The organism is Prevotella sp. E9-3, from assembly GCF_022024015.1.
Taxonomy (GTDB): domain Bacteria; phylum Bacteroidota; class Bacteroidia; order Bacteroidales; family Bacteroidaceae; genus Prevotella.
Map to the genome: position 1 here is coordinate 1,326,444 of NZ_CP091786.1, position 57,671 is coordinate 1,384,114.

At 46.4% G+C, this 57,671-nt stretch carries 45 protein-coding genes, 5 tRNA genes and 1 other RNA gene (2 of these 51 cut by a window edge); 9 read left to right on the forward strand and 42 right to left on the reverse strand.

The features are described from left to right. The 13 genes from L6475_RS04635 to L6475_RS04695 form a co-directional block, all read right to left on the reverse strand. Nucleotides 1-972: the 5' portion of a nucleoside-diphosphate sugar epimerase/dehydratase gene (locus tag L6475_RS04635; RefSeq protein ID WP_237822964.1), read on the reverse strand. The gene continues 981 nt to the left of window position 1, outside the view; 972 of the gene's 1,953 nt are visible here — the first part of the coding sequence; it begins with the start codon at nucleotides 970-972; its stop codon lies beyond the left edge, outside the window. A 188-nt stretch (nucleotides 973-1,160) separates the two neighbouring features. After that, nucleotides 1,161-1,745 (reverse strand): sugar transferase, encoded by a 585-nt coding sequence (locus L6475_RS04640; RefSeq protein WP_237822966.1) that lies wholly within the window; start codon nucleotides 1,743-1,745, stop codon nucleotides 1,161-1,163. 1 nt (nucleotide 1,746) lies between these two features. Then, a complete protein-coding gene (locus L6475_RS04645) occupies nucleotides 1,747-2,856 on the reverse strand; it encodes a glycosyltransferase family 4 protein (protein ID WP_370641656.1) in 1,110 nt (369 codons plus the stop codon). An 87-nt stretch (nucleotides 2,857-2,943) separates the two neighbouring features. Next, a complete protein-coding gene (locus L6475_RS04650; RefSeq protein WP_237822970.1) occupies nucleotides 2,944-4,059 on the reverse strand; it encodes a glycosyltransferase family 4 protein in 1,116 nt (371 codons plus the stop codon). A gap of 146 nt (nucleotides 4,060-4,205) precedes the next feature. After that, nucleotides 4,206-5,753: a hypothetical protein gene (locus L6475_RS04655; protein ID WP_237822971.1), complete on the reverse strand. Its 1,548-nt coding sequence runs from the start codon at nucleotides 5,751-5,753 to the stop codon at nucleotides 4,206-4,208. A 15-nt stretch (nucleotides 5,754-5,768) separates the two neighbouring features. Then, nucleotides 5,769-7,352 (reverse strand): ATP-binding protein, encoded by a 1,584-nt coding sequence (locus L6475_RS04660; protein ID WP_237822973.1) that lies wholly within the window; start codon nucleotides 7,350-7,352, stop codon nucleotides 5,769-5,771. 124 nt (nucleotides 7,353-7,476) lie between these two features. After that, on the reverse strand, nucleotides 7,477-8,610 hold the full coding sequence (locus L6475_RS04665; protein WP_237822975.1) for a glycosyltransferase family 1 protein: 1,134 nt from the start codon (nucleotides 8,608-8,610) through the stop codon (nucleotides 7,477-7,479). 12 nt (nucleotides 8,611-8,622) lie between these two features. Next, nucleotides 8,623-9,717 carry a glycosyltransferase family 1 protein gene (locus tag L6475_RS04670; protein WP_237822977.1) on the reverse strand — a complete coding sequence of 365 codons (1,095 nt, stop codon included), beginning with the start codon at nucleotides 9,715-9,717 and terminating at the stop codon, nucleotides 8,623-8,625. Nucleotides 9,718-9,807: 90 nt separating this feature from the next. Next, nucleotides 9,808-10,659 (reverse strand): glycosyltransferase family 2 protein, encoded by an 852-nt coding sequence (locus tag L6475_RS04675; RefSeq protein ID WP_255777631.1) that lies wholly within the window; start codon nucleotides 10,657-10,659, stop codon nucleotides 9,808-9,810. Nucleotides 10,660-10,677: 18 nt separating this feature from the next. After that, nucleotides 10,678-11,991, reverse strand: coding sequence for a lipopolysaccharide biosynthesis protein (locus L6475_RS04680; protein ID WP_237822978.1), 1,314 nt, complete (start codon nucleotides 11,989-11,991; stop codon nucleotides 10,678-10,680). 20 nt (nucleotides 11,992-12,011) lie between these two features. Then, complete coding sequence (locus L6475_RS04685) at nucleotides 12,012-13,232, reverse strand: EpsG family protein (RefSeq protein ID WP_370641657.1); 1,221 nt, start codon at nucleotides 13,230-13,232, stop codon at nucleotides 12,012-12,014. A 6-nt stretch (nucleotides 13,233-13,238) separates the two neighbouring features. Then, nucleotides 13,239-14,306 (reverse strand): chain-length determining protein, encoded by a 1,068-nt coding sequence (locus L6475_RS04690; RefSeq protein ID WP_237822983.1) that lies wholly within the window; start codon nucleotides 14,304-14,306, stop codon nucleotides 13,239-13,241. A 15-nt stretch (nucleotides 14,307-14,321) separates the two neighbouring features. Then, nucleotides 14,322-16,931: an SLBB domain-containing protein gene (locus L6475_RS04695; RefSeq protein ID WP_237822985.1), complete on the reverse strand. Its 2,610-nt coding sequence runs from the start codon at nucleotides 16,929-16,931 to the stop codon at nucleotides 14,322-14,324. A gap of 212 nt (nucleotides 16,932-17,143) precedes the next feature. Here L6475_RS04695 and ssrA point away from each other — a divergent pair. Then, nucleotides 17,144-17,545: a transfer-messenger RNA gene (gene ssrA, locus L6475_RS04700) on the forward strand. Nucleotides 17,546-17,684: 139 nt separating this feature from the next. Here the strand turns inward: ssrA and L6475_RS04705 are convergent. From L6475_RS04705 to L6475_RS04720, 4 genes are all read right to left on the reverse strand, one after another. Then, a complete protein-coding gene (locus L6475_RS04705; RefSeq protein WP_237822987.1) occupies nucleotides 17,685-20,129 on the reverse strand; it encodes an SLBB domain-containing protein in 2,445 nt (814 codons plus the stop codon). A 224-nt stretch (nucleotides 20,130-20,353) separates the two neighbouring features. Then, nucleotides 20,354-22,060, reverse strand: a complete 1,707-nt coding sequence (locus L6475_RS04710; protein WP_237824013.1) for an AMP-binding protein — start codon at nucleotides 22,058-22,060, stop codon at nucleotides 20,354-20,356. Between the two features lie 65 nt (nucleotides 22,061-22,125). Continuing rightward, on the reverse strand, nucleotides 22,126-22,710 hold the full coding sequence (locus L6475_RS04715) for a helix-turn-helix domain-containing protein (protein WP_237822989.1): 585 nt from the start codon (nucleotides 22,708-22,710) through the stop codon (nucleotides 22,126-22,128). 426 nt (nucleotides 22,711-23,136) lie between these two features. After that, complete coding sequence (locus tag L6475_RS04720) at nucleotides 23,137-25,770, reverse strand: endonuclease MutS2 (RefSeq protein WP_237822991.1); 2,634 nt, start codon at nucleotides 25,768-25,770, stop codon at nucleotides 23,137-23,139. 175 nt (nucleotides 25,771-25,945) lie between these two features. On the opposite strand from L6475_RS04720, the gene L6475_RS04725 reads away from it, so the two are divergent. Then, nucleotides 25,946-26,030 (forward strand) — tRNA-Ser (locus L6475_RS04725). Between the two features lie 645 nt (nucleotides 26,031-26,675). Here the strand turns inward: L6475_RS04725 and L6475_RS04730 are convergent. Both L6475_RS04730 and L6475_RS04735 read right to left on the reverse strand, forming a co-directional pair. Continuing rightward, nucleotides 26,676-27,068 carry a C-GCAxxG-C-C family protein gene (locus L6475_RS04730; RefSeq protein ID WP_237822993.1) on the reverse strand — a complete coding sequence of 131 codons (393 nt, stop codon included), beginning with the start codon at nucleotides 27,066-27,068 and terminating at the stop codon, nucleotides 26,676-26,678. 85 nt (nucleotides 27,069-27,153) lie between these two features. Continuing rightward, on the reverse strand, nucleotides 27,154-27,729 hold the full coding sequence (locus L6475_RS04735; RefSeq protein ID WP_370641658.1) for a hypothetical protein: 576 nt from the start codon (nucleotides 27,727-27,729) through the stop codon (nucleotides 27,154-27,156). Between the two features lie 90 nt (nucleotides 27,730-27,819). Here L6475_RS04735 and nspC point away from each other — a divergent pair, with 90 nt between their 5' ends. Next, the gene (gene nspC / locus L6475_RS04740; RefSeq protein ID WP_237822994.1) at nucleotides 27,820-28,995 is read left to right on the forward strand and encodes a carboxynorspermidine decarboxylase; all 1,176 of its coding nucleotides are present in this window, start codon (nucleotides 27,820-27,822) and stop codon (nucleotides 28,993-28,995) included. Between the two features lie 212 nt (nucleotides 28,996-29,207). Continuing rightward, the gene (locus L6475_RS04745) at nucleotides 29,208-30,518 is read left to right on the forward strand and encodes a clostripain-related cysteine peptidase (RefSeq protein ID WP_237822996.1); all 1,311 of its coding nucleotides are present in this window, start codon (nucleotides 29,208-29,210) and stop codon (nucleotides 30,516-30,518) included. Nucleotides 30,519-30,798: 280 nt separating this feature from the next. Here the strand turns inward: L6475_RS04745 and gldE are convergent, their stop codons facing one another. The 7 genes from gldE to L6475_RS04780 all read right to left on the reverse strand — a co-directional run bounded on the left by gldE (nucleotide 30,799) and on the right by L6475_RS04780 (nucleotide 33,715). Further along, nucleotides 30,799-32,115 (reverse strand): gliding motility-associated protein GldE, encoded by a 1,317-nt coding sequence (gldE, locus tag L6475_RS04750; protein WP_237822998.1) that lies wholly within the window; start codon nucleotides 32,113-32,115, stop codon nucleotides 30,799-30,801. Between the two features lie 27 nt (nucleotides 32,116-32,142). Next, nucleotides 32,143-32,628 carry a single-stranded DNA-binding protein gene (locus L6475_RS04755; RefSeq protein WP_237823000.1) on the reverse strand — a complete coding sequence of 162 codons (486 nt, stop codon included), beginning with the start codon at nucleotides 32,626-32,628 and terminating at the stop codon, nucleotides 32,143-32,145. Between the two features lie 72 nt (nucleotides 32,629-32,700). Next, nucleotides 32,701-33,255 (reverse strand): hypothetical protein, encoded by a 555-nt coding sequence (locus tag L6475_RS04760; protein WP_237823002.1) that lies wholly within the window; start codon nucleotides 33,253-33,255, stop codon nucleotides 32,701-32,703. Between the two features lie 44 nt (nucleotides 33,256-33,299). Continuing rightward, a tRNA-Gly gene (locus tag L6475_RS04765) sits at nucleotides 33,300-33,372 on the reverse strand. Between the two features lie 25 nt (nucleotides 33,373-33,397). Then, a tRNA-Leu gene (locus L6475_RS04770) sits at nucleotides 33,398-33,481 on the reverse strand. 31 nt (nucleotides 33,482-33,512) lie between these two features. Beyond that, a tRNA-Leu gene (locus L6475_RS04775) sits at nucleotides 33,513-33,594 on the reverse strand. Between the two features lie 45 nt (nucleotides 33,595-33,639). After that, nucleotides 33,640-33,715: transfer RNA gene (locus tag L6475_RS04780), tRNA-Gly, on the reverse strand. Nucleotides 33,716-33,971: 256 nt separating this feature from the next. Here L6475_RS04780 and L6475_RS04785 point away from each other — a divergent pair. Then, nucleotides 33,972-34,769, forward strand: a complete 798-nt coding sequence (locus L6475_RS04785) for a glycoside hydrolase family 25 protein (RefSeq protein ID WP_370641659.1) — start codon at nucleotides 33,972-33,974, stop codon at nucleotides 34,767-34,769. A gap of 29 nt (nucleotides 34,770-34,798) precedes the next feature. On the opposite strand, the gene mnmA is transcribed toward L6475_RS04785, so the two are convergent. The 11 genes from mnmA to L6475_RS04840 all read right to left on the reverse strand — a co-directional run bounded on the left by mnmA (nucleotide 34,799) and on the right by L6475_RS04840 (nucleotide 48,238). Beyond that, nucleotides 34,799-35,884, reverse strand: coding sequence for a tRNA 2-thiouridine(34) synthase MnmA (gene mnmA, locus L6475_RS04790; protein WP_237823004.1), 1,086 nt, complete (start codon nucleotides 35,882-35,884; stop codon nucleotides 34,799-34,801). A 46-nt stretch (nucleotides 35,885-35,930) separates the two neighbouring features. Next, on the reverse strand, nucleotides 35,931-37,103 hold the full coding sequence (locus tag L6475_RS04795; protein WP_237823006.1) for a GDP-L-fucose synthase: 1,173 nt from the start codon (nucleotides 37,101-37,103) through the stop codon (nucleotides 35,931-35,933). 48 nt (nucleotides 37,104-37,151) lie between these two features. After that, on the reverse strand, nucleotides 37,152-38,219 hold the full coding sequence (locus L6475_RS04800) for a mannose-1-phosphate guanylyltransferase (protein WP_237823008.1): 1,068 nt from the start codon (nucleotides 38,217-38,219) through the stop codon (nucleotides 37,152-37,154). Between the two features lie 77 nt (nucleotides 38,220-38,296). Beyond that, nucleotides 38,297-38,515 carry a hypothetical protein gene (locus L6475_RS04805; protein ID WP_237823010.1) on the reverse strand — a complete coding sequence of 73 codons (219 nt, stop codon included), beginning with the start codon at nucleotides 38,513-38,515 and terminating at the stop codon, nucleotides 38,297-38,299. 644 nt (nucleotides 38,516-39,159) lie between these two features. Then, nucleotides 39,160-40,071, reverse strand: coding sequence for an IS3 family transposase (locus L6475_RS04810; RefSeq protein ID WP_237820994.1), 912 nt, complete (start codon nucleotides 40,069-40,071; stop codon nucleotides 39,160-39,162). Between the two features lie 23 nt (nucleotides 40,072-40,094). Beyond that, nucleotides 40,095-40,457: a hypothetical protein gene (locus tag L6475_RS04815; RefSeq protein ID WP_237820996.1), complete on the reverse strand. Its 363-nt coding sequence runs from the start codon at nucleotides 40,455-40,457 to the stop codon at nucleotides 40,095-40,097. A gap of 387 nt (nucleotides 40,458-40,844) precedes the next feature. Next, nucleotides 40,845-41,471 (reverse strand): DedA family protein, encoded by a 627-nt coding sequence (locus L6475_RS04820; protein ID WP_237824019.1) that lies wholly within the window; start codon nucleotides 41,469-41,471, stop codon nucleotides 40,845-40,847. A gap of 65 nt (nucleotides 41,472-41,536) precedes the next feature. After that, nucleotides 41,537-42,958, reverse strand: coding sequence for a tetratricopeptide repeat protein (locus L6475_RS04825; protein ID WP_237823012.1), 1,422 nt, complete (start codon nucleotides 42,956-42,958; stop codon nucleotides 41,537-41,539). A gap of 3 nt (nucleotides 42,959-42,961) precedes the next feature. Beyond that, nucleotides 42,962-44,716, reverse strand: a complete 1,755-nt coding sequence (locus L6475_RS04830; RefSeq protein WP_237823014.1) for a glutamine--tRNA ligase/YqeY domain fusion protein — start codon at nucleotides 44,714-44,716, stop codon at nucleotides 42,962-42,964. A 305-nt stretch (nucleotides 44,717-45,021) separates the two neighbouring features. Further along, a complete protein-coding gene (gene mltG, locus L6475_RS04835) occupies nucleotides 45,022-46,059 on the reverse strand; it encodes an endolytic transglycosylase MltG (protein ID WP_237823016.1) in 1,038 nt (345 codons plus the stop codon). A gap of 46 nt (nucleotides 46,060-46,105) precedes the next feature. Further along, nucleotides 46,106-48,238 (reverse strand): HAMP domain-containing sensor histidine kinase, encoded by a 2,133-nt coding sequence (locus L6475_RS04840; RefSeq protein ID WP_237823018.1) that lies wholly within the window; start codon nucleotides 48,236-48,238, stop codon nucleotides 46,106-46,108. Nucleotides 48,239-48,317: 79 nt separating this feature from the next. Between L6475_RS04840 and L6475_RS04845 the strand changes: the two genes are divergently transcribed. Then, complete coding sequence (locus L6475_RS04845) at nucleotides 48,318-50,909, forward strand: 4-alpha-glucanotransferase (RefSeq protein ID WP_237823020.1); 2,592 nt, start codon at nucleotides 48,318-48,320, stop codon at nucleotides 50,907-50,909. Nucleotides 50,910-51,020: 111 nt separating this feature from the next. Beyond that, nucleotides 51,021-51,671, forward strand: a complete 651-nt coding sequence (locus L6475_RS04850; protein WP_237824021.1) for an HAD family hydrolase — start codon at nucleotides 51,021-51,023, stop codon at nucleotides 51,669-51,671. A gap of 6 nt (nucleotides 51,672-51,677) precedes the next feature. On the opposite strand, the gene L6475_RS04855 is transcribed toward L6475_RS04850, so the two are convergent. The 3 genes from L6475_RS04855 to L6475_RS04865 form a co-directional block, all read right to left on the reverse strand. Continuing rightward, nucleotides 51,678-51,806: a dehydrogenase gene (locus L6475_RS04855; protein ID WP_237823022.1), complete on the reverse strand. Its 129-nt coding sequence runs from the start codon at nucleotides 51,804-51,806 to the stop codon at nucleotides 51,678-51,680. A gap of 72 nt (nucleotides 51,807-51,878) precedes the next feature. Then, complete coding sequence (locus L6475_RS04860; protein ID WP_237823024.1) at nucleotides 51,879-53,336, reverse strand: DUF4270 domain-containing protein; 1,458 nt, start codon at nucleotides 53,334-53,336, stop codon at nucleotides 51,879-51,881. An 80-nt stretch (nucleotides 53,337-53,416) separates the two neighbouring features. Then, nucleotides 53,417-54,229: a glycogen/starch synthase gene (locus L6475_RS04865; protein ID WP_237823026.1), complete on the reverse strand. Its 813-nt coding sequence runs from the start codon at nucleotides 54,227-54,229 to the stop codon at nucleotides 53,417-53,419. Nucleotides 54,230-54,394: 165 nt separating this feature from the next. Here L6475_RS04865 and panC point away from each other — a divergent pair, with 165 nt between their 5' ends. Then, complete coding sequence (gene panC / locus L6475_RS04870; RefSeq protein WP_237823028.1) at nucleotides 54,395-55,255, forward strand: pantoate--beta-alanine ligase; 861 nt, start codon at nucleotides 54,395-54,397, stop codon at nucleotides 55,253-55,255. Between the two features lie 94 nt (nucleotides 55,256-55,349). Further along, a complete protein-coding gene (gene panD / locus L6475_RS04875; protein ID WP_237823029.1) occupies nucleotides 55,350-55,694 on the forward strand; it encodes an aspartate 1-decarboxylase in 345 nt (114 codons plus the stop codon). A 191-nt stretch (nucleotides 55,695-55,885) separates the two neighbouring features. Here the strand turns inward: panD and L6475_RS04880 are convergent, their stop codons facing one another. Together L6475_RS04880 and L6475_RS04885 are read right to left on the reverse strand one after the other, a co-directional pair. Then, nucleotides 55,886-56,986 carry a TlpA disulfide reductase family protein gene (locus L6475_RS04880; RefSeq protein ID WP_237823031.1) on the reverse strand — a complete coding sequence of 367 codons (1,101 nt, stop codon included), beginning with the start codon at nucleotides 56,984-56,986 and terminating at the stop codon, nucleotides 55,886-55,888. A 3-nt stretch (nucleotides 56,987-56,989) separates the two neighbouring features. Continuing rightward, nucleotides 56,990-57,671: the 3' portion of a ribose-phosphate pyrophosphokinase gene (locus L6475_RS04885; protein ID WP_237823033.1), read on the reverse strand. It continues 257 nt past the right edge of the window; 682 of the gene's 939 nt are visible here — the last part of the coding sequence; its start codon lies off the right edge, out of view; its stop codon occupies nucleotides 56,990-56,992.

Below are 57,671 nucleotides of genomic sequence, written 5' to 3' on the forward strand. Positions count from 1 at the left end.
AATGAGTACCAGCTTGGATGGTTCATAGCTTGCAACCTGATTTACAATCTCACTACCAATACTGCCAGCAGAACCTGTGACCATGATGCAATTGCCTTTCAGCTGCTTGCCAACCGACTCCAGGTCAACTTGAATTTCATCACGCGGCAGAAGGTCCTCAATACTAATCTCCTTTACCTGTGGAGATTGCATAAATTCACTCCATTCTTTCTCTTCCTGCGTCATGTAAATTTTGATGCCGGCAGCGATAAGTTGGTTCTGGAAAGTTTTATTGCTTCGGAATGCGCGCATGCGGAATGGAGAAATAATGATAGCCTGGATGTCGTTATCTTTCATCGTTTGCACAAGCGAATCATCAAGGTAGTAAACCTTAAATCCCATTAGCACACAGTCCTTATTGTCATATTCGTCTGAAATAAAGCCTTTAAGCTTAAAGCGTGTGGGCTTTTCGCTTCTGATATGTTTGGCAATACCGATACCTCCGTCTCTTACACCATAGATATAAGTGTTGACAGACAGTGAGTTGGCAAAATAGAGTTCGTAAACAGTTTTTACAAACATACGAATGCCCCACATCAAGATGGTGGCAATAGAAACGCCCGATATGATTTCACGTCCGCGAAGATGTGATAATATATTATAGCCTGCAAAGGTATAGTGGATGGCGTAGGCTATTACGGTTCCGAACAGCATAGCATAGCCTACACGTTGTAAATCGACAAATGAAGAATAACGGAAAATTCCTGAGTAAGTGCGTAATAGACGGAATCCGATGATAAAGAATACTATATATATTGCAGCATTCAGATTCAATCCTGTAAAATCATGGACAAGAGCCTCACCTCCTCTGAAAAGTAAGAATGAAAATATTAGCGAAAAATAAAGTGTAAATACATCTAATAACAGAATACACCAATAAGGTAAAGCTTTTTTGGTGAAATACCAATTTGCAAGTCTAGCTGATATCTTCATACGACTATGATTAATTTTCTTTTATTTTGTGATATTTCTCTGATGTTGTAAATTATAGTAATATACTATTAACACCATTCTCCGTTCTAGAATCGTGGCAAAGATACAAAAAAAAACAATTGGTTAAAAATTTTTACTGAATAATCTGTGAAAAACTATGAAAAATATTGATTTGAATAGAACAATCATTAGATTTTTTTCCCAAAAATTAGACTTGTGAAAGTCTTCCACAGTATAGTAAGGTCAAATTTCCATGAACTGTTTTCCATATAGTAAAGATCGAGTTCCAGGCGTCTTAACATTTTTTCCATGGTGTCGGTATAGCCATTATAGAGTGTAGCATAAGAGGTTACACCCGGGCGGATAGCATATAGAAGCTCGTAGCGCGGATCAATCTCCATGATTTTATCGATGAAGTATTTCCTTTCAGGACGTGGGCCTACAAACGACATGTCACCTTTCAGTACATTCCATAGCTGGGGCAGTTCGTCTAGGTGGTGCGAACGGAGAAATTTACCGAATTTTGTAAGTCGCTGGTCGTCCACTTCTGCCAACTGCGGAATGCCGTTGCTTTCGTTGTTTACTATCATGGTGCGGAACTTGTAAATAACAAAAGGCTTTCCTCCCTTACCAATACGTTCTTGGGCGAAAATGGCTGGTCCTTTATAGCTGAGCTTTTGTACTATATATATAAAAAGGTATAATGGTGAGAAAATGACGATTCCCACAAGTGCTCCCAGAATGTCGAATATGCGTTTAATGAGATTGTTCATTTTATTCACGTTCCAAATAGACTTTCTGTCCGTTTTTCTCAATGGCTTTGTTGATGAAATAGTTTATGCATAGCCATAGTACAATATCAATACCTACAATAACTGTAGAAGGTACTATAAATTTTAACGCAATGTTTATTAAAATAAAGAATAGGGCCATTGACAGAATGCACGCTAATGCTTGATGTTGTGTTAGGCCTATTCTCATCAACTTATGGTGGACATGATTTTTGTCGGCATTGAAGATGGGTTTCTTGTGCATAAGGCGGACTAAGATGACTCGAACCACATCAAATACTGGTACAATCAGGAATGTATAGGATAGTAAAAGACTGTCGGGAGTCCAGTTCATCACTTTTGGATTGTACATGGCGTATTTCACGGCAAGGAATCCGAGAATGAATCCTAAGGTGAGGCTGCCTGAATCGCCCATGAATATTTTTCGGTTTTTCTTCGGATCGCCGAATAGGTTGAAATAGAGGAATGATATGATTACGCCTAATAATCCTGCTATAAGAACTGAATATTTCATCATTTCCTCGTTGAGGAAACAGATCATGAATCCAAACAGGGCTATAAAGGAAAGACCGGCAGCCAGTCCGTCGATGCCGTCAATAAGGTTGATGGCATTGTTGATGAATACGATGATGAATACCGTCAATGGTATTCCGATGTAGCTTGGTATTTCGTGAAGGCCAAGGAAACCGTAGAAGTTGTTCAGGTAGAGACCGGATAGCGGCAGTAAACAGGCGGCTAAAATCTGAACAACAAACTTTGTCTTTGCGTCTAGTCCTAATATGTCGTCAACTAAGCCTACAGAATAGATGAGCAGTAAACTGATGAAGAAATAGAGCGACCAAAGACTGAGCGTAATCTCATTGATACCATTAAAACTGTTGTGCGTAAACGTAGTAGCCAGAAAGGCCAGTAACATACTTGGCAGAAAACTGATTCCTCCGAGTCGTGGAATGCCTGTTTTGTGGATTTTTCGCTCGTCAGGAATATCGTAGAGGCCTTTCTCTTTACAGAAATTCAGTATAAGCGGAATAGATATTAAACCGCATATCGCACTGAATAAGAAAGCTATAAATAATATGCTATATTGTATCATGCAATGACTTCTTTGTCTTTCTAATAATTATAACAGATATATTACATTATTATTGCATGCATACTATAAATAATTTAGCAAGGGCGATTAAAACTCATTATAAATTGCCATGTGCATTTTTACTACTTGTTCGAGCGAGAATTCTTTTTCGGCTTTGAGTCTTCCTTCCTTTCCCATCTTCTCACGCAGTTGGGCGTCTTCTATGAGAATTCTTAGCGTTTGGGCTAAACGCTCGGAGTTTTTAGGCGGAACGAGGAAACCGTTCTTGCCGTTCTCTACTGTATCCTTACAGCCAATGGAGTTGGTGGTGATGATGGGACGGCCCACGGCGCAGGCTTCAATCAGCGACTTGGGGACACCTTCACGATAATAGCTTGGGAAGGCTACGATATGGCATTGCTGAAGCAGTTGGTTGACATCCTTTCGGAAACCTAGCCATTGGATATATTTACCATCGCAGAGCTGATGAATTTCGGATTCCTTCATGGCTTGGGGATTGTTGTGCAGACCTCCGCATAGCAGGAATTCAACCTTTCCTTCATAGTCGTTGCGAAGAGCGTTGGCGGCTTCAATCAGTACAAGAACGCCTTTCTCTTTCACCATACGGCCAGTGAACAGCACTTTTATAACGTCGCTCTCAGGCTCGGGGGTGTAGCAGAACTGACTTAAGTCTACACCAGATCCTTTGATGAATAGTGACTGCTCTTTCTCAATGACGTGATTGGAGAGAAACAGGTGCTCGTCTTCGTGGTTCTGGAATATGATCCTTACGGTGTCCTTGTTGTTGGCAAAGCGTAGTAGACACAGGATTTTCTTTGCTATGAACGACAATTTCTTTTCGGAAAACAGCACGCCCAGTCCGCTTACGGCGTTGACAACGCCCCTGACATGGGCGAATTTTGCGGCCAGACTACCCCAAAGCATGGGTTTCAGTCCTACGTGGTGGACGATGGCGTCGCGGTTCTTTCTATAGAGTGATAAGAGAAATCGGAAGGTCTTCAACTCTTGCCATAGGTTGGTGCCAGTAGGGTTGATGGGCAGTTCCACCATTTTCAGCCCCAACTGTTCGACGTCAGTCCGCTGGCCCGTGTCTTTACAGACAATGGTAACGTCCCATCCCTCGCGTTGAGCAGATAGGGCAATGTCCTTACGGTGAGACAGGAAGAATCTGTCTTCGTTGACGACCATAATGAGTTTTGGCATATTATCTGTTTGTCTTTTTTACTATATATAACGCACTTTCAGCGATTCTATTGTCTTAAACTTTTTTTTTTATCATCGTCGACTAAAATCGTTAAAGTACAGGTCGTACAGAAGTCTTGTAATGCCAATACAAAACTTCCGTATTGCTATTTGAAGCGGAAAAGGATGATATCGCCAGCTTCGATGGTATAATGGCCGGTAGTAACTTTTTCATACTTTAAATCGAGTTTTGATACGTGGCGCAAATGCTTGTTGCCCCTGATGTGAAGCGTTACGGGGTTGCGGAAGTCCTTGTTGACAAGGGCCAAATAGGACGCTTTGTCTTTCTCGATGACAGAGGCGATGGCTCTTTTGCCATCTTCAATAGTCAGCGACTCGATATTGTCGGGCAGGTTGTCGGGCGTGAGTTGTTTTATCAGTACGTTTGAGGGCGCACCATTAATATGGTACACCTTTTTGACAGTGCCCTCGGCAAATAGCGGACTGATGCGTGCCATCTCTTCGTTCACGCGGTTAATAGCATCGTACAGTCCTGCCCGTCGCTGCCCAAAGGAATCGACAGGGGCCACGTACGACCCCTCGCCGGGCAGCCACCGGTGCCAGTAGGTGTAGTAGGCTATCGACTTTGCTCCGTAGACCAAGTTGGCATATACCTGCAAGCGGAGGGTGCCCAAGGTGGGCAGGGTGTAGCTGAGATGCTGGGCCGACAGTACATAGCCGCAAAACGGAATACCGTGTTTCTGGCTTTGGCTGCTAACGATTTCCAGGTTGTCAAACCATTGGCGGCGGAGTACCTCGTCGCCTTTCGACCAAATGATGGAATAGTTGTCGAAGGCAATGTTGGTCAGCTTCAGTCTTGTGATGCACGAGTCTATATAGTCGGCATATCGTTGATTGTTGTATGTGCCGTCGCTGTTCACGGTCTCAGGCCCGTAAATAGGGTTCAGACAAATGCGGAAATCGGCCAGTGGGTCTATGCTGCGTATGGCCTTTGCCCTTGGCAATAGGTCGTCGAGGGTGGCATGCCCACGGTATCTGTCGTTCTTTTTCAGGAACGGTTCGTCGCCGATGTAATATCCATACACAGTATTTTTATTCTTTTGGGCACTGTCGGCCAATGTCTTGTAGTCGTTGAGGCTGCCGCCGCCTACAACCAGTCGGATGCCCTTTTCTCTGGCTTCCTTCAGCATTCTCAGTGACTCGGCAGGACTGCCGGTACAGATGCTGACGTCGAAACCGGCGTAGAGCATGTCGCGGTAGGATGTCGCCAGGTCTTTGAAACTGCCAGGCACGCCACCATGTCCTATTACTGTAATCATGCTTCTGTGTCCTATGGTGTACACCGTCTCCTGGTCGGTTGCCAGTGTGCCGCTGTAGGTATATTCCTCGTTCACAGGCTCTTTGCCCACGGCTTCGTTGTAGGTGTGTACAAAGCCGTTGCACCTTAGGTAGTAAGTTACCTCCTTTTTGTTTTCGTTTTTCAAGCGAAGATTTATCTTTCTGCCTTCCAGATACACCTGCACACTGAGCGGTTCGCCCGATGTCATGATGTAATGCACGTTGTCGAGCCGCGTCTCACACCAGTTTACCCCTTTCACAGTGAACTCGTCTAGCAGCAACTGCTGCTCGGCCGGTTCTGCCGAATAGCCCTTCACGCATACCAGCAGCAGAAAGATGAGAACCAGTATTTTCATTGTTCTATGTTGTTTCTATTCGATTATCCAGTCGTTCATGGTCTTGGTTTCGATAGAGAAACCAATGCCGATTTTGACTATTTTGCGACCGTCGGTTGCGTAAGGGAGTGCATAGTTCTTTTCGTTTATCTGCTGGAGTGCTTCAGCGGCTGTTCCATTCACTTTCAGTTCCAACACATAAATGGCATCCTGCATCCATACTACTATGTCGGCACGCCCCCCAGCACATTTCACTTGTGTGCGGGCGTATACGTTCAACATGGAGAAAATCAGATAGAACGTGTATTCGTAGAATTCTTCAGCATTCGAGACATCTTCCAACTTCTTTTTGAATCTCTCTACATATGGAATGCTGGCAAGATAGGCCTGCATGTCGCGTAGCGCCTGTTCGATATCACCTTTTTTCAGCGCACGCCAGAATTTCAGGGCGAAGCCTGTCTGTACTTCGCTTGAGTCTAAGCCTATATATGTAGGGAGAAGTCCGTCTGTGTAACCGATACGAACCTCCTGGTTAGGTAAGGCTAACTGGTAAAGGTCGCTTTCACGGTCGTAACTTTTTATCGTGAGATACCCACTTTGGTAGAGTAGGGGCAATGCGGAAGTCATCGCTTCGGTGGGTTTGTCGAAAGCCGTAGAAGGGACTTCTATATTGTCCATAGAGGTGATGTCTGTGCGAAAATGCTGCATCTGGCGAATAAGGAAAGTTGGTGTGGCGCTGTCAAACCAGTAGCTTCCCGTCTCACCGTATACGAAGGCCTTTATTAAGCTATATGGGTTGTATGTATCCTCCGATTTCTTTGAGAAATGGTAACCGTCATATTGCAGTTTTAGTTTTGCATGCATCTCGTCATACGACAACTCGTTCTTTTCAGCAAGCAACTCGATATCTTCATGAAGGACTGTAGTAAGTTCCTGCTCAGTGATGCCACAGATAGCAGAGAAAGTCGGATCCATCGTGACGTTCATCAGGTTGTTGATGGTCGAGAAGATACTCAGTTGTGAGAATTTTGTGATGCCGGTGATAAAACAGAACTTTATTTTCGGGTCCAGCATCTTCAGTCGCTGGTAGAATTCTTGCATCACCTCGCGCATTTCAAAAAGCCGTTGGTCGTCGTGCAGTACGTCAAGCAAGGGCGCGTCGTACTCGTCAATGATGACAGCTACCTGCCTGCCGGTTTGTTCGTAGGCACGGTTGACAAGACCGGCCATACGCATGCCGGGAGTTGTTTCGTCGGGTTCGCTACCATAAATTGTTTCGTATGGTTTAATAATCCTTCCTAGTTCAGCCCTCACATCCTGTGGAGCCATGTGTTTGGCACCGCTGAGGTCAAAATGAAGCACTGGATATTGTGTCCATTCCTTCTCCAGTTCCATAATCTTAAGTCCCTCGAATAGTTCACGCTCTCCAGCAAAATAGGAATGTAGGGTGCTGGACAACAGCGATTTTCCGAACCTTCGCGGACGGCTCAGGAATATGTATTTGGCATAGTCGGTCAATTGCCACACCAAATCTGTTTTGTCCACGTAGACATAATTTCCTCGGATAATCTCCGAGAATGTCTGTATTCCCACTGGGTATCTGCGCCTTTTGCTTGTCATGTCCTTACCTCGTTTTGAACAAATTCTTTTGCAAAGATATGTTTTTTCGTTGAACTATCCAAATTCGGGTGGCTTTTTATGCAAGCATGGCATGGGGAATGCAGGCAAATGGTCCTTCACGATGCTATGCCTTGCAGGTCATATAGACCTTAATTGTGTCAGTTGCATTCTTTAACCAGGAAAATCTGGAAAGTTGAGTTTCAAGCAATGCAGTCTTCAGCTTTCGAGCCTCTTCATCGCTAAGAGCAAAAGATAATGTACTTGCCATTTCCGACACGTCATACGGATTGAAATAGAATGCACATTCACCACATACTTCGGGAATAGAGGAAATATTGCTGACTGCAGACAGCGTACCCATGCTTGCTGCCTCTAAAGGAGGAAAACCGAAACCTTCATAAGTGGAAGGAAATACGAAAAGTGCAGCATTTTGATAGAGCCATAGCAGCAGTTCGCGCGGTATAAAGTCCATGTAGATGACATCAGGCGTTTTCTGCATCAGTTGTATGGTGGCTTCGTAGTTCACATACTTCTTTCCTGCAATAATCAGTTTCAGATTTTTGTTTTCGGGGCGTTCCTTTAGTAGGCGGAAAGCCTCAATGAGGCGTTCGTAGTTTTTTCGGGGTTCGATATGACCCAGAGAAAAAAGGAAACGGGCTTCTTTTAAATATTGGTATTCTTTTGGTAACTCGAAGCCGGCAATCTGTTTGGGTGAGAATCCATCTCGGTCGATGGCTTCGTGAATTACCGTCACCTTTCCAGGAGACACACCACACAACGCAATCATCTCCTGCTTGGTGAATTCGGAGATGGATAGGATGTGATCGGCCCGTTGAATAGCATCCTTAACAGCCCGTTTCAGAAACAAGTATCTCAACGGGTTGTATGTCTTAGGATAACGGTAGAGCCGTAAGTCGTGGACTGTGAGAATCAGTTTGGCTCGCTTCATCTTTGGTGCATGGAAGAAGGGCGAATGAAAAATGTCGAACTGTTCCTTCTCCTCTTCCATTGTCCAGAACCGTTGTGAAAAAAGACTCCTTTTTATTACAGAAAGGAAACTACTCTTGAAAGGTACCGTTTTAATGCGAAAACTAGGTGGGAGCATCTTTTTAGCATAGTCCAGCTGGTCTTCCAATACATATAGTATATAGGTGTTGGTTTTATCGCATAGGGCGATATTATTTGTCAGGTTGACAATATATTCTTTGATGCCACCACCGCGTGGCGCGCAAAAGATGCAGTTGATTGCTATTTTCATGACATATAGTTTTTATGATTGTCCATCGTATACTTCCTGTAGATAGGAAATTGTTGACTGTGTTGAATAGCCTTGCTGTTGAATAGCCATGCTTTCGTCTTTTCTATTGTAGTTTGCAATTATACCGGATACTTTTTCGGCCCAACTGCCAGCAGTTTGTTTTAATGAAAAGAAAGTGATGTTCGATGTGAGGGCACTGTCACGGCTAACGGTGTCTGCAACCAAACATGGTAGTCCTGTACATTGGGCTTCAATGAGTACGAAGGGTAGTCCTTCGAAGAGCGAAGGCATGAGAAATAAATCAAAGGCCTGCAGTAAGCTGTCTACATCGGAACGCTCGTTCAGAAACTGTACTTTATCCGAAAGACCCAGTTGCAGGACTTTCGCCTTTATGTCGTCCATTAAAGGACCGACACCAATCAGCAGCAGCAGAGAGTTAGGATTTAATTGTGAGTAAGCATTAAATATGTCAACAAGGAACGTGTGGTTCTTCTCATCACAAAATCTTCCTACATGGCCTATAACGGTAGTGGCCGGACTGATGCCGAGCTGATTGCGATACGTTTGGCGTATTTCGTCATTGAATGCAAATCGGTTTGTATCGATACCGTTTTTAATGATAACTGCTGGGTGAGAGCTAAAGAACCATTTTGCCGCAAGGGTGGAGCAAGCAAAGTGGTGGGTGGAGATCCGTCGGGCAATACCTCTTTGCAGCAGATGAAGAAGTTTGTTGTGAAGACCTTTTGACGAGGAATTGTGAGAATGAATAATGCGAACGGGTACTCCATAGTGATAGGCAAACATGATGGGTGCTATGGCCGTAAGCCCGTTGCCACAGTAATGGATGGCAGCATAGTCTTTAGTGTGCAGCTTAAAGAAACTATTCAGTGAGCGATACCATCCTAATGGCGACTCCCTGCGGCTTGGCACTCGCCACACCTTGCAGCCGGCAGCCTCTACCTCGCGGCTATAGTCGGTCTCTGCTTGCGTGTAAATAAGGAAGTCTACTTGGAAACGACTATGGTCAATACCTCGGAAAACGCCCATCATGAAGGCTTCGGTTCCGGCACGGTTCAGGTGTTGTGCTATAAAGAGGATTCGTTTCATGCGCTAATCGGTAATTGCGACAAAAATACGAAGAATATATGAAATGGACAAAAGATTCAGGAAAAACATGAAGCATACCAAACAATTTTGTTAGTATTGCTGTTTTCTTATTCTATGCCGATATTTCATTACTTGCTTGACATACTTCCAAACAGAGCCGTAGCCGAGCGACTGGAGTACCTTGTACTGTACAAAATGGCGGCGGATAATTCTTCTTATATTTGTGATTCGATAGAAGAACCCAATTTTTCTTGCATCTTTGGCTCCTGCTCCCATGCAATTATCCCCATGTTGGCGGTAATGCATTAAAGGTTTATCAATACCATAAAGGATTCCTTGTCGTTTTAAGGTGCAAAGGGTAAGCCAATTGTCGTGTATGGCATAAGGAGAAACAGGATAAATGCAACAATACTTAGCAGCCTGATTGAAAAGCATTGTACAGCCCGTAACACCTGCGCATGGTGCACAGTCGTCAAAGGTTTTAATGTATGGTGGGTACATTGCAGAGAAACGCCATCGAGACGAATGGATAATGTTCAGTTCGGCATCTGAAACGTAGAGGTCTGTACAAACGATAATGGCTCTCTGTGGATGGGCATGTTCCAATCTGTTCATTTCTTGAAAAGATAACTCAATCTTTTCTGGAAGCCATACGTCATCTTGATCACAGAACATATAGTAAGACGATTCTATGCGCTCCATCAAGCTAAGAAAGTTTTGACAAGCCCCTCCCTGTGACGGATATTCTAAAAGTGAAATGATGTTAGGATATCTGTTAGCATATTCTTTAGCAATGGCTACAGTTTCGTCAGTTGAGCCGTCGTCATGAATATATAGATGCCAATGCTGAAAGGTTTGAGCCACTATAGATTCAATTTGCTCTCGAAGATAAACAGCTCCGTTGTATGTAGCCATTAATATGGCTATAGTTTCATTATTCATAGTTAAATAACCGTTTTTTTACTCCTTTTTAAATAACACTTGATGATATTTCCACATGTTAGCGATTAATCCTGGGAGATTGACAAGACACATGAGCCAGACTAAGCTGGAAACAGATTCGAAATAGTTACATACACCCCATGCAAGTGGAAGAAATATAACGGCTGCAAAACATGTAAATATAATTTGTATCTTCAAACAGTTCAGGCCGTTAAGAATGTAAGAATAGCGTTGGCTAAGAGTTAAAACAAAAATGTAGACAGCAACACTAAAGGACAAACTTTTGGGGATTGTAACACTATCTCCAATCCATATCTTATATATGAATGGTGATATTATAAACATTCCTATGAGTATGGTAAGTATTCCCAAAATAAGTATGTTCAATCTCTGATCCATTTTACATAACCATTTCTTGTCTCCACGGGTGTATGCATCTGTAGTAGCATTCCAAAAAGGCATACAGATTGTGCTAAAGGTAATGAATGCAATATTGAAATAGCGGTATGCTATCTGATATGGGGTTACTTCTGAAGGTGAAAACATCTTGCTTATGATGATGTTTGCTGAAGAAAAAAGTACAATTGCACTAATCTGAATTAAAAAGAACTGAATGCCAACAGAACAGAGACTTTTCGACATGTTGAGATTGATGTCGGAGAAAGAAGGACGATAGTGGCTATATCTTCCATAAAACGTGATAGGGATGCTTACGCTCCAAACAAACAAAGGGGCTGCCGTGTTGATGAGCACGACAAGTAACAGGGAATGACTTCCCGACAGATAGGCAATAAAAGTAAGAACCAGTGAGAGGGTTTGTCCACAGCATACAATCAGATTGTTGATGGCAGGTAATTGTACTCCCATATAGAAATTACCTACAGCCTTGCATACAAATGTCCCACAAGTGAGGGTGACGGCAACAATGAGTATCGTGTTGAGATTTTGTACAATGTCGGCATCAATGCCTAAAGCGTTGCTCATGTCAAATCCATAGATAACCGTGAAGGCGATTAGAAGAATGGGAAGTGTAACGATAGCCAGCATGAAGAAAGTCGATGCTATGACTTCCTTTATTTTCTCAGATTGATTCAATGCGATGTAACTTGCAATAGCGTTGCGTAATCCGTTACCTAAACCGATATCCATTAAATTTATCCATAAGAGGATGCTACTAATGGTGAGCCATACACCGTTATTATATGCTCCTAACATTCTTAGAGTTAAAGGAACCATTGCCAACATTACAAGAGCTGACCATCCTTTTAATATAAATGAAGCAATAATATTGTTTATAAGCAGATTCGTACGATTGTTAGATGGCTTTTCCATATAAGTGCATGTGTTTATTGCTATTTTACATTTCGCATGTTGTTGTCATTAAACTCAATAGTGGCTCCCTCTTGGTGGGCTATCTTTCTAAATTCAACAGCTTTCTTGTTTTCATCAAGTATGCAGGTGTATGGGTAGAAGAAATCGTAGAAATGTGTGTTCGTACTTGCATAATGTGCTTGATAAAGGAAAAAAAAAGTCAGTAGACCCTTTCCAAAAAAAGTAGCGATTCGTATTGCAAAATGTTCTTTATATCTAAGAAGTGAATAGGTAAACTCTGCAAAAGCGATAAGATAGAATATGATGACATAATTATAGAAACGATAAAAGCCGGCAAAAGAACTGGCTACTATGCCAAGAATGAGTACAAACGAGGCAAAATGAGAAAAAGCTCTCTTTATTTGTTCGTTAGTTTCATGAAGTATAACCGAATAGACTACGATGAATGGGAATATAAGGTAGGTGAGCAAGCTTCTTGCATAACCAAAGAAGGTGCTGGCTTGAATAGAATAGTACATGATTTTTGTACTGAAAGCATCAGACTCCCCCAAAAAAGCACCCACAATTCGGACCAGAAGAATATCACTTGTAACCCAAATGAAGAATGAAAGAACACATGCTGCTCCTAGTTTCCATAACGTTGGCTTTATTTTCGATAGCGGAAATAATAATGCTATGGCTGCAGATACATGGAAAAGGATGCCAATTGCTACGCATGCGTACAAATACCATTTTTTTCCATTTAACCATTTGTGCATGCCAATGGTAACTAGGGAAAGACTAAATCCTTCTCTCATGATTTCTGTATTGAGTATGAAATACTGTAGAGAGAAGAAGTATATAAGTAAAAAGAGAAAATACCTATGTGTATATTTACTGACTAAATAGCATACGGCAATGTTGATGCAAGTGCTTTCAATAAACTGAACTACGTAGAATGAGTCTATGGTCGTTTTGGCAAACATATTAACAAATGTCCATAAAGGCATCTGGCTTTTTATCACGAGATTGTACAGGACAGTGTAGCCAAAATCTGTCATAGAATGGCTATATTCCTCGAATTCTTCCATATATACAAATTTGTCTGCTCCTAATCCATAGCTGAATCCGGAAAGGCAAATAAGATAGATGCACATCAGCCATAAGCGGTGTTGCTTGTGGCTGTCATATTCTTCTATTCTGTCATAGCGAAAAGAATAATATGCTGTCAGGAGTATAAATATTACGTAGAATATAGACATCTGGCATCAGAACCATTCAACCAGTTCCTTGCGGAACATGCGGCCAATCTTAACAACAGTTACCAGAAACAGCATTGCTGCCACAAAAATCATACGTTTCGGACCGGCAGGTTTGATGGGTACGGTAGCATTTGTGAGCGTGGTGAAAGCAGGCGTATTCTCCTGAATCTTGGCCTGGGCTTCCTCCATGCGGGTGCTCATCGCCGTGTAGATGTTGTACTTCATCTGCATCTCATTTTCCAGATTGTCCGATTTGGTCTTTACGCTCTGAAGCGATACGCTCTGGTGGGCATCTGAAAAGGCGGCAAATTCTTTACGAGCCTGTTCGAAGGCCTGTCTTGCCTCTTCGGTCAGTCCTTTGTAGTATTCATAATCGATACGCGATTTTTTTGTGCGATAGTCGGTAATGAATATTTGCAGATGCTCCTTGATGCTATCGGCTAGAGTGGCACTAACATATGGATCCTGGTCGGTAACAGAAATCGTTACCACGTCTGTGGTGCGACTATAGGTACAATCGATATTTCCTTCAACGGCCTTCAGAATGTTGTTGGTTTCCTTTGACAGGTGGAAAGGATTGAAGCGCATTCCGTCAGATCCCTCAATCTGGGGCTCTTCCTTTTCAAAGAAACCTGCTATAAGGGACTTTATCCAATCGAAAGGAATGAACCAAATGTTTTTCTGCTGATAATCTTTCAGATAGGTGTAATAGTCGGTATCAACTTCTCCGTCGAGGGTCTTTACGCGGATGTCGAACAAGCCTACGATGAACTGGGTAGAGCTGAAAAGGTCGGGATAGAGTTGTGGATAGATGGCGTCTGAAGAGCCATTCCCGATATTTACGCCGAAGTTGGAGGCCAAAGCTGCCAGTCCTCCGGCATTTGCTGAGGCATCGCTGGCTTCAGGAACAATAGATACCTCGGTGGTGTAGTAACGTGGCTGAGGCAGAATCCAGATGCAGGATAGGACGAAAGTGATTACCCATACTTTCAGAAATGACTTCCGTTCTTTCAGAATCCTCTGGAAAATCTTCTGGATATCGATATTTACTTTTTCTTTGTTGTTCTCGTTCATGTGGGTTGAAAAACGTTACTTAGACATGATATTTGCTATAGTGGCCAGCATCGTGGCTATAGATGCTACACTTGTTCCGATAGCAGCCGTCTCGGCTACAGTCATCTTGCTGATAACTTTCTGAGGAACAACAATCTCGCATCCTGGACGTATCTTTGCGCCGCTGCTCACCTTTGCCACGTCGCCGTTCATGTAGATAACGTAGGCCTTGCGCTTTCTTGCTTTGGTGCTATAGCCACCGGCCTGTTCGATATAGTACTTGGCTTTCTTGCCCGACTCGAAACCTACTGTATTGGGGTAGAGTACTTCACCACTTATCTTGACGGTTCCAACATGCTGAGGAATCACCAGACGGTCGCCTTCGCGCAGCACGAGGTCGGCATCGCTACCTGGTTTCTCCAAGGCTTTGTCAAGTTCGATACCTACCTGATAGGTCTCGGGAATCTCATCTTTCTCGATATCGTTTTTCTGCATAGCCGACTGCATGTCGCCAGCCGAACGGCCACTCTTCAGAATCTGTTCGAGCATTACGGCTTCATCCTGCTTTTTCTGCGTCTTCAGGGATTCTATATAGCGCAAGCGTTCTGCCTCGTTCATCTTACGTTCCAAACGTGCACCTGCCACATAGGCTATATTGGTGACGCCGCCTGCTTTCATAACCAGATCGCTCAGGCGTTCGTTCTGTTTCGTCAAGGTGTAGGAGCCGGCAAACATGATTTCGCCTTCAACGCTTACGTTCTGCTGCTTCTTGTAGCCGGGGCTTTTGCGTACGAATACTTCATCGAACGGCTCCAAGTGGAATCCTGCTTCGCCATCAATAACAAAACCTTCTTTCAGAGTGAAACTGAACGACTTACTGATGATGGAGTCGGTTGTGGTGGCTGTGGGATTCACAATTCGGCGTGATACAAATACGTTGACCATAGCGGCGGTTTCCTTTAATCCGCCAGCCTGCAGAACGAAGTCTTCAAGTGTTTCGTTATCAGCATATTTATATACGCCCGGATATTGCACCTCGCCATGGATGGTGATGGTTTGCTCGGCCATCACTTCTTGCTTGGACGGAACGAAGAGCACGTCCTCGTTGCGAAGAATAATATCGGCAACCGTTCCCTTCATGATGCCGTCTATGTCAACGGATAGCACTTCAAGGGTGCGGTCGGCTTTCATGCGATGCATTACGGCATGTGGGGTAAAGGCTTCTTCGGTTACGCCCTCGGCCGTTTCAAGTAAGGTCTTTACGCTATTGATGCTGCCTCCCAGCTGATATTTGCCCGGGCGGAATACGGCACCTTTTATTTCCACCATATTGGAATAGCGGGGGAGGATGGAGTCAACGTCAATTGAGTCCTGGTCGGCCAGGTGGAAAGAAGACATGTCGAACTCGCCAACCGTATAGACGGAGTATTGGGTACCTTCCTTGCGGGTTACTCGTACCGACTTGCGATAGGCGTCGCCGGCAAAACCTCCGGCATAGTCTATCAGAGCCTTCATGCTTTCGGCATTTTTCATCTCGTAGATCATGGGGCGCTTCACCTTACCCGTGATATTGACCAGGCACTCGTAGGCACCAACGATTATCACGTCGTTGTCGGCCAGGCGTACGTTTCCAGCGAGCTTGCCGTTCAGGATATAGTCGTATATATCGACTGTAGAAATGAGGCGGTTGTTGCGATAGACCTTGATGTTGCGCAGGGTACCGATATCGTTCGGACCACCGGCCATATAGAGAGCATGGAAAACGGTAGCCAGCGAGGAAAGCGTGTAGGAACCGGGTGTCTTGACCTCACCCATCACGTTGATGGTGATAGAACGGGTTTGTCCTAAGGTGAGCTGAATGTCTGAACTGCCAAATCGAGAGCGGAGCAGTCCTTTTGCCCTACGGTTGGCTTCCTCTACCGTAAGTCCTCCTACCAGCAGAGGTCCGTAGTCTTCAATGGTAACATAGCCGTCGGGCGATACAATCTCTTCTATCGTTTTCTGGGATTCTCCGAAGATGTCGATATACACCTTGTCGCCTCCGCCAATCACATAATTGGTTGGGGTGGCAATATTCATCGCGGGTTCAAAAGTGAGGTTTTCGTTGTTGAAAAGGTCGTGACCGAAGATTTTGCTTTTCTGGGTCTTTTCCTTTTCTTCTTTCGCTTTCAGATAGTCCTGGATAATCTTTCGCTCATAAATGCCGAAGGAGTCGGGCATGAACTCGTCCAGATTGTTCCTGATGCCAAGTGTCTCTTCATCATTTTCCAGAAGAGTTTTCTCGCCCACCTTTTTGTTCTTTTCGTCTTTTATTTTGCCGATAGACTCGTTGTCGTCATTCCTTCTGTTGTTGGAATTGGCGCGCGTACGTCCGGGGGCTTCATCTTCGGTACCTAATGTTTTTCCTGCCACGGTTCCTAAGCCTTGGCCCTTCTTGAGGCGTTCGGTTTTCTTTTGTACACGTTTAATTTGTTCAGGCGTTACACCTTTCTGCACCAGTTTGACCGCAATTTCCTGTTGGGTAGAACCTGCCTTCTGTTCCTTTAGAACGAACTGAATGATCTGTTCATCCGTCATCGACGATTGGGCCATAGCATTCATGCAGAAAGTCATGAGCATTAGGATCGAAATGATATATTTTTTCATTGGTCTTTGTATTATCTATAAGTTCAGTCGATAATGATATAACTCTTAATGAGTCAAAATTGTTGCAAAGATAACTATTTTTTTGTAAACTTTTTGAGAATTATACGAAAAAACAACACAACTATTTAGATGTGATGCAAAAAGTGAGGATAATATTTTGATTATTCGCAAGCAAGTTGTAACTTTGCAGCCGAATTGTTACGTATCATTTTGGGGTTGACTGGATTTGACGGCGAGATGAAATGGTATGTAAGCACGCGGAGCTGGGCTATGGGAGGCTCCTTAATCTCTTCTGTAGGAAAATTAATTGGCAACAATGAGTATGCTCTCGCTGCTTAATCGAAGTATAGTAGATTACGAGCTTAATTCCACTACAAGGTAGAGGAACGAGACGTCGCTCTAAGGATCTTGTTCCGAATCCGAAGGTCAAGCGGCGCAGATTAAATCGGAAATAGTTGTAGTAGGCTCCGATGCTATGATGAAGTTTTAGGAGATAAGGCTGTGATTGGTGGCTTGGGTCTTGTCACAGCACGAAAATGAAGGCCAAGATAAGCGTGTAGAAAGCATATGGTTTCCTTGTGCGGACGAGGGTTCGACTCCCTCCAGCTCCACTACGTTACTCTGAAGGAACTCTCACCCTCGTGAGGGTTCTTTTCTTTTGAAAAGCGACTTTGTCGAGCGCGACTCCCTCCAGCTCCACGTTGGAAGAAAAAAAATAACTCTCACGAATGGGTGAGAGTTATTTTTTTATGTTTATTTCGTGAGATTGGCAATTGTGGCTGCCATCGTTCCGAGCGAGGCTGTTGTGGTGGCTATACTGAGGATTTCGCCGGTAGAAAGGCGATGACCTTTCTTCTTGGTGGGAACAACAATCTGACAGCCTGGCATCGGCTTGTTGTGACTGTTGGCCTTGGCCACCATTCCGTTCATATAGATGATGATGCTCTTGCTCTTTTTGGCAGTAGAAGTATATCCGCCTGCCAGTTTGATATAGTCCTTTGCGCTCAGCCCTTCTTTATAGCGTACAGAATTGGGGAAGAGAACTTCGCCGTTGATGGTGACTGTACTGGTGAGACGAGGAATGATGATGCGGTCGCCATCGCGAAGAATCGGGTCGTCGGTGGTGCCGGGATTCTTCAGGGCTTTGTCCAGTTCGAAGGCAATCGGATAGTTGGGCTGCAGCATCAGTTTCTTGATGTCGATAGAGTCTGTACTGGTGTTTCGCTGGGCTGTTCGCAGCACGTTTTCTGCTACCATTTTCTCTTCCTCGGTCATGCGGCGGAGTAGTTTTGCTCCTTGGAGATAAGCGAATTTGGTGGGTCCGCCAGCCATTTTGAGAACCTCGCTGAGGTGTTGTTTTTTACTGGTCAGCGTGTAGGTGCCTTCAAATTCCACCTCGCCATCTACATATACATTCTGCTGAATGTTGTAGCTGGGATTGCGGCGAACATATACCTGGTCGTATGGCTTCAAGGTGAAGTCGGCCGATCCTTCGATGGTGAAATCGGGATTGAAGGAGAATGTGTAGTTCTCCGTGATGCTATCGGGCGAAGCTGTTGCTTCGGGATCTACTACTCGGCGGGCTACGTCTATTTTCTTGTATGTGGCGGCCTCGGTGGGTCCTCCGGCTCTGATGATCAAGTCTTCGATGGTCTCGTCGTCGGCATATTTGTATTTGCCAGGATTGAGCACCTCTCCATGAATGGTTACCGTCCTGTTGTTGTTCCGCTTGTCGTTGCTTCCGATGATGAGTACATCCTCATTACAAAGAGGAACGTCGGCAACGGTTCCGTTCAGAATGCCGCTAATGTTCACGCTTACTATCTTTAGCGTGCGGTCGGCATTCAGGCGTTCCAGTATGGCGTGTTGGGCTATGGCTCCCTCAGTCAGTCCTGCCGCGGCTTCTACCAGCGTCTTGACCGTGGTGATGTTGTTGCCTATCTGGTACATGCCCGGGCGGAATACGGCACCTTTCACCTGTACCATATTCTGATAGCGGTTCAGAGTGGCTCCGATGCTGATTACATCTTCGTCCATCAGTTTGAACTGGCTCAGGTCGAACTCGCCGATACTGAATACTGACAGCTGAGGCTCTGTCTTGCGTTTTACGCTAATGGCCTTGGTATAGGCATCGCCGGTAAATCCGCCAGCATACTGGATGATGGTGGCGGCGGTTTCGCCTTTCTTCATCTCGTAGTACATGGGGCGCTTCACCTTGCCCTCGATGAGCACCAGGGCTTCGTAGGGACTTACGGTAATGATGTCGTTGTCTTCCAGCCGTACCTCGCCGCTTAGCTTTCCGTTGAGCAGGAAGTCATACACATCGACGGTTGAGATGAGGTGGCCTTTGCGGTATATCTTTACGTTTCTGAGGGTACCTATTTCGTTAGGTCCGCCAGCCATATAGAGTGCGTTATATACGGTTGCGAAGGCCGACATGGTGTAGGTGCCTGGCACGAGGACTTCGCCCATCACGCTAATGGTGATAGAGCGTGTCTGGCCTAAGGTTAGGTCTATTTGTGACGACTCGTAGTGGGCGCCAAGTTCGCGTCTTATCTTGTTTTTGGCCTTGTCAACGGTCAGTCCGCCCAGGGAGATTACTCCCCATTCGCTGATGGTGATGGTTCCGTCGGGCGAAATTGTCTCGTTGAATGATTTCTGGGAGGCTCCCCATATATCAATATTTACTACATCGCCGGGGCCAAGGGTATAGTTCTGGGGGGTAGCCAGGTTCATGGAACTCTCGAAGGTGAGATTCTTGTTGTTGAACACGTCGTGGCCGAAGATTTCCCGCCATCCTGACTTCCCGTTTTCTGTCTCGGGCATGAACAACTGTTGGGTGAACTCCTCGAGGGTTGCTCCTTGTGGCATCTTGTTTGAAGAGCCGGGGAAGTTGTCGGCAGCTGCATCCTCCCGTTTCTCTCCATTAGAATGTCTGGCTCTTTGAACTGTTTTGGCTGAAATCTCGCTACCGCCAGTCTGGGATGCCTGGTCCTTATATTTTGAATAGACGCGTTGCATCTGTTCGGTGGTGACGCCGCGTTCTGCAAGTTGGATGGCTATTTGTCGGGGTTGCATGCCTTGGCTGTATTTTTCAAGGGCAAACTCGTATATCTGCTGGTCGGTCATGGCCGACTGGGCCCAGGATGCCGAAGTAGTGATCAAAGCACAAAGGATGAAGGTTGTAAATCGTTTCATGCGATATGTTACTAAATTATGATGTTAGTACAGATTGTCTTGTTTTGTTGAATTTTGTCTGCAAATATACATCATTTTTTTCATATACTTTTTTTTTATTGGAAAAAGTAGGGTGTAAAAGGTCTTTTTATTCAAAAAAGTAAGGAAAAAGATGGCGATGGTATAAAAAAAAGCTCATTCTGAAGCTGTAGCCGCAGGATGAGCCTTCTCGTTATAAAGTGTTATTAGATTACTTCTATTCCTTGTTTCTTGCAGAGTTCAAGACTCATTTCCTTCAGCTTGAACTTCTGAATCTTGCCCGAACCGGTAAGGGGGAACTGGTCGATGAAGAACACGTACTTGGGAATCTTATAGCGGGCAATCTTTCCGCGGCAGAACTCCTGTACATCTTCGGGTTCCATCTTCGCGCCCTCTTCCAGGATGATGAAGGCGCCTACGGCCTCGCCGTATTTCTTTGAGGGAACGGCGGCCACCTGCACGTCGCGTATGCCGGGCATGTGATAGAGGAATTCTTCTATTTCGCGCGGGTAGATATTCTCGCCGCCACGGATTATCATGTCTTTGATGCGGCCGGTAATCTTGTAGAAGCCCTGCTCGTCCTTTACGCCCAAGTCGCCTGAGTGCAGGAATCCGTTCTTGTCGATCACTTCGGCTGTGGCCTGCGGATTCTTGTAGTAGCCTTTCATCACGTTGAATCCTCGGCAGCACATTTCGCCCTGAACGCCAACGGGGCATTCCTCGCCTGTTTCGGGGTCGAGCACTTTAACTTCTACGAAGGGGAAGTCGCGGCCCACGGTGGTGCAGCGCTGCTCGAAGGTGTCGTTCAGACAGGTCTGGGTCATGCCGGGCGACGATTCTGTAAGGCCATACACGCTGGTGATGGTCATATACATTTTCTCGGACACCTGCTTCATAAGCTCTATCGGACAGAGCGAGCCTGCCATGATGCCGGTGCGCAGACAGGTGAGGTCGAACATCGAGAACATGGGGTGGTTGAGCTCGGCGATAAACATGGTGGGAACGCCATAGACGGCCGTGCATCGCTCTTTGTGGATGGAAGCCAGCACCACCAGGGGGTCGAACTTCTCCACCATTACCTCGGTACATCCGTGGGTGAGGCAGTTCATCGTGGCCAGCACCACTCCGAAGCAATGGAACAGGGGTACGCACACGCATAGCTTGTCGTCCTGGGTGAAGCCCATGTTCTCGCCGGTGAAGTATCCGTCGTTGGAAATGCCGTAGTGGGTGAGCATCACGCCCTTGGGGAAGCCCGTTGTGCCTGAGGTGTACTGCATGTTGCAGACGTCGTGGCAGCTGACGTTCTTTTTCATCTCGTCGAGTGTCTCGTCTTCAATATTCTGTCCCAGCAGCAGCAGTTCGGCGGTGTTGTACATGCCGCGGTATTTTTCCATTCCGATGAACACCACATTTTTCAGATAGGGGAACCGCTCGCTGTTCAGATGGCCTCTCTCGCAGGTTTTCAGTTCGGGGAGCATGGTGTAGGTCATGTCCACGTAGTTGCAGTCCCAGGTGCCGTCGGTGATGCAGAGCACCTCCATATCGGAGTCTTTGCAGAGGTATTCCAGTTCGTTCTGCTTGTAGTTGGTGTTCACCGTAACGAGTACGGCGCCAATTTTTGCGGTGGCGTAGAGGAAGGTGAGCCAGTCGGGCACGTTGGTGGCCCAGATGCCTACGTTCGAGCCTTTTTTCACGCCTATGGATATGAGGCCCTTGGCCAGATTGTCCACTCGCTTGTTGAACTGGCTCCACGTGAAGCGCAGGTCTCGGTCGGAATATACGATATATTCTTTGTCGGGAGTGGCCTCGGCCCAGTATTCAAGCCATTGGCCAAGTGTCTTCTCGTGCAGTTGGTAGCCCTTTGAGCCGGTCTCGGCCGGGTAGGTTCTATCGGGCAGCGGACGGCCCGCCATATCTAATCTTACGTTGCTCATTCCAATTGTCAATTGTCAATTATCAATTATCAATTATCAATTTTTTAAAATGGGATATAGACTATGGCCAGGATTTTGGCACTCTTGCCGGGTGCGCCGTGCAGGTGGTGCTTCACGATGGAGTCGTAATAGATGGTGTCGCCTTGGTTCAGGTGGAAGGTGTCCTTGCCGTAAACCAGTTCTATTTCTCCTTCCATTACGAAGATGAATTCCTCTCCTTCGTGTGCTGATAGCTGGAATTCGGGATTTTCCTCTGGGTTGATGTCTATCACGAATGGCTCCATGTGGCGTCCGGCCTTCTGTTTTGCCAGGGGGTGGTATTCCATATGCTTGCGGGCGTCGGTGGCTCCATTCGAGAAGCTGATGCTTTTGTTGGCTTCCCGTTCGGCGGCGCGTGTTACCACGGGTCCCAGGTCGTCGCTATCGTCCATGAACGTGCCTAGTCTTACGCCCAGGGCGCGTGCTATTTTGATGAGCGGGCCTAACGAGGGCAGGTTCTGATCGTTCTCGATGGAGTTGATTTGCTCTACGGCCAGTCCGCTACGTTCAGAAATTTCTTCTACGGTAATGTTTTTTGACTCACGGATACTTTTGATCTTGTGACCAATTATTGTGTGATTATTTTCCATTTGAAGTGTGAAAAATGTTATTCTGTTTGTAATTTGGGCGCAAAATTAATAATTAGAGACGAAAAAACGGCAAAAAGTAGCAATATTAACACAAATTGTTTCGAAAAACTTACGGAATGCTATTTTTTTCGACCACGAATTGAACGAATTGAACGAATTTTAATTTATAGCGAATGGTCGTGAACGACCACGTAACCGGCTTGCCGCTTTCACCAAGGCGACAGCCGACTGAAAGAATGGCCATGCGGATTAATTGTTATTAGCATTCGCAGCATCTTTAGATGCCATTCGAAATAAATTTCCCTTGGAATAAAAATTCGTTCAATCCGTTCAATCCGTTGTTTTTTAAAAAATTCGTATAATTCGTAAAATTCGTGGTCTTTTTTTAAAAAAACTCGTGGTCTTATTTGAAGAAGTCCACTATTACTATTCCAGGTCCACTACGGTGATGCCGGCGCCGCCGAACTGTACGTGCTCGTCGCGGTAGTGAGAGACGTTGGGGATGGTGCCCAGATATTGGCGTATGAGTTGGCGCAGGATGCCTGTGCCTGTGCCGTGGAGAATGCGCACTCGGCTCATGCCCACGAGTATGGCGTCGTCCAGGAAGTAGGTGACGGCGTTGATGGCCTCGTCGCCTCGCATGCCTCTCACGTCGAGGTCTTGATGGAAGTTCAGCTTGCGTGAGTCGATGGCCGAGCGGGTGCTGTTGGATACGGTGGCATAGCTGCCGGCGATGCTGGCGTTGCGTTCTTCGGCTTTCGAGCTGTCGTTCTTGGGCTTGGTGGCAGGTTCGAGTCGCTCCAGGCGCATCTTGGTTTTCATGCCGCCGAAGATGATGGTGGCCATTTTTCCGTCTATGCTTTCTATCTCGCCTACCGAGGTGAGGCCCTTGATGCGGACGGAAGAGCCGGGGGTGAGTGGTGAGTGGAGAGTGGAGAGTGTAGAGTTTGCTACCGCTGCAGTAGGTGAGAGTTGAGAGTGGAGAGTTGAGAGTTGTTCCTCCAATTTCTGTTTTTCGGCCTTGCGCTTTTCTTTTCGCTCTTTTCGCTCTTGTATTTGTCGCATTTTGCGCTCTATCATCTCGTCGTTGGCCTTGGTGTCTATCTCGCTCACCTCCTGCTTGAAGGCCTCCAGTTCCTCGCGTATGCGTTTGGCTGCTTCTTTTTCGGCCTGTTGTTCGCGAATTTCGCGTATGGCATTTTCTATCTTTCGGTTGCTCTCGCGCAGCAGTTCTTCGGCCTGTTCCTTGGCGTGTCGCAGGATGGCCTTGCGCTCTTGTTCTATTTCTTCTATGCTCGACTCGTATTTCTGAATGCGTCCCTCCAGGTTCTTCTCGTGCTGGTGAATGGTTTGGCGCTTGCCCTCCCAGTATCGCTTGTCGCGCACGATGTCCTGCAGGTATTTGTCGCTCTGAATATAGTCGCGTCCCACTATATCGCTTGCATCCTGGATCACCTCTTCGGGAATGCCTGTTTTTCGGGCTATCTCGATGGCGAACGACGAGCCGGGCTGTCCTATTGACAGTTGGAAGAGGGCCTGCATCTGGTGTCGGTCGTAGAGCATAGCTCCGTTGACCACTCCCTCGTGGTCTTCGGCAAAGTGCTTCAGGTTGTGATAGTGGGTGGTGATGACGCCGTAGGCTTTTTTCTGCCAGAACTGCTTCAGTACCGCCTCGGCTATGGCTCCGCCGATGGTGGGTTCTGTGCCGCCTCCGAATTCGTCTATCAGCAGGAGGGTGTGGTCGTTGGCGTTGCGCATCATCATCTTCATGTTCATCAGGTGCGAGGAGTAGGTGGAGAGGTCGTCTTCTATGCTCTGCTCGTCGCCGATGTCTATCATGATGTTGCTGAACATGCCGCAGGTGGAGCGTTCGCTCATGGGCACGGACAGGCCGCATTGCAGCATGTACTGCAGCAGTCCTACGGTTTTGAGGCAAACGGATTTTCCGCCTGCGTTGGGTCCGGAGATAATTAAAATGTGAGAGCTCTCGCCTTGCGAGCGACCAAAGGTCGAGCGGAGAGGTGAGAGTTCTGGACTCTCTGCTCTGCCAAGCATGATGTCGAGTGGCACTACTTTCTTGTCTTGTTTTTCCAGCGAGAGTGCCAGCAGGGGGTGTACGGCCTGTATCCAGTCCATATGGGGGCGGCTCTCTACCTTCGGCTCGTAGGCTTTGAAGGTCTTGGCCAGTTCGGCCTTGGCGTGGATGAGGTCTATGCGTGCCATGAACTGGTAGCTCTCGAGTATGTCTTTGACGTGTGGGCGCAGTTCGTCGCTGAACACGGTGAGTATGCGTATCACCTCGCGTCGCTCTTCGGCCTCCAGTTCGCGAATGCGGTTGTTGGCCTCCACCACTTCGGCGGGCTCTATGAATACGGTTTTGCCGGTGGCGCTCTCGTCGTGCACTATACCGTTGATGCGTCGTTTCACGCTTGGTGCCACGGGCAGCATCAGTCGGCCGTCGCGCATGGTGGGTGCTGCATCCTTGTCCACCAGTCCTTCGCGTTGGGCTGTGTGCAGAATGGTGTATAGTGTGCGTGAGATGTTGCCTTCTGTTTTCTGCAGTTCGTGGCGAATGCCTGCCAGGGTCATGGTGGCTCCGTCCTTGATGCGTCCGAACTTGTCTATGATGCTGTCTATCCGTCGTATGATGGCCGGAAAGGTTATGATGCCTTCTGCCAGGCGGGCGAGGGCGGGGTAAGGGACCTCCTCCGACTGATCTGAGGGGGAGGGTCCCAAATATTCCACCATCTGGTGGATGGTTTCGAGCGAGCGTCTGAGGTCGAAGAGTTCGTTTTCTTCGAGGTGTGTGCCGGCCATGCGGATGCGTGTCACGGGCTGTCGCATGTCGAAGAAGTACTGCATGGGGAAGTCGTCGGCCGCTTCTGTGAGTTGTCTGAACTCTCTCACCTGGCAGAGCCACTCGTTCACCTGGGCTGCGTTGTCAGAGAATGCCATTTCGTCCACTTTCTCTTTTCCGAGCGTGCTGAGGCATCGTTCCTTGAGCAGGGAGCGTATTTCGTTGAAACCTATTTTCTGTTCGTAATTGTTGGGATAAATCATGTTGCAAAAGTACGAATTTTTTGTGATATATCATTATAAGGTATATAATAATGCGGTCTTGTTTCGTCAAAAAAGGTTAAATCTGTACTGTTGGACGAAAAATATTTGCCTCAAAGTTTTTGCTCTCGGAATTTTTCCTTAACTTTGCACCCGCTTTCGAGGCAATCGAGCACAAGGAGAGATGGTAGAGTGGTCGATTACAGCGGTCTTGAAAACCGCCGTGCTGAGAGGCACCGGGGGTTCGAATCCCTCTCTCTCCGCAAAGAACGTCAAGCTTTCGCTTGGCGTTTTTTTGCGTTCAAGAGGGGGATGTCTCACCCCACGGTCGGGGGTTCTTGCTTCACTCCGTTTCGCAAGCGTCCCTTCGGGCCGAGCGCGAATCCCTCTCGAAAATATAAGCCGGGCTCACGTGAAGTGGGCTGGGAAAATGATTTTTCGAAAATCAAGACAAATATAATTCTCAATCTAGAACGGGAAACCCTTGTTTTTGCCCCTTCTTTTGTGCTTTTACCCCATTATTTTAGAGTTGAAAATTGCTAAATTTGCCACTTTTTTCCTACTTTTTCATAGAAAAACGCATATTTTGACGCTATTTTTCTTGATAGGACGGAATTGTCTTAACTGCTATGGTGAAGTAGCACTTTTTCACTGTAACTGAACATCTGCTATATTGCAATAGAAAGGCAGTAGCAATCCAATAGAATGTCGGTAGCAATCCAATAGAATGGTAGTAGCAATCTAATAGATTGGTAGTTGCAATGTAATATAATGGCAGAATTGTTCTATTTGTCAATCATTATTTCAATCGCTTCAGCGCGTATTATTATGATACAAAAAGTTGCGTAGTAGTACCCGGTTTTGGTTAAAAAGGTACAGAATTTTATTAGTGTTCAAAGAATCTCCGTTCATTCCCCATCCAAACAGTTCTCCAGAAACTCAGCCGCATCGGCCACGCAGTCGGGACACTCGCGCAGCACCACCTTCGTGCCCACACCCTTGAGCAACTTGCATTGGGTGGCCCCGTTGCGTTGCTGAAACTGAGTCATAATCTGACGCATCTGCTTCATAGACTTGGCCTTGTCCTTATTGGCCAGTCCCAGCACCAGACCGGCACCCACCAGCGCTCCGCAAGTGCCCTCCATATTGCCCATTCCGGCGCCAAAGGCCCCGGCTATGCTCATGGCCTCCTCGGGGCTGATGCCAGCCACGTCGGCATAAGTGTGCAGAATGGCCTGCGCGCAGTTGTGACTGTTGCAGCGCTTCTTCTCGGCTGCTATTTGTGCTCTTGATTCCATCATAAAGTTCTTTATTCTATTTCCAAGTTTCGCATGTTACGAAGATATAGGAAGATAGAGGTAGATAGCCGCTTTTCAGCGGCAGAAATCACATCCTCGCCATGTGATACCCCATCCGGTTCAACTGGATGGCAGCCCCGAAAAGGTACAACTGGTGCAGACAGGCCACATAGGCGTTGAAGGCCTCCTTGGTGCCCGGCTCGATGCCCTGGCGGCGAAGGGCATTATAAACACGCTGGGCACATTCGCCTACCAGACGCTCAGCGGCGGCATACTCCTCGCCCTCAAGCCTCAGCACCTCCTGGCGCACGTACTCGTCAAGGCAGTCGAAGCCACGCTTCTGGCGCATATAGGCATAAAGGTCGTCAAGCTTGGAGTAGATTTCCCACTCCGTGTCCCACATCTTGGCCACGGCCATGCCGATATACATCATCCAGCCCAGAGACACCGAGGGGTAGTCGACAAACTCGCGAATGCCGTCGGGAATATACGCCCGGGCCGTCTGTTCCCACTTCTCTTCCACGTCGGGGCACTCAGGCAGCCGCTCGTCAACCTTGCCCAACGACAGGAGGTACTGATGCAGGTCAGAGTGCAGTTCTTGTTCAAAATTCTCAACCATAATGTTCTCCCTCCATTTCACAATTCTTATTAAATATGTGGGCAAAGGTACTCAAAAGTGATTGATAATTCGTAATTTTGCACCATTAATTAGAATAGTTTATCACAAAAAAACAATAGCAGCAGATTGAACCCTATGTCGAAACCTATCTATATAATCGAGGAAAAAAAGCTCCGCCGCAACCTGAGTGTCATACAAGACGTGGCTCGCAGGGCCGACGTGGAAATCATCCTCGCCTTCAAGGCCTTCGCCCTGTGGAAGACATTCCCCATCATCCGACAGTATATAGGCAGCACCACCGCCAGCTCGCTTTCCGAAGCCCGACTGGCCTACGAGGAGTTTGGCGCCAAGGCACACACCTTCTCGCCTGCCTATACCGACGACGAGATAGACCAGATAGTCGGCTGCTCCAGTCACCTCACCTTCAACTCCCTCTCCCAGTACCAACGCTATCACGATAGGGTGAGGGGGAAGGCCTCGATAGGACTGCGCGTCAATCCCGAATATTCGGAAGTGGAAACCCTGCTCTACAACCCCTGCGCGCCAGGCACCCGCTTTGGCGTGTCGGCCGACAAGCTGCCCCGGCAGTTGCCCCCCGATATAGAAGGCTTCCACTGCCACTGCCATTGCGAGAGCGGCGCCGACGTGCTTCAGCGAACCCTCAGGCATATAGAGGAAAAGTTCGGCCCCTGGTTCAAGCAGCTGAAATGGCTCAACCTGGGCGGCGGTCATCTTATGACCCGAAAGGACTACGACGTGGAACTGCTCGTCAGCATTCTCAACGGACTTCACGAACGCTATCCATGGCTCAAAATCATACTCGAGCCCGGCAGCGCCTTCGCCTGGCAGACAGGCCCGCTGGTGAGTCATGTGGTGGACGTAGTAGAAGACAAGGGCATCCGCACGGCCATCCTCGACGTCAGCTTCACCTGCCACATGCCCGACTGCCTCGAAATGCCATATCACCCCGAGGTGAGAGGCGCAAAGCTCGTAGAACAGAACGATAACCCTCAGCAGACAGATAATCCTCAACAGAACGAGGCCCCTCAGCAGACAGAGACCACATCGGGCGCCTACCGATTGGGAGGAAACAGCTGTCTGAGCGGCGACTTCATGGGATCGTGGATTTTCGACCACGAACTGCTGGTGGGCGAGGAAGTCATCTTCGAAGACATGATCCACTATACCACCGTCAAAACCAACATGTTCAACGGCATCACCCATCCCTCCATCGGAATGCTCCATCAGGACGGCACCCTCGAAGTGCTGCGCGAGTACGGATATGAAGACTATTGCAGTAGGATGGACTAAAAAAAAAGACTATCGCAGAGTCGGATGGACTAAAAAAACACCACCACAGCTTCAGCATTATAGACCACAAAAAAGAAATGAACAAGAGCTTCTCCCCACATAAGGTTCGCCTCCGGATGCCCCACATCCTTCTCCTTGCCTTCAGCCTGCTGCTGGCCCTCGCTTCCTGCACCCAGGACGACCCCGCAGCCGACGAGCCAAGGATGCCCGGCATGCCCGAACAGCCAAGAGGACCCTTCGAACGGACGGTACTCATCTATATGTCGGGCGAGAACAACCTCAGCTCCTATATTTCACAAGAACTGGTAGAACTGCGCCAAGGCTCGAAAGGAATAGGCAACAACGCCCTCGTGGTATATGTGGACGACGCCAAGACCTATTACGACGACAACCGGCAGGTGGTGCCCCATCTGCCCTACGTGCTCTGGATTCAGAATGGAGAAACCGTAGATTCCATGACCCTCGAAGCCGACTACCTGTCGTCCGACCCGCAGACCATGAGCCGCATACTCAACTACACCTCACAGTACTATCCCGCCAAGGAGTACGGCCTCGTGCTCTGGGGCCATTGCTCGGGATGGATCGTGGAAGACTCCCTTTCCGCTTCTACTACTAAGGCAGGCGCTTCCCTTCAGGCATCCGCTTCCCTTCAGGCCCAGCAGGCAGGCGAGGGTACAGGCAGTCGCCGCGCCTTCGGCATAGACAACGGGCAGAACCAGTCGTCGGTAGTAGGAAAATGGATGAACCTCTCAACACTCGCATCCGTACTGCGCCAATGGCAGCACCTCAAATTCATCTTTGCCGACTGCTGCCAGTTCCAATGCATAGAGAGTGCCTACGAACTGAAAGACGTGGCCGACTATATCATCGGTTCGCCTGCAGAAGTGCCAGCCGAGGGAGCACCCTACGTCACCCTCACCAAGGGACTCTTCGAACCGTCCGAACATTTCTACCAGACCATCGCCGACGCCTATTTCAAGCAGGTCAATCAAACCACCGTTTCCAACGGCGGATGGGACGGCATCTCCATCAGCGCCCAAACACCCATCTCGGTCGTCAAAACCGAACATCTGCCACAACTGGCCCTGCAAACCAACGCCGCCCTGCACTCCTTCCTCCCCCTGGACGCAGGAGGCTATCCCTCCATGAAGGGACTCATATACTATCGCGGCGACGTCAACAACCAGCGCGAAAACGTGATGTACGACATGAACGACTTCCTCCTCCGATATGCCGACTCACAGGCCTACCTCAGCTGGAAGCAGGCCTACGACCAGGTGGTGGTCTATCGGCTATATTCCAGAAACGGGTGGATGACCGCCGGACAGGTTTCTCCCTCGGTATTCAAGTACCTTTCCGACGAGCGTTATGGTGGCGTCAGCATGTTCGTGCCCCAAAACTCCTGGAACTCCTGGTACCTGCCCTACACCCTCTACGGCGTCAATTTCGAAGGCTACAACGCCAGCATCAAGCACACCGTCTGGTACCACGCCGCCGCCCTCCACGACTTCAACGGCTGGTAAACCAGATTCATAGTTCATTAACTTTCGCAAGCTCCGCTTGCCTTGAAGATAAAGGGAGACAGAAGGAGACAGAAGGAGATAGAAGGAGACAGAAGGAGACAGAAGGAGATAGAAGGAGATAAATGACAATAGTTTTTCTGCAGAATTACCACAGATGGAGTAATGTCCTCTATCTTCTGCCGCTGAAAAGCGGCTATCTACCTCTATCTACCTCTATCTTCGTAATATGCGAAACTTGAATTATTCCAATTTCTTTCCCGCCAGCCAAAAAGAAACTTGTTTAATTCGCGTTACCGGCTATTACAACCTTGATTTTTGAAATGCGATGCTCGTCCATTTCAACCATTTCAAACTTCAAGTTCTTGAATTCCAGTATCTCGTGGGCAACAGGAAAGTCACCCTTCAACTCAAGCATCAGGCCCGCCAGCGTGTCGGCATCACCCTGGACATCCTCAAACAATTCGGCGTCCAGATTCAGAATCTTACAGAAGTCCGACAATAGCGTCTTGCCCTCAAACACAAAAGTAGTGGGCGACAGGCGCACAAAGGTCTTCTCCTCCTCGTCGTATTCGTCGTTTATCTCGCCCACAATCTCCTCCAGAATGTCCTCAAGCGTAACCAGTCCGCTCGTGCCGCCAAACTCATCAACCACGATGGCAATATGAACCTTATTCTCCTGAAAGTCGCGAAGCAAATCGTCAATCTTCTTCGTCTCGGGAACAAAATAGGGCGGGCGAATCAACGACTGCCAACGAAACGTAGAAGGCTTAGACAAGTGGGGCAGCAGGTCCTTAATATAAAGAATGCCGCGCACCTGATCCATCGAGCCCTGATAGACCGGAATGCGCGAGTAGTTGTTCTCAACCACACACGCCAGTACGTCCGAGAATTGAGAACGGAAGTCGAGCGCCACAATATCCTGCCTACTGGTCATCACCTCCTTGGCCGTCTCGTCACCAAAGCGAACAATACCCTCCAGCATGTCCTTCTCTTCCTTCAGCTCGTCCTTGTCGGTCAGTTCAAGCGCCTGCTCCAAGTCGTCCATACTCAAGGCGTGGTTCTCCTTCTGAACAACCTTCTCGGCCAGAAAACCGGAACGTATCAGAATCGTGGCCAAAGGATAGAACATCCGGCGGAGCGATATAATGGTTCCTGCAAAAGTGCGGCAAACTGCCAGGGCATGCTGAGCGCAATACACCTTAGGCATGATTTCGCCAAACAGAAGCAGCAGGAAAGTAAGCAGAACCGTAATCACGATAAACTCTACCCAATAGGCATTACCAAAGCTTACCGTATGGGCAAAGAAATAGTTGCAAAGCATAATGATGGTCACATTCACCAGATTGTTCGTAATAAGAATAGTGGCCAATGTGCGTTCAGAATCCTCGCGAAGCATAATGATACGGGCGTCGGCTTCGCTCTTCCCTTCATCGAGTTCGTTCAGGTCGGTAGGCGAAAGTGAGAAAAAGGCTATTTCCGATCCCGAGGCAAAACCCGATGCCAGTAGTAATAAGGCTGCAAGTGTGATAGAAATGATGGCTCCAAGGGAAGGAGCCATAAAGTCAATTTCGTTGAGTAGTTCTAAAAGATAGTCCATTTTAAATCCTCTCGCAAGTCTGAGACTTTAGAATGGCAGCTCCTCGTTATCGTTGGCCGAAAAATTATTGGCACTTGCCGAAGTATCGCCTGCCTGAGCGCTACCTGCCTGGGCATTACCAGTCGGATTGCTGCCGGCAGAAGGAACTGCGGCGGCAGAAGGAGCACCATTGCCCTGACTGGCAGGTTTAGGCGAAAGCAGTTCCATATTGTCAGCCCATATCTCGGTATAAAACTGGCGCTTGCCCTGCTTGTCGTCATACGAGGCATAATGAATGCGGCCTTCTATATAAATCTTGTCGCCTTTATGAACATAACGCTCTACTATCTCGGCCAGCTTCCTCCACAGAATCACGTTGTGCCACTCCGTACGGTCGGGCACCTGCGTACCATTCTGAAGGGTATAGCCACGCTCGGTGGTGGCCATCGTCAGTCGGGCTACTGCCTGTCCCTGGTCAACATAGCGTACTTCAGGATCGCGTCCAACATTACCTATCAGCATTACCTTGTTCATAATCGGCTACTCCTTATTTTTTTTTCTTATTCCTTTTCCTACTTGTCTGCTTCCTACTTGTCAGCTTCCTTCTTATTGTCCAACCATATCCTTGGCCATACCCATATAGCGGAACTTGAAGTTCTTTCCTTTGGCAGAAGGGAACTGGCTGCGGTCGTCAACACGCTGGCGCAAATGTTCAACAATACGGTTGTAGCAGTCAATACCCGAAATAGCACGTACCACAGCCACGAAATGAGTGTCGCGATACTGGAACTTGCCTGTGCCGGGAACCATCTGTACACGCTTGAAGTCGATAGTGCCCTCATACCATCCGTCACGCTCCTCGTTCAGTTTCATTACCGTACTGTTAGCGCGGCCCTTCTCATTATTGGGGGCAGGGCGTACGGCACGCTTCTCCTTGAAGTCGGCCATAGTGGCTGCTTCGGTCTTGATGATAATAAAATATACGCGTGGACGAATCTTATAGCGTTTGGGGAAAAATACATCGCTGGCAGCATATTCACGAATATCGTTTTCCAAATCTGGGGTAATATCTATTTCGCCAATACTGCACAAAAAATCCAAAGCTTCATCGGCAGAACTAACCAATGTTTCTTTGTCGAAATACCTTAAATATAAATTCATATTGAAGAGTACGATTGATGTTTTCCTATATAAACAAAAAAAAGAGCGGAAAACGGGACTCGGACCCGCGACCCCAACCTTGGCAAGGTTGTGCTCTACCAACTGAGCTATTTCCGCAACTTATAACAAAAAAATAAAAAAGTGAAGAGGAGGAGACTCGAACTCCCACGTCGCAATTGACACTACCCCCTCAAAGTAGCGCGTCTACCAATTCCGCCACCTCTCCAACATGAGAGTTAATCATGTTGAAAAAAGAGTGCCCAGAACAGGACTCGAACCTGCACGCCTCGCGGCACACGCACCTGAAACGTGCGCGTCTACCAATTCCGCCACCTGGGCATTTTACGAATGAACCCTCGTTCAAACGCTCTTTGTTTCAAAATGTGGAGCGGAAAACGGGACTCGGACCCGCGACCCCAACCTTGGCAAGGTTGTGCTCTACCAACTGAGCTATTTCCGCATTATTTTCAAAGAAATTCAAGTTTCTTAGGCATCTCTCTCGATTGCGGTTGCAAAGGTACTACTTTTTCTCAAACCGCCAAAACTTTTCTAATTTTTTTTTGAGAAAAAGCAGAAACTTACAGGCACTCCCCACTCAATATACATTATTATATATAAAAAGTGCTAACTGGTAAAGACATTCAATATATTTTTTTGTACTTTTGCAGAGTCAAACAAAATTTGCTCGTTTTGGAAAAGAATAACGAATAATACTTATGAAGAAGTTTACTATATTGCTGGCCTTGCTGATGGCCTTTCTTGCTATTGGTTCTGTTGATGCACAACGGTCAAAGAGTAGTCGGCGGAGTAAGGCACGTACCCACCGCGTGGTGAAGAAGAAAAAACGGAAGGCCCCTCAACGGCCGCCTACTATTCACGAAAACCCTTACGTGATGTGTGAGGATACTTGTGGGCACGTTCACGGAATCGATATGAGCCATTATCAGGGTGAAGTGTTCTGGGAAACGGTGGGCGACAACAGCAGGATGGCTTACGTCTATCTGAAAGCTACCGAAGGCGGCGACAGAATTGACTCCCGATATGAAGAGAATATCGAACTGGCTCATCGCTATGGGCTGAAAGTGGGCTCGTATCATTTTTTCCGTCCAAAAACGGATTTGGTGAAGCAGATGGCCAATTTCCGTACCCAATGTCTGCCTGGCGAACAAGACCTTATCCCCATGCTCGATGTGGAAAGCACGGGGGGGCTCGACTCGGAGGAGTTCTGCGATTCTCTGTTCCGCTTTCTGGACATGATGGAGGCTACTTATCATCAGAAACCTCTTATATATACTGGAAGAAATTTCTACAACAAGCATCTTGTGGGAAAAATTGACGACTATCTGTTGATGATTGCTATGTACACCGATGAAGAGCCAGTATTGGCCGACGACCGCGACATCTGTCTCTGGCAATATACGGCCAAGGGTCGCATCAACGGGGTAATAGGCTATGTGGATAAGAGTAGGTTTATGGGCAGTCACGGCCTGCGCGAATTGAAGTATAGGCGATAACTTTCCTGCCTATTAATAATAGGCATCCATCAGATGCCTATTTCTGCTGAACCGAAGCAACGGTGGTGCTGTTCGTCATAAACCACGCAGAACTGTCCTGGTGCTACGCCGTGAATGGGTGCGTCTGCATGCACGATAAAACCTTCTGAGGTGGTTTCGAGTGTGGCTGGCAGATAGTCGGGCGTGTGACGGATTTTGAACGTGATGCGATGGGGTAGGGATTCATCTTCGTGCAAAGGTGTCAGGTAGTTGAAATCGTGGATAGAGAAGTTCTGCTTATAGGCCGTTTGCGGGTCGTAGCCATGACTAACGTATAGAATGTTCTTGTCAACATCTTTCTTTACCACAAACCAAGGACCGCCGCCAAATCCCATTCCCTTGCGCTGGCCTATGGTGTGGAACCACAATCCTTTGTGCTTTCCAATCAGACGGCCCGTTTCCAGTTCAATCACATCGCCAGGCTGTTCGCCTAGGAAGCGGCGGATATAGTCGTTATAATTTATCTTTCCGAGGAAACAAATGCCCTGCGAGTCCTTTCGCTTAGCGTTTACTAAATGCTCGCGCTCAGCTATTTGGCGTACTTCGTCTTTTACAAAGTGGCCTATGGGGAAGAGGGCTTTTTTCAGTTGCCAATCGCTAATCTGAGCCAGAAAATCGGTCTGGTCCTTTACCGGATCGGGACTGGTAGTGAGCCATTTGCGTCCTTCTTCGTCTATTTCTGTCTGCGCATAGTGACCCGTGGCTATCAAGTCGTAGTCGTGTCCTCGCTTTTCGTGGAAGGCTCCAAACTTGATGAGTCGGTTGCACATCACGTCGGGATTGGGCGTCAGGCCAGCTTTCACTTTTTCCATCGTGTAGCGTGTCACCTGATTCCAATACTCCTTATGACAATCGACAACCTCCAGTTTGCATCCGTATTTATGGGCTACGGCCGTGGCCATTTCCATATCTTCTTCAGATGTGCAGTCCCATTCCTCATCCTCTTCCGGACCAATCTTGATATAGAAACAATCGGGTTTCTGGCCCATTGAGGCAAGCTCATGAACAACTACGGCACTATCTACGCCGCCCGACAACAATACTGCTATACGCTTATCCTTGAGGTTTTCTTTCATTCTAATTCCTTCTACCAGTCAATTCACCAGATTTCTCTTCTATCAGTCAATTCACCAGACTTTCCTTATACCAGTCAAACAATTGCTGAACACCATCTTCAATTTCCACCTTGTGGGTCCATCCCAACTGATGAAGTTTTTCAACATCAATCAGCTTGCGCATCGTTCCGTCTGGCTTAGAACTGTCAAACTCGATGGTACCTTCATAACCTACCGACTTGGCTACCAGTTCTGAAAGCTGGCGGATGGTCAGTTCCTTGCCTGTTCCTACATTAATATGGCAATTGCGAATCTCGCCTAGTTTAGGAATGGCGCCTCCTCGCCCTGCGCTATGATTCCTGTCAACGGCTCCATCGGTGGTTGCTCCGTAATGAACGCTTGAGTATTTCTCTATGCCGATGATGTCGCTGAAGTTGACGTTCAGCAGCACGTGGACGGAAGCGTCGGCCATATCCTCGCTCCAGAGAAATTCGCGGAGTGGGGTACCGGTGCCCCAAAGGACCACGCGATTGCTGTAGATACCGTATTTCTCTAAAACCTTCAGAATCTCTTCTTTCGAAGCATTACCTGTCACTCCTTCAACCGGTCGCTTGTTCAAGTCAATAGCTATCTTTTCCCACTCGCCATCGTGAATCAGTTTGGCCAGATACACCTTACGCATCATGGCTGGCATCACATGACTGTTCTCCAGGTGGAAATTGTCGTTAGGACCATAGAGGTTGGTGGGCATCACGGCAATATAGTTGGTACCATACTGCAGGTTGTAGCTCTCACACATTTTCAAACCGGCTATCTTGGCGATGGCATACTCCTCGTTGGTATATTCCAAGGGCGAAGTGAGCAGGCAATCTTCTTTCATGGGTTGTGGAGCATTCTTCGGGTAAATACAGGTTGATCCCAGGAATAGAAGCTTTTTCACATGATGAGCAAATGCTTCGCTAATGACGTTGCATTGGATTTTCATGTTCATCATGATAAAGTCGGCACGATACAGGCTATTGGCCATAATGCCGCCTACGAAAGCTGCTGCCAACACGACGGCATCTGGCTGTTCTTCGTCAAAGAACTTCCTGACTGCCACCTGATCGGTAAGGTCCAGTTCCTTATGTGAACGACCTACGAGGTTGGTATATCCTCTATGTAGTAAATTATTCCAAATAGCGGAACCCACAAGTCCGTGGTGTCCCGCTACGTAGATTTTAGAATCTTTATTCAGCATTCCTTTGATTCTCTCTTTATGTTCCTTTGATTCTCTCTTTCTGTTCCTTTAGTTCTCACCCGAGAATTGCTTGATTCGTTGCTCTTCCGAAAGCTTGCAGATGAGTAACGTATCATCATGCTCGGCAACGATATATCCGTCTAGTCCTTGAACCACTACTTTCTTTTCTTGTGTGGTATGAACGATAGTGTCGTGGCATTCTACGAGTTGTACGTCTGTTCCGATAGCAGCATTGCCGTAGAGGTCGCGTTTCGATTGGGTGAGTAGTGAGCCCCAAGTGCCAAGATCGCTCCATCCGAAGTCGGCAGGACAAACAAATATCTCTTCAGCCTTCTCCATAATAGCGTAGTCAACGGAAATGTTCTCGCAGGTTGGGAATTTCTCGTTTACTATAGCTTGCTCTTCCGGCGTTCCGTAAACGGGTAGCATCTGTTCGAAAATCTTTGCCATTCGAGGCTGGTACACTCGGAATGCGTTCACAATAGTGTTTACGTTCCAGATGAATATACCTGCGTTCCAATAGTAGTTGTTCTGTTGAATATACTCCATAGCCGTCTCAAGGTCGGGCTTTTCGCGGAACGAGTCAACTCGGTAGATATTCTTGTTGCTTAATGATGAAGCTCCCAAGTTAGCCTGAATATACCCATAGCCGGTTTCAGGACGTGTGGGTTTCATGCCCAAGGTGACGATGGCGTCACTCTCGCCGGTATAGTTCATACAAGATTTAATCACCCGGCGGAATTCTTCTACATCCATCACGATATGATCAGAGGGAGTCACCACAATATTTGCCTTTGGGTCCTTCTTCTTGATGCGCCACGAAACGTAGGCTATACAAGGGGCTGTGTTCCTACGGCAAGGTTCGCACAATATATTCTCTTTGGGTATCGAAGGCAGCTGCTCAGCCACGATGTCGGCATATCTGGCATTTGTTACTACCCAGATGTTCTCGGGTTCAACAAGCGTTCCGAAGCGTTCGACGGTAAGTTGCAATAGTGTCTTACCCGTACCCAACACGTCTATAAACTGCTTGGGTCTCTCGGAAGTACTCATAGGCCAGAAACGACTGCCTACACCGCCTGCCATGATAACAATATGATTGTTTATTCGAGCCATAGTTGTTTGTTTTAATGTAATAATCGGCAAAATTATACAAAAAAAACGAATATAACAAATAAATAGATAATTTTATGTTATTGGGCACCTATCACAACATTCGTGTTTCCTGTAACCTCGGCATTATTGCCACCGCCATAGACGTTGCCCCGGATATCGACTCCAAGAACGGTATATTTCTTGTAGTAGGTCGTTCCTTCTTCGGCCAAGCCTGTAGCTACATCATAATTGTTTCCATTGCGGATGTAGTAGCCTTTGCCAGTCAAACTAGTACTTGTGGCAACAGGTACCGCCATATAGATGTCGTCTCCTACGAGCGTACCTAATTACATAATTTTATATAATTAACACTATTTTTTTTGATTGAGTTTTTTGAAAGAAAACTTACTCCTATATTTGTGTGTTAATGGAAATGGATAAATGGTGCAAAAAGTGACCAATTTTGCCTTGGTTTTACGTGCTTAATCGGGCCCAAAACTCGCGTCAAATTCACCAAACGGAAAGTGGTCGGAAATACGCTAGTTTTGACGAGTCTTGGTTTCTTTTAGAACTGTTTGATTATCAAGATGTTGTGTCTATATTGGTAATCTTCTGATATGCCTCTGTTGTAGAACTTCTATTATGCTGCAATGGGACTTCTGCTATACTGCAACCACCGTTCAGTTGCAATGCAACTACCATTCAGTTGCAATGCAATTACCATTCAGTTGCAATGCAACTACCATTCTATTGCAGTATAGCGGACATTGAGTTGTACTTTAACGATTTTAGTTGAGTACTTCGAGTCTTATTTGTATTTTCGATTGACTTTGGTTAATACTTATTGTTAATCTCAGTTGACTGTTGTTGTTGCTTATTTATGATATCAGTTGACGATGTTTGTTTCTATTCACAAATTAGGTTGTGCCCCAAAGTCGTCTGCAAAGCTACACAAATAATTTCATGCAGCCAAGCTTTTGATGGCCTTTTCTCTGTAGCTTGTCCACTTTTTCTTCAGTTCTCCCGTGCAGAGCGCCGCTTCTGCAGGCGTTCTCCAGTCAAGACTCATATGCGGACGCTCGTTGTTGTAGAAGTCGATGGCAGCCTTCAAAGCCTTCCTGACCTCCTGTATTGAGAAGAAAGACATTCCCTGAAGCAGCTCGTTCTTGACGATGCCGTTGACACGTTCTGCCACAGCATTGTCCTTTGGGTCTCCACATTCGGTCATGCTGATCTTAATGTTGTGTTCTCTCAAGATGTCCGTATAGGCGTAGCTTGCGTACTGTACGCCACGGTCAGAGTGGTGAATAAGATCAACATCCCGTCTGCCTCCAAGCCGGCCCAATGCCATTTCCAGGGCTTCGATGGCAAACTTGGCCTCCAATGTCTCGCCTACGCACCAGCCGATAATTTCCTTTGTATAGTAGTCTGTCACAAGCGACAGGTAGCAGAAGTCGTATTCGCCCGTCTGGGCATTCAGATAGATGACCATATAGGTGATGTCGCTCACCCACAGCTGGTTGGGACGCAGCGGGATGAGTTCCTTCACCAGGTTGGGGTACAGGGGCAGGTCGTGGTCGGAATCGGTCGTCTTAGCGCGACGCTTGCGCTTACGCACCTTCAGGTTATACTTCTCAATGATATCATAGAAACGGTTGTAGCCTACGCTGTGGACGTCGCCGAACTCCTTCCTGTACATCTGCCAAAGCTTGCCGCCGCCGATGCCGCGGTCCTTCTGACGGATACGCTTGACATACTCCACGCAGAACGCCTCCTCCGCCAACTTGCGAAGATCCGTGTCACCATGCTTATAGTAGGCCTGGGTTGACACACCAAGCAGCTTACACTGTGACGTGACGGGGTAAGCCTTCACGTCGCGGGTGTATAGCCTACTGACTACTTGGTGCCAGCTTTTTTTAAGTCAATGCCATATACCTCCTTGCCGAAGGCTACCATCTCCTCATAAAAGTCGGCACGCAACTTCTCTTGTTTCAACTCACTCTGAAGACGGGCTATCTCTGCCTGCAGCTTCTTGTAATCATCAGGGGTTACATCCTTACGTTTCTTCATTTGAACAACTAATTCTGGGTTTTCGGCCTCAAAGGTACGAAGATATTGGTAAACTGTACCATGACCCAAACCTGTTTTTTTCATAACATCCTTAAGGGGAAGGTTCTCTAAACGATAAAGCCTATACACCTCTTGTCGCAAATGAACACGATCCATACTTGAACGAAGATAATCCTTACTTGTTTTCATCACTTTCTGTAATTTAGGTGTCAACCTTATTTACAAAAAGACAAGTTATGGTGAAAAACAAGTGCTATTTCACTATAGCAGTAAAACTATTCCAATCATATCAAGAAAAATGCGCCAAAATATGCATTTTAGGATATAAAAACGGAAAAAAGTGGTGAAATTGATTCTTTTTCGCTTCAAGCGATGGGGTAAGAACACATAATGAGGAGCAAAACGAAGGGTTCTCCGTTCTAGATTGAGAATTTTATTTGTCTTGATTTTCGAAAAAAATAAAAGGAAAAACAAAAAATAGAAAGGTGGAAAAAGAGGAGAAAAAGACTTTTCCAAACAACAGAATCTTTTCCCCCTCTCGGCCAAAGGATGCTTGCTAAGCAAGCCCCCCATTAATTATTCTCTTTGAGAATTTTTTCTATGTTTTACCACCATCCAGATGATTGCCAGAAACAGTAGGCCAAAGATAGTATAAACAATATAGTGATTGTACTGTTCGATAGTGGCTTCAAGTTCGTTTTCGGGCACTACGGCATGCATGTACCATCCCATTAGGGCCAGGATAGAGTGCCAGGCACCTGCGCCAATCGTGGTGTAAAGAAGGAATTTCCAGTAGTTCATACGAGCCAGACCGGCTGGTAAGGAGATGAGATGACGAATACCGGGAATGAGTCGGCCCGTAAGGGTTGCTGCGATACCATGTTCATCAAAATAACGCTCGCTCTTCTCAACCTTCTCCTGATTCAAGAGACACATCTTGCCCCAACGGCTGTTGGCAAACCGGTAGATGACAGGACGTCCCACATAGAGAGCTACAAAATAGTTGATGGAGGCACCAAGATCGGCTCCGATAGTGGCAAAGAGTACTACCAGAAAAACATTGAGCGAACCGCCTGCTGCATGATAGGCTGCAGGAGCTACAACTAATTCAGATGGCACGGGGATGACGGTACTTTCCAATAGCATGAGCAGTAGGATGGTACCGTAGTTCAGGTTATTAAGTAAAGATGTTATCATATTCAGTTGTTTGTTACCGATGCAATGACAGTTGATGATTGTGTTGCATCGTTTTTAGTTGTCGTTTTGCATTATTGCTTCAACCGCTCTTGAACATACGAGTAGTAGTTCTCAGGGTCTATGTCTTTGGGGAATAGGTGGCCAAGCACCATCTGGCACTCTTTCGGATTGCAGGCGCATGCCTTTTTCAGATATCTGAGGTATTCTTCATGTCGCCGCAAATCATGACAGATCAAGGCCATGTAAGCATATCCCTCATTGCTGTTTTCGCCCGCAAGCTGGAAATACCTGTGCATCATTTCGTAACTACCCTCTAAGTAGTGGTTGTCGTAGAGTGAAACAATGATGCGCAACAAGGTTTGCTGGGGCTCGTCGCTACTGACTACTGCTTGACGGAAATATTCCTGAGCTTCATTCACACGGCCTGCCTGAAGCATGACGTGACCTTTGACTACACACACCTGTAGGTGGTCGCATTCAAGGGTGTTGGTCATGTCGAGATAATTAATAGCCTCGTCAGGATTCCCTTTCTCGCTGTAGGCAAAGGCAATCTCCTGATAGATGTCGGCCAGATAAGGTGAGTCAGGTGGAGCCACCTGGACGGCTTGCTGCAGGCGTTGAAGCGCCTCATCGTTTTGTCCTGTGTTGATAAGGCATGTGCTTTCGTGAAGAATGGCAAACTCATCGTCAGGCACTTGCTGAAGGTATCGGCGATAATACTCCAACGCTTTCTCGTAATTACCCAATCGATAAAGGGCGTTTGCTTTTGCCACGATGCCTTCAGGATCGTCAGGATCAATAGCAATGGCATACTCACTGCTCTCGATAGAACCTGAGTAGTCTTCGTTCATGAACTGGGTAGTGGCCAGTGCGTTCCAATAGCGTTTTTGAAACGGATCGTGCTCAATGAGCTCATTCCACAAACGCTGGGAATCTTGGTATTTGCCAAGTCCGAAAAGGGTACGAGCCATGAGTTCCTTGAACTGTGGCGTGTTCTCGGGTTTTGCACGTTGCATCCATTCCAAGGCTTTATCGCTCACACCGTAGTCGCTGTATATGTTGGCCACATCGACTACGTAGTCCTGACTCTCTTCGGGGGGGACATTCTTGAATTCCTCGAGAAAATAGGCATCGGCCTCGTCGGTGCTTCCTTCAACAATCATAATCTCGCCACGATCGTAGATGTAGTCGGGCTCGTCGCGTTCAGTAATCTGATCGAGTAATTGCCAGGCTTTTTTCGTATCACCGCAGTACAAGGCTTCGTGAATACAATAGGTGAGGGGAGCAATGGCACCTGGCGACAGACTCAAAGCCAACTGGATGGCCGACTTCGCCTCAGTGGGGCGGTCGGTCATCTGGTAATAGTCGGCTATCTCGGCCAGTTCATCGGCATCGAGAAAAACAGGCTCGTTGTTCTGCACGGCCTTTTCATATTGGGCCAGCAGATCGATAAATTCTTGTGAGTCGAAATATTCGTCGCCAGTATTCTTCATTCTTTATTTCTTCCAAGTATCCTTCAGACCTACGGTTTTGTTGAATACCGGGTGTTCGGGTGTAGAATCAGGATCGACGTTGAAATAGCCAATGCGCTGGAACTGCAGATAGCTTAGCGATTTCATCGTGGCGGCAAACGGTTCGATATAGCAGCCCTTCAGTACGTGGAGTGAATCGGGGTTGATGATTTGTTTCATCGCAGTGATAGCATCGCACTGTTGCTCGTCGCGAATAGCAGCCATGTCATCACGAGGATTCTCAACTTTCCATAGACGGTCGTATAGGCGAACTTCAGCCTCTACGGCATGTTTGCAACTCACCCAGTGAAGGGTCTTGCCCTTAATTTTTCGATCGGCACCGGGCATTCCGCTGCGAGTTTCAGGATCGTAGGTACAGTAGATGGTGGTTACGTGGCCATCGGCATCCTTGTCGCAGGGGTGCTCTTCGTCACACTTGATAATATATGCGTTCTTTAATCTAACTTCCTTGCCAGGAGCCAGGCGCATGAATTTTTTCTCGGCCACTTCCTGGAAGTCGTCACGCTCTATCCACAACTCGCGGCTGAACTCTACCTCGTGAGTTCCATCGGCCTCGTTCTCAGGATTGTTCACAGCGGTGAGTTGTTCAACTTTGTCCTCTGGATAGTTGGTAATAACCACCTTAACTGGATCGAGTACTGCCGATACACGGATGGCACGTGAGTTCAAATCATCGCGTACTACACTCTCCAGCAATGCCATGTCGTTCAGAGCATCGAGTTTGGTATAACCAATTTTGTCGATGAATTTTACAATACTCTCAGGACTGTAACCACGACGACGGAATCCGCAGATAGTTGGCATGCGGGGATCGTCCCATCCGCTCACCATGCCGTTCTGTACCAAAGCCAGGAGGTTACGCTTAGACATGAGTGTATAGTTCAGGTTCAGTTTGTTGAACTCAGTCTGACGGGGACGGTTGTCTTCAATATCCGTAGTTTCGCCTTTCCATTCTTTCATCCATGTTACGAACAGGTCGTAGAGGGGGCGATGTTCAACAAATTCGAGTGTGCAGAGTGAGTGGGTGACTCCTTCAAGATAGTCGCTCTGACCATGAGTGAAGTCGTACATGGGATAGGCATTCCACTTATCACCAGTTTTCACGTGGGGAATATTCAGTACACGATAGATAAGTGGGTCGCGGAACAACATGTTCGAATGGGTCATGTCAATCTTGGCACGCAGTACCATCGAACCTGGTTCACATTTGCCGCTGTTCATAAACTCGAAGAGACGAAGGTTCTCCTCAATGGGGCGGTCGCGGAACGGTGAGTTGGTGCCGGGGCTGGTGGTTGTACCCTTTTGCTGGGCAATCGTTTCGGCACTCTGCTCATCAACATAGGCACGTCCCTGCTGGATGAGCCAAACGGCAAAGTCCCACAATTGTTGGAAATAGTCAGAAGCATAGTAAACATTTGACCACTGATAGCCCAACCATTTGATGTCCTGCTCAATGTTTTCTATATACTCGGTGTCCTCCTTTACAGGGTTGGTGTCATCGAATCGCAGGTTGCATTCGCCGCCATATTTCTTAGCCAAACCGAAGTCGATAGCGATGGCCTTGGCATGGCCTATGTGCAAATAGCCGTTGGGTTCAGGTGGAAAACGGGTCTGGATACGTCCGCCGTTTTTGCCGGCCGCAAGGTCGTCACGGACAATTTGTTCAACGAAACTAACGGATTTTTTCTCTTCGCTTTCAGTAATTACTTTCTCTGACATATTCTAATTCTAAATGAAGTGTTAGATTTTATTTCAGTATTTGTGAATATATATATTCGCTTTGCGCACTATAATAAATACAATGTAATAATAAATAATGTGCAAAGGTAAGAATAATTATTGGAAAACGGGATTTTTTGTTGTTAAAAACAGAAAACTGCTAAATAACATATAAAAAAGTTTTGAACATTAAACTGTATGATTTATCTTTGCAGTGTTATCCTGAATACAATCTTTTTACCTTAAAAAGACTAATACCTATTGAGTTAAATGCTCTGCACTGTGAAGTGCGGGGCATTTTTTTATTATTCTATACCTCGTTCGTTGAGGGCTCGGGCATAACGGGCTGCATTCTTAAGATGGTCGTTATAGGAGTGGGCAAAATTGTGAGTGCCTGAGAAATCTTCTTTTGCACACATGTATAAATAATTGTGGGATACACGGTTTAAGACGGCATCAATACCTTTGATACTGGCAATTTTAATAGGACCAGGAGGAAGACCTTCATATTTGTAGGTGTTGTAAGGACTGTCGGTGTTGAGCATTCCATGGCGGATGCGATGGATGGCAAAATCGCCCAAGGCAAACTTCACCGTAGGATCTGCCTGGAGAGGCATTCCTACATGCAGGCGGTTCAGGTACATACCGGCTATCATCGGCTTTTCCTTGGTGTTGGCAGTTTCTTCATCGATGATGCTGGCCAGGGTGCATACTTCGACAGGGGTGAGGCCAATAGCTTCAGCCTTATGAAGACGTTCGTAGTTCCAAAAAGTGTCGTGTTCACGTTTCATGCGCTGAAGGAACTTGTCGATATTGGTGTCCCAATACACTTCATAAGTGTTGGGCACAAACATGGCAGGAATGGTCTGTGTGGTATAGCCCAGTGAAGCACAGTAAGCCGAATCTGTCAATGAGCAGGCAATGGTCGTGCTGTCAATCATGAGTTTCCTACTCAATACACCAGCCAATATCTGTATGGTTCGACTCTCAGGGATGGTGAGCATTACAGGTGCCTGCTGACCGTTGCGTAGACGGCGGAAAATGGTTATCACGCCATCGTTGGGATTAACAGCAAAGCGTCCGGTGCGGATGTGATTTTCGTAATCGCTGTGACGCAGTAGAGTGCCAAGGGCAGTCATTCCATGACGTGAGCCAACAGTGGAGAATTTATTATATACAGAGTCGATATTGTCATTGGCATCGATATATACATATTCTGTCTGGGTGTGATAAGTGAAACCTGTGAAGAAATAGTAATAAATAATTACTAACAAACCGACAAAGCATATACCGGCAGGCAATAGATAGAAATATTTTTCGCTGAATAGTTTCTTGTTGATCATATTTGTTCGAAATTTTATGGTCTTTTTTTTATGGTGATGTGTGGTGCTATAACGGCAGTTGCATCACAAAACGAGCTCCTTTGCCTAGACCGCCATAGGTGGTGTCGAGTGTGATGTCACCTCCCAGACGGCGAGCCAGTGAACGAGCTACGGTTAGACCGATACCTGTACCATCGTAGTATTCGTTCAGTTGAACAAACTCTTCAAAGATACGCTCAGCATCTTTCTCAGCAATTCCTATGCCAGAATCTTCAATAGTGAAGAAAATACTGTCGTTGCTGACTGAAAGGCAGAGATGCACCGTTTGCTTTGTAGTGATTTGAACGTCGCCTGTTGCCTCGGCTCCACGAGTGAATTTGCGGGCATTGTCGAGAAGGAGCGAGAGGGCACGTGTGGCACTGGACAGATGAGTGCGTACCATTTGCGACTCGGCTTCGGTCGTCAGCTGAAGGTCAAAATCAAGATGGGGGGCAGAGGCTACTCCGCTGGCCTCAATGGCTTCGGCTGCAATCTGAACAGCAGGAACCTCATCGGTACGCTCAATGGTGGCACGACTGTTAACATCGCTTAGCTCTAACATCTTATTGACCAGTCCGGTGATGCGGTTGGTATTGTCGATGATCTGTTTGTTGATATCGGCACGGGTGGCATCGTCAAGTTCCATATTTGGGGTGGTGATAACCTGAGTGAAACCAGAGAGGATGTTCAATGGGGTTCGTATCTCGTGTGAAACTTGCTGAATGAAGTTCGTCTTCATCTTTGAAGATTCCTCAGCACGAGCATTGGCAATGGTCAGTTGGGCATTGCTTTCAGCCAGTTTGTCGTAGGCTTTCTGCAGCCGTATGGCAGAGCGACGTCTATTGACGCTATACACAGTGAGGAATACGATAACCAAGGTGAATACAACAATTGAGGTGAGTAAACGTTGCCGGTTGATGTCGGACTGCTGTTGGGCTATCTGCATCTCTTTCTGCTGGGTGTCGTAGATAATGGACAGTTCGGCGGCATCGTCGTTCTTTTGCCAAATAATAGCTGAGTCGAGGGCAGTACAAATATAGTCTGCTACGGCAAGAGCACTGTCGGTACGATGAGCCCCCAGATTGGCACGGAATTTTGGAACCAGTTGGTTCTTGATGTTATCGAGATTGGGCTTAAATCCGTGCAAGCTCATCTGACCATCGAGAATCTGAAAGTTGTCGGCAGCCTCGCTCCATCGATGGGCGGCAATGAGATAGTTGGTGGCTTCCATCTTTCCATCCCCAGTTTTTGCATATTGGGTCTTAAGGGCAGCATGATAGGCCAGAGCAGCCTCTGCTTTACGTCCTAAACCTTCGAGGGCACAAGCGCGGTACAGATAAAGGCGAGCACTCTGCTTGTCTATAAAAAAAGGCTTGGCATCGTTCTGCTTCTTGTATTGGTCGAGAAGTTCTGCGAAACGCTCGGTCCATATGAAAGCCTCTGAATAATACTCGAGATGAAGCAGATTGTCGGTAATGGTGATAATGCCGATAATGGCATTGGAATAACTTTCGGACGAACCATTCTCCGTTTGTATGATGTCTTGATAGATTTCGTAGGCATGTTCGTAATTCTCTTCGGCTTCTTTCTCTTTGCCAAGATGTAACTGACAACCGCCTATTGAAGCATGCAAGCAGGCATAGTCAGGATTCATTGTGTATCCTTTTTCTTTCAGAGTAGCCAAAACGGGGATGCATACATTGATAGTTCCTTCGTAATCACCTTTCAACAAAAGAAGGGTGGAGAGACGGCTGGCTGCCATACCATAGAATTTCGCGTCCTCGTCGGTAGATATGTTGAAAGTAAGGGCTTTTTTCCAGTAAGTCTCGGCCTGACGGTTCATTTGAAGACGAGAGTAAGCATAGCCGCGCCAATAGCTCGATTGAATGCCTTCCACTGAACCAGAGTCTTCCTGTTGGTCGAGGATGGTGAGCATTTGATGGTAATCACGAGCATCATAGGCAGTTTTGATAAGACTGTCTGTGTGAGGTTTAAGTTCAGTATTCTTGCTGTCAGGGCTACAAGAACAAACGAATATGGAAGAGCAGGCAACTATCAGACCTGTGATGTATAGGTGTATTAAATGATTGAAGTGTGTTCGCATCTTCTCAGAGTTATTTCGTTGGTCGTTGGCCACAAAGGTACAAAAGTTCCAGAACAAAACGAGGATTTATGCAAAAAAAATAGGACAAAACGTTTTTTTTTATTACTTTTGTAGCGTAAATAATGCCTTGAAAGGAATGAAATTCAAATTTTCAATCAACTATAGAACGGAATGGGGGCAGCAGCTCATTGTTTGTATGACTTGTCGGGCCAATGATGGAATAGAACGATCGGTTCAACTGCCATTGAATACGCAGGACGGAGAATACTGGGAAGGGGAGACGGTCTTGCTGGAATCGAGAAGAAATGCCATTGACTCTTTTACATATTATTATATTGTAGCCGATCAGGAAGGAAACGAACTGAGAAGGGAATGGACACGGATCGGAAGGAAATATGCTGTCGATGAATCGAAAACATTCATCTTTCACGACCAATGGCTGGATATACCACTGAATAGTCATCTCTATACTTCCGCTTATGAAGTGACAACTGCTCATTCGAATGCTGAAAAGAAACTTCCTTCCTCAAAGTTGCCATTATTTCGAAAGACTGTACTTTTTCATGTTCTTGCTCCATTACTGAAGAAGGGGCAGAAACTGGCTATAGTGGGAAGTCACCCTGCTTTGGGCGCATGGAATACAACTCGTTTCCTGCCAATGGAACAGGTTGGCACGAACGATTGGATGCTGACGCTGAATGTGGACTGGATTGGTATGCCCATTGAATATAAGTATGTGGTTACTGATGAGGCAACCCACGAACTAGTGGAATGGGAAGAAGGTGACAATCGCATTGTGGATGGTGAATTGGCTGAGGGTGAGGTGCTTGTGCTTTGCGGGGAACCTCTACGCCTGGCCGATAAAACTTGGAGAGCGGCCGGTGTGTGTGTGCCTGTGTTTGCCTTGCGTAGTGAACAGTCTTGGGGAGTGGGCGATTTCGGCGATTTGAAACGCTTTGTTGACTGGGCCGCACTTGTGAACATGAAAGTGATTCAGTTGTTGCCGGTCAACGATACCAGAAATTCCCATAGATGGGGTGACAGCTATCCTTATAATATTATGTCGGCCTTTGCACTCCATCCACAGTATCTGGACTTGAACCAGTTAGGCAAACTGAAAGATAAGAAACAAATGACCTCCTTCCTTCGCAGACGGAGCGAGCTGAATGCACTCAGCTATAGTGACTATGAAGCGGTGGAAAGGGTAAAAACAGAATATATACATCTTTTTTTCCATCAAGAAGGGGAAAAAACGCTGACTTCGGAAGAGTTCCTTTCTTGGCGTGAAACGAACAAGATCTGGCTGGATGATGAACCGGAAGAACAGTTCGTACAGTTTCATCTGCACAAACAACTGAAGGATGCCTCCGACTATGCCCGCCAAAAGGGCGTTTTCCTCAAAGGTGATCTGCCTATAGGCGTGAGCAAGGACAGCAGGGAAGTGAAGACTTATCCGACTTTCTTCAACATAGAAAGTCAGACAGGTGCTCCACCTGATGCCTTCTCAATGCAGGGACAGAACTGGGGATTCCCCACATACCATTGGGAACATGATGGGGAGAAAGTTGGAACAATGACAATTGAAGACTGGTTTAGAAGTCGTCTGAAGCATCAGGAACAGTATTTTGATGCTCTTCGTATAGATCACGTATTGGGCTTTTTCCGTATTTGGGAAATTCCTAACGACCAATTGTTTGGAACGATGGGGCATTTTTCGCCAGCACTGCCTTTCACACCAAGTGAGATAGAATATTTCGGACTACCATTCAGGAAAGATTTCTTGACTAAGCCTTTTATCAACGATCGGATAATAGACAAGTTCTTTGGGATTCATGCTGTCTATGTGAGAGATACTTTCTTGGAGAGGAAACCTTATGGTATGTATGAACTGAAACCGGAGGTGAATACGCAAAGAAAGATACAAAAGGCCTTTGAAGGGAAAAATGATGAGAACAGTCTGTGGATACGCGATGCATTATATAGACTGGTGGCTAATGTACTTTTTGTAGAGGATCCCTATCAGGCTGATATGTATCATCCACGTATCTCCGCCTATAAAGAAACTGTGTTTGAAGCTTTGAATAGTGAGGAACGAGATGCCTTTATGCGTCTATATAATCATTTCTTTTATCAACGTCATTCAATGTATTGGGGATCGATTGGTTATAAACGGTTGTCCGATATTCTAAGAGATACAAGAATGATGATTTGCGCAGAGGATTTAGGTATGTTGCCCGACTGCGTGGAACCTGTGTTGGACGCACTCCGCATCCTGACTCTTGAAATACAACAAATGCCTAAGCAGAGTGGGGTGGAGTTCGCTCATTTGGATGGCAATCCAGTGCGAAGTGTGGCAACTATTGCAACGCACGATATGGCTCCCTTGCGACTGTGGTGGGAAGAGAGCCCGGAGCGTACTCAGCGATTTTTTACAACGATGCTTCAGAAACAGGGACGTGCTCCTGAGCATCTGCCTGCCCACCTGGCCGAAGAGATGATTGCCCGACACTTATATTCACCATCGATGCTCTGTGTGCTGGCCTTACAAGACTGGTTGGCTATGGATGGCGAATTGCGCAGAAAGAATCCGCGTGAAGAGCGAATTAATGTGCCAAGTGATCCTTTCAATCGTTGGCAGTATCGCATGCACTTGAATATTGAGGATCTGATGAATGCTAGTCGTTTTAATGGCAAACTGAAAATGATGATTACTCGTAGCAAGCGCTGACCTCATGATATCCTAAGGGAATCCACCCGATGTCTTATGGGAATCTACCCGATGTCTTATGGGAATCTACCCGATGCCTTAAAGGAATGTAGAAGATCTAATGTTTGAATGATGAAAGAATACAATACATATATATTTGACCTTGACGGAACGCTATTGAATACACTTACTGATTTGGCAACTTCTGTCAATTTTGCACTTCGTTCTTATGGAATGCCTGAACATTCAATCGAAGATGTTAGGCTATTCGTGGGAAATGGAGTTAAAATGTTGATGAAGCGTGCTGTTCCTGGTGGTGAGGAGAATCCACTGTTTGAGGAGGCTTTTCAGACTTTTCGTGAGCATTACCTGCAGCATTCACTTGACACTACCTGTCCGTATGAAGGAATTACTCAATTGCTTGAGGAACTGAAATTGCGTGGCAAGCATTTGGCTGTGGTAAGTAATAAGTTCTATCTGGCCACTCAAGAACTCTGCAAACATTTCTTTCCTCAGACCATACAGGTGGCCATTGGCGAACATGAGGTTGAAGGCATTCGCAGGAAACCTGCTCCTGATACTGTGATGGAAGCCCTTAGACAGATGGGCGTTTCAAAGGAGAATGCCGTGTATGTTGGCGATAGCGATGTGGATATTATGACTGCCCGTAATGCCGGGATTCCTTGTATCAGTGTGCTTTGGGGGTTCCGCGATAGGGAGTTCCTTGAAAAAAATGGAGCAACCACTTTCGCAGTTGCTCCACGTGATATTCTCTCTATATAGCGGTTTCTATAGTGCCTCGTCATCAGGGCGAATGGGCTTGCGAGTCAATTTGGGCAGATGTCGCTTCTGTCTCAAATAGGCCTCCTTGCGGGCCTCATAGTCTTCAAGGCGCTTTTCTATAAATCCGTCTGCCATATCTTTCTTTTGTTTTGTAACCTGTATTCTTGCCGTTTGCAGGCTTCTTTCGCATCGTTTAGAAGTTACTGTTTAATGCTTGAACTTAGCAAAGACAGTGCTTATCTCGATGGGCGAATCCTTTCCACCTACCAGTTTTGTACTGCGCAGCGACAAATCGTGGGCAATACTGGTGACTGTTGAAGAACTGGATGCCGTTGTATAGGTAACAGGAACGAGTACAACTTTGTAATGGTCTGACTTCGGATCTGCCCAAGTGGGATCTTTGTCAATGTGCTGCTTGCGCATGTTCCAAAGATGGGTAACCAGTTTTGAAATGTTAGTAAACGAATAGATGTTATATGTTGAATTGAAACTGGTCAGATAGGAAGTCTTGCTATCGGGCAGTGATTTGTGCTCAAAGAAAGCATGCAGACTGTCTTTCATTACCATCAGAAGGTTCTGTGGTGTACCAAGGGTACGCTCGCCAGGATTCTCGATGTTCATACGTTGGAACGAAATCTTTGCAGCAAGTAGGGAGTCGTTCTCATGGCCATTCCAAATGCTGGCTATTGGTAGGGTGGCTTCGGTGAACAGTCCGGCAGGAGTCTTCAGATAAGTCAGCGAATTGTCATTGGCAAGTGTTGTCAAGTTGGACTTGTCGTTGCTGATCTTGATGGTCTGCATCACTTCTTTAGTACCTGCCATTGTGATAGCAGCGCTGAACAATGAGTCGCGGTTTACACGATAGTAAACGCGTAGTCCGATATGAGGTACTGCTGCATGAAAACCAACACCATTTGTAATCTCAAAGAACAGACCTGGACAGATGTCGCGTGCAAAAACGTACGAGTTGGGGAATTGGCCGTTGTGAGATTTCTTATAGGCCAGCAACTTTTGAAGAATGTAGGTGCCGTAATTCTTATAGGTCTTGTTGTCTTTGTCTGTGTAAGCCTGATTAAGTGGAATGTGGATATTGTTCAGGTAGGAAGTAGAATTACGTACGCTGTCATTGTCAGTCTTGTTGTCGTAGGTGAATACGTGATTATAGTCTATGCCTCCTTTAGAAGTGCGCAACAAGTCTTTGACATCATAGTTGGAATAATAGCGAAGAGTCGGATCAACTGCTGTTCCCAGCTCGCGTACTCTGAGCGTCATTGCATTCAGGTTGTCAGTGCTGGAGAAAGGATTGGTGATAAAAAGGATTATATCGCAGGAGTCGGCAACAATTTCTCCATTCTCTTTGCTCACAATATACTCTTCGTCAGAGACATACATGTTGGAGAGAAGATTGAATTGTGTACTGAACTCACTTTTTACCTCTGAGTGAGTTTCAGGGTCTTCAATCTTTCCTAAATAGCAGGAACTGGCAGCGGAAAGAACAGAGTCGGCGATGAGTGTGTTTGTGTAAACCCAGTCTGTCTTGGTGTTGACAGAGAGTTCGTCGCTCTCATTGGTCAACGTGTTTCCTACCGTTAACGTATCTTCATCACAAGAAGAAATGGCTATGGCCGCCATAACGACCCCAGCCATGTAAAATAGTCTATTCATGTGTAATTGAATATTCAAAATCTAAAATACAATCTGCAAATTTGTTTTTCTGTGTGGCGTTCCAATTTTGTTCATGGATTTTATTCCACGTCTGGACAAATCTGATCATAGAATGCTTCATAAGCATCGGCAAAATCTTCTTGATACCCAAGCATAGGAATCTTTTTCTTTTCTACATGCTTCAGCAAACTTGCATTAACATCCTTTTCAGCCAGAATGATTCCATCGCTATAGTCGATAGCCAATTTTCCTAATTCTTCGAAATCAAAGTCGTCCTTATAGTCTTTTAGTAATTCTGCCTTTGCTTCGCGGAATTCCAGGCACTCTTTGAAATTGGCACCAAGATCCTTCTTCAGTGATTTTGCAAATAGTGAGGTTACCACCTTTGTATTGGCAAATGATGGCTCTTCATGATAGGCAGTTTTAATGTATAGGGGAACGACAGCACTCATCCATCCCTGACAGTGGATAATGTCTGGAGTCCAGCGAAGTTTCTTCACGGTTTCCAATACACCACGTGCGAAGAATATGGCACGCTCACCATTATCGGGATAATCTTCACCCATCTCATCGGAAGACATTTGACGTTTGGTAAAATAGTCATCATTGTCAATGAAATAGATCTGAATGCGAGCCGACTGGATACTTGCAACTTTGATAATCAGTGGGTGGTCGGTCTCATTGATGATGAGATTCATACCCGAGAGGCGCTGTACTTCATGTAGTTGACCTCTTCGTTCATTGATATTTCCCCATTTAGGCATAAATGTACGAATCTCGTGACCTTTCTCTTGGATTGCTTGAGGAAGAGCGTGGCCCATTAAAGACATGTTACTATCAGGTACGTAGGGGGCAATCTCTTGATTGATGAATAGGATTTTCTTCTTTTCCATCGTTATAGATGATGATTATTTTTCGCAAAGGTACAAAAAAAAACTTGCAAAAGATAATAAAATGCGCGATTTTAGGAAAAAGTGACATTTTATAGGCTTATTTTTAGTGTTTTTTTTCCTTATTTGTGAAAAATGTTGTTATTTTGCACGCTCAAATTGAAAGCAATGGAAATTTTTAAGAAGATTGTCGAACTTCAGAACGCATTGTTTGAGGCTCGTAAGGCCGGTAAAAAGATTGGACTAGTTCCTACTATGGGAGCACTTCATGAAGGACATGCTTCGCTGGTGCGTCGCAGTATGAAAGAGAACGACTTGACGGTTGTTTCTGTGTTCGTGAATCCAACTCAGTTCAATGATAAAAATGACCTAAAAAACTATCCCCGTACGCTGGAGGCAGACTGCAAATTGTTGGAACAGTGTGGAGCAGACTTCGTGTTTGCACCTGAAGTGGAAGAAATGTATCCAACACCCGATACACGTTCGTTTGAGTATCCTCCTGTGTCAACAGTAATGGAGGGCGCACATCGTCCTGGACATTTTAATGGTGTTTGTCAGGTGGTTAGCCGCCTATTCTATATTGTACGGCCTGATAATGCTTATTTTGGTGAGAAAGACTGGCAGCAGATAGCAGTGATTAAGGCTATGGTTCGACACCTTCAGTTGGATGTTCAAATCGTGGAATGCCCAATTGTGCGTGATGACGACGGATTGGCTCGCTCCAGCCGTAATACTCTGTTGGCTCCTAACGAACGTGCTATTGCACCTACCATCTATAAGGTACTTAAGGAAAGTGTTGACTATGCTAAGAAACATTCGTTGAAAGAGACTCATCAGTTCGTGGTAGAATCTATCAATGCTGTTGACGGACTAGATGTAGAGTATTTTTCAATTGTAGATGGTGATACCCTCCAGGATGTAGCCGATTGGAATGATTCGCCTTATATAGTTGGCTGTATCACAGTTTATTGTGGAAAGACTCCTATCCGTTTGATAGACCATATTAAGTACAAGTCTTCTGGTAAATAATGATATCGGACAAGAGTCTTGTTGATAGTTCAAATTAATTAGAAAATCTTGAATTGATAATAGTATAGTGACAAGTAGTAAATCGTAATTCAAAATGATGATACAAGTTCTGAAATCGAAATTGCACTGCGTTCAGGTGACCGAAGCAAATCTGAATTATATGGGCAGTATCACTGTTGATGAAGATTTGTTGGATGCTGCCAACATGATTGCCGGTGAGAAAGTGCAAATCGTCGATAATAATAACGGTGAACGTTTTGAAACGTATATCATTAAAGGCGAACGTGGTTCTGGATGTGTGTGCCTGAATGGTGCAGCTGCCCGTAAGGTACAAGTTGGCGACACCGTAATTATTATTTCCTATGCCTTGATGGATTTTGAAGAGGCAAAGACCTTCAAGCCTACGGTCGTGTTTCCAAAAGAGAATAAAATAGTATAGTGTTTTTCTCTATTGTCCCTTTTTAGATATTAGCTATTTAGCATCTATAGTTCTGAAAGGATAATACACTCTTGCTGAATATAAAAAGTTTGAATAACAAATGGGTAAATTCACAATGAATTTACCCATTTGTTATTATTGCTTTTGCGAAGCCTTTCTATGTATGCGTTCAATCTAAGAACGCCAGTTGTTTAGTTTAGCTTTTGGGAAACAAATTCAGAAAGTTTTTCACCACGAAGACCTTTAGCCAGAATCTTTCCATTTTCATCAACTACTACCATGAAAGGAATGGAATTGACCTGGAATAGTTGACCAGCCTCTGACTGCCAGCCTTTTAAGTCACTTATCTGTGGCCAAGTAATGCCCAGTTCGGCAATGGCTTTCAACCAGGCATCTTTATCGTCATCGAGTGAGATGCCTACTATGCCTAATCCTTTTTCGTGATATTTTGCGTAGAGTTCTTTCATAAAAGGCATTTCCTGACGACAGGGACCGCACCATGAAGCCCAGAAGTCCAAGACTGTTATCTTGTATTTGTTTACCTCGCTCATCACATTAAGACCTGTTCCGTCAGGTGTGGGGAGAGTGAAATCGGTAATGGTGTTACCTACAGCTGTTGTCTCGCTCTTTGCAAGTTCTTCCTCAAGCTTGACGATGGCTTGGCGCTTACGGAACGATTCAGGCATGCGACCAATCAGTTCCTTGAGTTTCTCAGGAGTGAATGTTTCATCATTGGTCGACATATTAGCGATGATGAAGTAGCCTAGTTCGTTGTCGATGTTCAATTCGGTCTGCTCAACCAACTTCTGTTGCAACTCGCTTTCCATTTTCTGCAGCTTCGTGAAGGCGGCCTGTCGGTCTTCTTCGCTAAGGCTATCTCGATACAGAATTTCTACCTGTTCTTGAGCACGTTGACCGTATTCATTACTCATTTCGGTGATTTTCTGCCAGCCATCGTTGGCTTTTGTGCCGCCTACATGATTCTTGAAAGGATCGACAGAAATGGTGACATCGATAGTGCCTTTTTCTGTAAAGAACATTACCGAGGTTCCTTGCTTCAGTCCAACAATCAGTGCCAGTTGCACTGAGTCTGCAGGGCCGCTGAAGGTAAAATGCTCGTTCTTCACCAAAATGGTGTCGCACGGAGTCATACTCTCTATGTCGGTAGTAATGATAATGGTATCGCCGTCGGCAAAGCCTTCAGCGGTACCATTAATCTTATAACCGTCTTGCTGACAGGCTGTAAAAAACAGCGCTGTTGCAGCAGTTAGGATAAGGGAACGTATTTTCATTGTTTATACGATATACTGATCACTGATACTCTCATTCTCGATGACACGGCGAATTGTCTCAGCAAACATGTCTGCTACTGAAATCTGCTTCACCTTGGCGCAACGCTGAGTGTATGGGATGGAATCGGTGAATACAATCTCCTCAAGAGCTGAATTCTGAACACGCTCGCTAGCAGGGCCACTCATAACACAATGGCTGGCACATGCACGAACGCTTTTGGCTCCGGAAGCCATCATCAGGTCGGCTGCTTTTGTGATGGTACCTGCGGTATCGACCATATCATCGATAATCACAACATTCTTGCCTTCAACATCACCGATAATTTGCATAGTGGCTACCACATTGGCACGGGCACGTGTTTTGTTGCAAAGCACTAACGGACAACCTAAATACTTGGCGTAAGTATTGGCACGCTTGGAACCACCTACATCAGGTGATGCGATTACCAACTCATCGAGCTTCAAGCTCTGTAAATAAGGCAGAAGTACGCCTGAAGCGTACAGATGATCTACAGGAACATTGAAGAAACCCTGAATCTGGTCGGCATGGAGATCCATAGTAATCACTCGGTTTACACCGGCAACACTCAGCAGATCGGCTACCAACTTTGCTCCGATTGACACACGGGGCTTGTCTTTACGGTCTTGACGAGCCCATCCGAAGTAAGGAATGACGGCGTTGATG

What these genes read in the sequence shown, in the direction of transcription:
- gldE (WP_237822998.1), bottom strand. Translation starts at nt 32,115, where the DNA reads ATGGACTATCTTTTAGAACTACTCAACGAAATTGACTTTATGGCTCCT.
- L6475_RS04865 (WP_237823026.1), bottom strand. Translation starts at nt 54,229, where the DNA reads ATGGAAAAGAAGAAAATCCTATTCATCAATCAAGAGATTGCCCCCTAC.
- L6475_RS04640 (WP_237822966.1), bottom strand. Translation starts at nt 1,745, where the DNA reads ATGAACAATCTCATTAAACGCATATTCGACATTCTGGGAGCACTTGTG.
- L6475_RS04860 (WP_237823024.1), bottom strand. Translation starts at nt 53,336, where the DNA reads ATGAATAGACTATTTTACATGGCTGGGGTCGTTATGGCGGCCATAGCC.
- L6475_RS04815 (WP_237820996.1), bottom strand. Translation starts at nt 40,457, where the DNA reads ATGAAAACAAGTAAGGATTATCTTCGTTCAAGTATGGATCGTGTTCAT.
- L6475_RS04805 (WP_237823010.1), bottom strand. Translation starts at nt 38,515, where the DNA reads ATGGCGGTACCTGTTGCCACAAGTACTAGTTTGACTGGCAAAGGCTAC.
- L6475_RS04675 (WP_255777631.1), bottom strand. Translation starts at nt 10,659, where the DNA reads ATGAATAATGAAACTATAGCCATATTAATGGCTACATACAACGGAGCT.
- L6475_RS04705 (WP_237822987.1), bottom strand. Translation starts at nt 20,129, where the DNA reads ATGAAACGATTTACAACCTTCATCCTTTGTGCTTTGATCACTACTTCG.
- L6475_RS04650 (WP_237822970.1), bottom strand. Translation starts at nt 4,059, where the DNA reads ATGCCAAAACTCATTATGGTCGTCAACGAAGACAGATTCTTCCTGTCT.
- L6475_RS04670 (WP_237822977.1), bottom strand. Translation starts at nt 9,717, where the DNA reads ATGAAACGAATCCTCTTTATAGCACAACACCTGAACCGTGCCGGAACC.
- L6475_RS04710 (WP_237824013.1), bottom strand. Translation starts at nt 22,060, where the DNA reads ATGGCGGGCCGTCCGCTGCCCGATAGAACCTACCCGGCCGAGACCGGC.
- mltG (WP_237823016.1), bottom strand. Translation starts at nt 46,059, where the DNA reads ATGATCAACAAGAAACTATTCAGCGAAAAATATTTCTATCTATTGCCT.
- L6475_RS04730 (WP_237822993.1), bottom strand. Translation starts at nt 27,068, where the DNA reads ATGATGGAATCAAGAGCACAAATAGCAGCCGAGAAGAAGCGCTGCAAC.
- L6475_RS04795 (WP_237823006.1), bottom strand. Translation starts at nt 37,103, where the DNA reads ATGCTGAATAAAGATTCTAAAATCTACGTAGCGGGACACCACGGACTT.
- L6475_RS04690 (WP_237822983.1), bottom strand. Translation starts at nt 14,306, where the DNA reads ATGAACGAGAACAACAAAGAAAAAGTAAATATCGATATCCAGAAGATT.
- panC (WP_237823028.1), top strand. Translation starts at nt 54,395, where the DNA reads ATGGAAATTTTTAAGAAGATTGTCGAACTTCAGAACGCATTGTTTGAG.
- L6475_RS04850 (WP_237824021.1), top strand. Translation starts at nt 51,021, where the DNA reads ATGAAAGAATACAATACATATATATTTGACCTTGACGGAACGCTATTG.
- L6475_RS04645 (WP_370641656.1), bottom strand. Translation starts at nt 2,856, where the DNA reads ATGATACAATATAGCATATTATTTATAGCTTTCTTATTCAGTGCGATA.
- mnmA (WP_237823004.1), bottom strand. Translation starts at nt 35,884, where the DNA reads ATGAAAGAAAACCTCAAGGATAAGCGTATAGCAGTATTGTTGTCGGGC.
- L6475_RS04880 (WP_237823031.1), bottom strand. Translation starts at nt 56,986, where the DNA reads ATGAAAATACGTTCCCTTATCCTAACTGCTGCAACAGCGCTGTTTTTT.
- nspC (WP_237822994.1), top strand. Translation starts at nt 27,820, where the DNA reads ATGTCGAAACCTATCTATATAATCGAGGAAAAAAAGCTCCGCCGCAAC.
- L6475_RS04680 (WP_237822978.1), bottom strand. Translation starts at nt 11,991, where the DNA reads ATGGAAAAGCCATCTAACAATCGTACGAATCTGCTTATAAACAATATT.
- L6475_RS04715 (WP_237822989.1), bottom strand. Translation starts at nt 22,710, where the DNA reads ATGGAAAATAATCACACAATAATTGGTCACAAGATCAAAAGTATCCGT.
- L6475_RS04800 (WP_237823008.1), bottom strand. Translation starts at nt 38,219, where the DNA reads ATGGCTCGAATAAACAATCATATTGTTATCATGGCAGGCGGTGTAGGC.
- L6475_RS04785 (WP_370641659.1), top strand. Translation starts at nt 33,972, where the DNA reads ATGAAGAAGTTTACTATATTGCTGGCCTTGCTGATGGCCTTTCTTGCT.
- L6475_RS04660 (WP_237822973.1), bottom strand. Translation starts at nt 7,352, where the DNA reads ATGACAAGCAAAAGGCGCAGATACCCAGTGGGAATACAGACATTCTCG.
- L6475_RS04655 (WP_237822971.1), bottom strand. Translation starts at nt 5,753, where the DNA reads ATGAAAATACTGGTTCTCATCTTTCTGCTGCTGGTATGCGTGAAGGGC.
- L6475_RS04845 (WP_237823020.1), top strand. Translation starts at nt 48,318, where the DNA reads ATGAAATTCAAATTTTCAATCAACTATAGAACGGAATGGGGGCAGCAG.
- L6475_RS04745 (WP_237822996.1), top strand. Translation starts at nt 29,208, where the DNA reads ATGCCCGAACAGCCAAGAGGACCCTTCGAACGGACGGTACTCATCTAT.
- L6475_RS04855 (WP_237823022.1), bottom strand. Translation starts at nt 51,806, where the DNA reads ATGGCAGACGGATTTATAGAAAAGCGCCTTGAAGACTATGAGGCCCGC.
- L6475_RS04685 (WP_370641657.1), bottom strand. Translation starts at nt 13,232, where the DNA reads ATGTCTATATTCTACGTAATATTTATACTCCTGACAGCATATTATTCT.
- L6475_RS04695 (WP_237822985.1), bottom strand. Translation starts at nt 16,931, where the DNA reads ATGAAAAAATATATCATTTCGATCCTAATGCTCATGACTTTCTGCATG.
- L6475_RS04830 (WP_237823014.1), bottom strand. Translation starts at nt 44,716, where the DNA reads ATGTCAGAGAAAGTAATTACTGAAAGCGAAGAGAAAAAATCCGTTAGT.
- L6475_RS04755 (WP_237823000.1), bottom strand. Translation starts at nt 32,628, where the DNA reads ATGAACAAGGTAATGCTGATAGGTAATGTTGGACGCGATCCTGAAGTA.
- L6475_RS04720 (WP_237822991.1), bottom strand. Translation starts at nt 25,770, where the DNA reads ATGATTTATCCCAACAATTACGAACAGAAAATAGGTTTCAACGAAATA.
- L6475_RS04665 (WP_237822975.1), bottom strand. Translation starts at nt 8,610, where the DNA reads ATGAAAATAGCAATCAACTGCATCTTTTGCGCGCCACGCGGTGGTGGC.
- panD (WP_237823029.1), top strand. Translation starts at nt 55,350, where the DNA reads ATGATGATACAAGTTCTGAAATCGAAATTGCACTGCGTTCAGGTGACC.
- L6475_RS04825 (WP_237823012.1), bottom strand. Translation starts at nt 42,958, where the DNA reads ATGAAGAATACTGGCGACGAATATTTCGACTCACAAGAATTTATCGAT.
- L6475_RS04760 (WP_237823002.1), bottom strand. Translation starts at nt 33,255, where the DNA reads ATGAATTTATATTTAAGGTATTTCGACAAAGAAACATTGGTTAGTTCT.